This is a genomic window from Massilibacteroides sp., from assembly GCF_028705895.1.
Taxonomy (GTDB): Bacteria; Bacteroidota; Bacteroidia; order Bacteroidales; family Tannerellaceae; genus Massilibacteroides.
This window is the reverse complement of the sequence record NZ_JAQWCQ010000009.1, coordinates 1-57,671: the sequence shown is the minus strand read 5'-3', so window position 1 is coordinate 57,671 and position 57,671 is coordinate 1. Positions and strand designations below refer to the sequence as shown.

The 57,671-nt window shown below is 40.7% G+C and carries 51 protein-coding genes; 29 read left to right on the top strand and 22 right to left on the bottom strand.

Annotated elements, in window-relative coordinates; all coding sequences use genetic code 11:
• Window positions 1-27 precede the first annotated feature (27 nt).
• From PHT93_RS03880 to PHT93_RS03865, 4 genes are all read left to right on the top strand, one after another.
• Window positions 28-2,430, top strand: coding sequence for a TonB-dependent receptor (locus PHT93_RS03880; RefSeq protein WP_300239703.1), 2,403 nt, complete (start codon window positions 28-30; stop codon window positions 2,428-2,430).
• Window positions 2,431-2,577: 147 nt separating this feature from the next.
• Window positions 2,578-5,577, top strand: a complete 3,000-nt coding sequence (locus PHT93_RS03875) for a TonB-dependent receptor (protein ID WP_300239701.1) — start codon at window positions 2,578-2,580, stop codon at window positions 5,575-5,577.
• 11 nt (window positions 5,578-5,588) lie between these two features.
• Window positions 5,589-6,905 carry a DUF4876 domain-containing protein gene (locus PHT93_RS03870; RefSeq protein ID WP_300239699.1) on the top strand — a complete coding sequence of 439 codons (1,317 nt, stop codon included), beginning with the start codon at window positions 5,589-5,591 and terminating at the stop codon, window positions 6,903-6,905.
• Between the two features lie 12 nt (window positions 6,906-6,917).
• Entirely contained in the window at window positions 6,918-8,543 is a 1,626-nt protein-coding gene (locus PHT93_RS03865; protein WP_300239696.1) for a DUF6850 family outer membrane beta-barrel protein, read from the top strand.
• 39 nt (window positions 8,544-8,582) lie between these two features.
• Here the strand turns inward: PHT93_RS03865 and PHT93_RS03860 are convergent, their stop codons facing one another.
• Genes PHT93_RS03860 through PHT93_RS03840 form a run of 5 tightly spaced genes read right to left on the bottom strand, consistent with a single transcriptional unit; the run spans window position 8,583 to window position 12,474 of the window.
• The gene (locus PHT93_RS03860) at window positions 8,583-9,134 is read right to left on the bottom strand and encodes a PepSY-associated TM helix domain-containing protein (RefSeq protein ID WP_300239694.1); all 552 of its coding nucleotides are present in this window, start codon (window positions 9,132-9,134) and stop codon (window positions 8,583-8,585) included.
• Window positions 9,115-9,660 carry a hypothetical protein gene (locus PHT93_RS03855; RefSeq protein WP_300239692.1) on the bottom strand — a complete coding sequence of 182 codons (546 nt, stop codon included), beginning with the start codon at window positions 9,658-9,660 and terminating at the stop codon, window positions 9,115-9,117. Before PHT93_RS03855 ends, PHT93_RS03860 begins: the two co-directional genes overlap by 20 nt.
• 16 nt (window positions 9,661-9,676) lie before the next feature.
• The gene (locus PHT93_RS03850; protein ID WP_300239689.1) at window positions 9,677-10,900 is read right to left on the bottom strand and encodes a DUF4857 domain-containing protein; all 1,224 of its coding nucleotides are present in this window, start codon (window positions 10,898-10,900) and stop codon (window positions 9,677-9,679) included.
• A 12-nt stretch (window positions 10,901-10,912) separates the two neighbouring features.
• Window positions 10,913-11,584 (bottom strand): hypothetical protein, encoded by a 672-nt coding sequence (locus tag PHT93_RS03845; RefSeq protein WP_300239687.1) that lies wholly within the window; start codon window positions 11,582-11,584, stop codon window positions 10,913-10,915.
• Window positions 11,585-11,598: 14 nt separating this feature from the next.
• Complete coding sequence (locus PHT93_RS03840) at window positions 11,599-12,474, bottom strand: ABC transporter ATP-binding protein (protein ID WP_300239685.1); 876 nt, start codon at window positions 12,472-12,474, stop codon at window positions 11,599-11,601.
• A gap of 398 nt (window positions 12,475-12,872) precedes the next feature.
• Here PHT93_RS03840 and PHT93_RS03835 point away from each other — a divergent pair, with 398 nt between their 5' ends.
• The 14 genes from PHT93_RS03835 to PHT93_RS03770 all read left to right on the top strand — a co-directional run bounded on the left by PHT93_RS03835 (window position 12,873) and on the right by PHT93_RS03770 (window position 27,866).
• Window positions 12,873-14,192, top strand: a complete 1,320-nt coding sequence (locus PHT93_RS03835) for a TolC family protein (RefSeq protein WP_300239683.1) — start codon at window positions 12,873-12,875, stop codon at window positions 14,190-14,192.
• 28 nt (window positions 14,193-14,220) lie between these two features.
• Complete coding sequence (locus PHT93_RS03830; protein ID WP_300239681.1) at window positions 14,221-15,426, top strand: efflux RND transporter periplasmic adaptor subunit; 1,206 nt, start codon at window positions 14,221-14,223, stop codon at window positions 15,424-15,426.
• Between the two features lie 8 nt (window positions 15,427-15,434).
• Window positions 15,435-16,199, top strand: a complete 765-nt coding sequence (locus PHT93_RS03825) for an ABC transporter ATP-binding protein (RefSeq protein WP_300239678.1) — start codon at window positions 15,435-15,437, stop codon at window positions 16,197-16,199.
• Window positions 16,200-16,201: 2 nt separating this feature from the next.
• Entirely contained in the window at window positions 16,202-17,422 is a 1,221-nt protein-coding gene (locus PHT93_RS03820) for an ABC transporter permease (protein ID WP_300239675.1), read from the top strand.
• Window positions 17,423-17,441: 19 nt separating this feature from the next.
• Window positions 17,442-18,521, top strand: coding sequence for a histidine kinase (locus tag PHT93_RS03815; protein ID WP_300239673.1), 1,080 nt, complete (start codon window positions 17,442-17,444; stop codon window positions 18,519-18,521).
• On the top strand, window positions 18,521-19,252 hold the full coding sequence (locus PHT93_RS03810; protein WP_300239670.1) for a LytTR family DNA-binding domain-containing protein: 732 nt from the start codon (window positions 18,521-18,523) through the stop codon (window positions 19,250-19,252). The genes PHT93_RS03815 and PHT93_RS03810 overlap by 1 nt, the downstream gene beginning before the upstream one ends.
• A 92-nt stretch (window positions 19,253-19,344) precedes the next feature.
• The gene (locus tag PHT93_RS03805; protein ID WP_300239775.1) at window positions 19,345-19,998 is read left to right on the top strand and encodes an ABC transporter ATP-binding protein; all 654 of its coding nucleotides are present in this window, start codon (window positions 19,345-19,347) and stop codon (window positions 19,996-19,998) included.
• 33 nt (window positions 19,999-20,031) lie between these two features.
• On the top strand, window positions 20,032-20,733 hold the full coding sequence (locus PHT93_RS03800) for a helix-hairpin-helix domain-containing protein (RefSeq protein WP_300239667.1): 702 nt from the start codon (window positions 20,032-20,034) through the stop codon (window positions 20,731-20,733).
• Between the two features lie 73 nt (window positions 20,734-20,806).
• Complete coding sequence (locus PHT93_RS03795; RefSeq protein WP_300239665.1) at window positions 20,807-21,247, top strand: hypothetical protein; 441 nt, start codon at window positions 20,807-20,809, stop codon at window positions 21,245-21,247.
• A 388-nt stretch (window positions 21,248-21,635) separates the two neighbouring features.
• Entirely contained in the window at window positions 21,636-23,078 is a 1,443-nt protein-coding gene (locus PHT93_RS03790; protein WP_300239662.1) for an MFS transporter, read from the top strand.
• 74 nt (window positions 23,079-23,152) lie between these two features.
• Window positions 23,153-23,680 (top strand): shikimate kinase, encoded by a 528-nt coding sequence (locus tag PHT93_RS03785; protein WP_300239660.1) that lies wholly within the window; start codon window positions 23,153-23,155, stop codon window positions 23,678-23,680.
• Window positions 23,680-24,888, top strand: a complete 1,209-nt coding sequence (locus tag PHT93_RS03780; protein ID WP_300239658.1) for an alanine dehydrogenase — start codon at window positions 23,680-23,682, stop codon at window positions 24,886-24,888. The genes PHT93_RS03785 and PHT93_RS03780 overlap by 1 nt, the downstream gene beginning before the upstream one ends.
• Window positions 24,889-24,986: 98 nt before the next feature.
• Window positions 24,987-26,840, top strand: a complete 1,854-nt coding sequence (locus tag PHT93_RS03775) for a 2-oxoacid:acceptor oxidoreductase subunit alpha (protein WP_300239656.1) — start codon at window positions 24,987-24,989, stop codon at window positions 26,838-26,840.
• 3 nt (window positions 26,841-26,843) lie between these two features.
• Window positions 26,844-27,866, top strand: a complete 1,023-nt coding sequence (locus PHT93_RS03770; protein WP_300239654.1) for a 2-oxoacid:ferredoxin oxidoreductase subunit beta — start codon at window positions 26,844-26,846, stop codon at window positions 27,864-27,866.
• Window positions 27,867-27,939: 73 nt separating this feature from the next.
• Here the strand turns inward: PHT93_RS03770 and PHT93_RS03765 are convergent, their stop codons facing one another.
• Together PHT93_RS03765 and PHT93_RS03760 are read right to left on the bottom strand one after the other, a co-directional pair.
• The gene (locus tag PHT93_RS03765) at window positions 27,940-28,584 is read right to left on the bottom strand and encodes a carbohydrate-binding family 9-like protein (RefSeq protein WP_300239651.1); all 645 of its coding nucleotides are present in this window, start codon (window positions 28,582-28,584) and stop codon (window positions 27,940-27,942) included.
• Window position 28,585: 1 nt separating this feature from the next.
• Window positions 28,586-29,236 carry a LysE family transporter gene (locus PHT93_RS03760; protein WP_300239649.1) on the bottom strand — a complete coding sequence of 217 codons (651 nt, stop codon included), beginning with the start codon at window positions 29,234-29,236 and terminating at the stop codon, window positions 28,586-28,588.
• A gap of 126 nt (window positions 29,237-29,362) precedes the next feature.
• Between PHT93_RS03760 and PHT93_RS03755 the strand changes: the two genes are divergently transcribed.
• From PHT93_RS03755 to PHT93_RS03740, 4 genes are read left to right on the top strand one after another with little or no spacing between them, the layout of a single operon-like run.
• A complete protein-coding gene (locus tag PHT93_RS03755; protein WP_300239647.1) occupies window positions 29,363-30,352 on the top strand; it encodes a CsgG/HfaB family protein in 990 nt (329 codons plus the stop codon).
• Between the two features lie 5 nt (window positions 30,353-30,357).
• Complete coding sequence (locus PHT93_RS03750; RefSeq protein ID WP_300239645.1) at window positions 30,358-30,690, top strand: hypothetical protein; 333 nt, start codon at window positions 30,358-30,360, stop codon at window positions 30,688-30,690.
• Window positions 30,691-30,704: 14 nt separating this feature from the next.
• Window positions 30,705-31,055 carry a DUF4810 domain-containing protein gene (locus tag PHT93_RS03745; protein WP_300239643.1) on the top strand — a complete coding sequence of 117 codons (351 nt, stop codon included), beginning with the start codon at window positions 30,705-30,707 and terminating at the stop codon, window positions 31,053-31,055.
• Window positions 31,052-31,738 carry a GNA1162 family protein gene (locus PHT93_RS03740; protein ID WP_300239640.1) on the top strand — a complete coding sequence of 229 codons (687 nt, stop codon included), beginning with the start codon at window positions 31,052-31,054 and terminating at the stop codon, window positions 31,736-31,738. The genes PHT93_RS03745 and PHT93_RS03740 overlap by 4 nt, the downstream gene beginning before the upstream one ends.
• Window positions 31,739-31,896: 158 nt before the next feature.
• Here the strand turns inward: PHT93_RS03740 and murF are convergent, their stop codons facing one another.
• A complete protein-coding gene (murF, locus tag PHT93_RS03735) occupies window positions 31,897-33,180 on the bottom strand; it encodes a UDP-N-acetylmuramoyl-tripeptide--D-alanyl-D-alanine ligase (RefSeq protein WP_300239638.1) in 1,284 nt (427 codons plus the stop codon).
• A 102-nt stretch (window positions 33,181-33,282) separates the two neighbouring features.
• Between murF and folP the strand changes: the two genes are divergently transcribed.
• The 5 genes from folP (at window position 33,283) to PHT93_RS03710 (ending at window position 39,475) form a co-directional block, all read left to right on the top strand.
• Entirely contained in the window at window positions 33,283-34,125 is an 843-nt protein-coding gene (folP, locus tag PHT93_RS03730; RefSeq protein ID WP_300239635.1) for a dihydropteroate synthase, read from the top strand.
• A gap of 2 nt (window positions 34,126-34,127) precedes the next feature.
• Entirely contained in the window at window positions 34,128-34,913 is a 786-nt protein-coding gene (gene cdaA / locus PHT93_RS03725; RefSeq protein ID WP_300239633.1) for a diadenylate cyclase CdaA, read from the top strand.
• Window positions 34,914-35,041: 128 nt separating this feature from the next.
• The gene (gene pta, locus PHT93_RS03720) at window positions 35,042-36,058 is read left to right on the top strand and encodes a phosphate acetyltransferase (RefSeq protein ID WP_300239631.1); all 1,017 of its coding nucleotides are present in this window, start codon (window positions 35,042-35,044) and stop codon (window positions 36,056-36,058) included.
• A 16-nt stretch (window positions 36,059-36,074) separates the two neighbouring features.
• Complete coding sequence (locus PHT93_RS03715; RefSeq protein ID WP_300239628.1) at window positions 36,075-37,280, top strand: acetate kinase; 1,206 nt, start codon at window positions 36,075-36,077, stop codon at window positions 37,278-37,280.
• Window positions 37,281-37,438: 158 nt separating this feature from the next.
• Entirely contained in the window at window positions 37,439-39,475 is a 2,037-nt protein-coding gene (locus tag PHT93_RS03710) for a M13 family metallopeptidase (RefSeq protein WP_300239626.1), read from the top strand.
• On the opposite strand, the gene PHT93_RS03705 is transcribed toward PHT93_RS03710, so the two are convergent.
• The 4 genes from PHT93_RS03705 to efp form a co-directional block, all read right to left on the bottom strand.
• Window positions 39,465-40,235: a UDP-2,3-diacylglucosamine diphosphatase gene (locus PHT93_RS03705; protein WP_300239624.1), complete on the bottom strand. Its 771-nt coding sequence runs from the start codon at window positions 40,233-40,235 to the stop codon at window positions 39,465-39,467. The genes PHT93_RS03710 and PHT93_RS03705 overlap by 11 nt on opposite strands.
• A gap of 17 nt (window positions 40,236-40,252) precedes the next feature.
• Window positions 40,253-40,570: an iron-sulfur cluster assembly protein gene (locus tag PHT93_RS03700; RefSeq protein ID WP_300239621.1), complete on the bottom strand. Its 318-nt coding sequence runs from the start codon at window positions 40,568-40,570 to the stop codon at window positions 40,253-40,255.
• A gap of 71 nt (window positions 40,571-40,641) precedes the next feature.
• Window positions 40,642-41,343 (bottom strand): DNA repair protein RadC, encoded by a 702-nt coding sequence (gene radC, locus PHT93_RS03695; protein WP_300239619.1) that lies wholly within the window; start codon window positions 41,341-41,343, stop codon window positions 40,642-40,644.
• Between the two features lie 79 nt (window positions 41,344-41,422).
• Window positions 41,423-41,989, bottom strand: a complete 567-nt coding sequence (gene efp, locus PHT93_RS03690) for an elongation factor P (RefSeq protein WP_300239617.1) — start codon at window positions 41,987-41,989, stop codon at window positions 41,423-41,425.
• Between the two features lie 158 nt (window positions 41,990-42,147).
• Here efp and PHT93_RS03685 point away from each other — a divergent pair, with 158 nt between their 5' ends.
• Window positions 42,148-42,612, top strand: coding sequence for a copper resistance protein NlpE (locus PHT93_RS03685; protein ID WP_300239615.1), 465 nt, complete (start codon window positions 42,148-42,150; stop codon window positions 42,610-42,612).
• Between the two features lie 64 nt (window positions 42,613-42,676).
• Here the strand turns inward: PHT93_RS03685 and PHT93_RS03680 are convergent, their stop codons facing one another.
• Window positions 42,677-43,201: an NAD(P)H-dependent oxidoreductase gene (locus PHT93_RS03680; RefSeq protein WP_300239612.1), complete on the bottom strand. Its 525-nt coding sequence runs from the start codon at window positions 43,199-43,201 to the stop codon at window positions 42,677-42,679.
• A gap of 171 nt (window positions 43,202-43,372) precedes the next feature.
• Between PHT93_RS03680 and PHT93_RS03675 the strand changes: the two genes are divergently transcribed.
• Window positions 43,373-43,750, top strand: a complete 378-nt coding sequence (locus tag PHT93_RS03675; protein WP_300239609.1) for a helix-turn-helix domain-containing protein — start codon at window positions 43,373-43,375, stop codon at window positions 43,748-43,750.
• Window positions 43,751-43,827: 77 nt separating this feature from the next.
• On the opposite strand, the gene gltA is transcribed toward PHT93_RS03675, so the two are convergent.
• The 9 genes from gltA to PHT93_RS03630 form a co-directional block, all read right to left on the bottom strand.
• Window positions 43,828-45,300, bottom strand: a complete 1,473-nt coding sequence (gene gltA, locus PHT93_RS03670) for an NADPH-dependent glutamate synthase (RefSeq protein ID WP_300239606.1) — start codon at window positions 45,298-45,300, stop codon at window positions 43,828-43,830.
• A gap of 10 nt (window positions 45,301-45,310) precedes the next feature.
• Entirely contained in the window at window positions 45,311-46,105 is a 795-nt protein-coding gene (locus PHT93_RS03665; RefSeq protein WP_300239604.1) for a sulfide/dihydroorotate dehydrogenase-like FAD/NAD-binding protein, read from the bottom strand.
• Between the two features lie 42 nt (window positions 46,106-46,147).
• Complete coding sequence (locus PHT93_RS03660; RefSeq protein ID WP_300239601.1) at window positions 46,148-46,531, bottom strand: co-chaperone GroES family protein; 384 nt, start codon at window positions 46,529-46,531, stop codon at window positions 46,148-46,150.
• A gap of 83 nt (window positions 46,532-46,614) precedes the next feature.
• A complete protein-coding gene (locus PHT93_RS03655) occupies window positions 46,615-46,935 on the bottom strand; it encodes a hypothetical protein (protein ID WP_300239598.1) in 321 nt (106 codons plus the stop codon).
• Between the two features lie 98 nt (window positions 46,936-47,033).
• Window positions 47,034-48,899, bottom strand: a complete 1,866-nt coding sequence (locus PHT93_RS03650) for an FAD-dependent oxidoreductase (protein WP_300239596.1) — start codon at window positions 48,897-48,899, stop codon at window positions 47,034-47,036.
• A gap of 24 nt (window positions 48,900-48,923) precedes the next feature.
• Complete coding sequence (locus tag PHT93_RS03645; RefSeq protein ID WP_300239593.1) at window positions 48,924-51,929, bottom strand: FAD-dependent oxidoreductase; 3,006 nt, start codon at window positions 51,927-51,929, stop codon at window positions 48,924-48,926.
• 28 nt (window positions 51,930-51,957) lie between these two features.
• Window positions 51,958-53,943, bottom strand: coding sequence for an FAD-dependent oxidoreductase (locus PHT93_RS03640; protein WP_300239590.1), 1,986 nt, complete (start codon window positions 53,941-53,943; stop codon window positions 51,958-51,960).
• Window positions 53,944-54,057: 114 nt separating this feature from the next.
• Window positions 54,058-55,896, bottom strand: a complete 1,839-nt coding sequence (locus PHT93_RS03635; protein ID WP_300239587.1) for a RagB/SusD family nutrient uptake outer membrane protein — start codon at window positions 55,894-55,896, stop codon at window positions 54,058-54,060.
• A 15-nt stretch (window positions 55,897-55,911) separates the two neighbouring features.
• Window positions 55,912-57,671: SusC/RagA family TonB-linked outer membrane protein (locus tag PHT93_RS03630; RefSeq protein WP_300239585.1), on the bottom strand; the 1,760-nt coding region annotated here is incomplete at its 5' end.

The window sequence follows — 57,671 nt, the reverse complement described above, 5'->3', positions numbered from 1 at the left end:
ATTCGTATAACAAATTATAATTCAAATATGAGATCATATTTCTTTATTATACTTTGTCTGCTTTTTTCATATGGATTAAAAGCAGACGATACAACTCCTGTTGTGCCGACAGATGCAAATATATTTGGCCATGTGACCGATAAAAAAAGTGGAGAACATCTTCCGTATATTAATATTGTACTTAAAAACACCACCATTGGAACAACAACCGATGCAACCGGTCATTTTGTTCTGAAAAATTTGCCTGAAGGAAAATTTACAATCATTGCAACCAGTCTTGGATACGTGCCTGTTGAAAAAACAGTCGAGGTTAAGAAGAATAAAACAATCGAAGTTAATTTTATTCTTGAAGAGGATGCTCTTAATCTTAATGAAGTGGTGGTGACAGCCGGACGTACTGTTCAGAAACGAATAGAAGCCCCCGTGATTGTAAATACGATTAATTCGAAAAGTCTGACAACGACTCAATCTACTGTTTTGGGAGAAGGGTTGAATTATTGTACAGGCTTACGTTATGAAAATGATTGTCAGAATTGTGGATTCTCGCAGATTCGTATGAATGGACTGGAAGGGCCGTATTCACAAATCCTGATTAATAGCCGTCCCATTTTTAGCGGGCTTGCCGGAGTTTACGGATTGGAACTGATTCCCGCAAATATGCTCGACCGTATTGAAGTGGTTCGTGGAGGAGGTTCTGTACTCTATGGATCAAATGCTATAGCCGGGACAGTCAATCTAATATTAAAAGACCCGACTGTCAATTCGTTTGAAGCGGGTTATAGTGCTTCACTTATCGGAATAGGTATCAGTGAATCTAATGGACCAGCCGCAGATCATAATGCGTCATTCAATGCGTCATTGGTTACCGATGACCACAGAACAGGGATTGCCGTGTTCGGAAATATGCGTGACCGCAAAATGTATGACCATAATGGGGATGATTTCTCTGAAATAGCACCTATGAAAAATACAGTGATAGGTACGCGTTTATTCCATCGTCCGTCTTACCGGAATAAGATAAGTCTTAACTTCTTCAATATCCGCGAGAGTCGTGACGGAGGAAATATGCAGGATCGTCCGCTACATGAACGAGAAGTTGCTGAAGCAGTACGACATGATATGTTGGTTGGGGATCTTACTTTTGAACAATATCTAAGGGAGAGCGATATCCTTTCTGTTTTTGCCTCCGGACAATATCTGAACCGCGATTCGTACTACGGTGCAAATCAGTCCTTGAGTGATTACGGAAATACGAAAGACAAAACTTACAATATTGGAGCTCAATACAAAGCAATCTTAGGGATCTCTTCATTAATCGGAGGTATAGAACATACAGGATCTTATCTGAAAGATAAGAAATTAGGCTACCCTGATTACGATAATGCACAGATAGAAGACGGAAAGATAATTTCTGTTCCGCATATACCGAATACAGTCGTCTCAGACCAATCATTACTTACTTCCGGTGCTTTTGCTCAGTATGAAATTAAATATGGCAGAGCAAAATTTCTGGCAGGCGCACGTATAGAACATTATTCTATCGACAATAAACAGGCAGAGGGCAATGATAAATCAGGCAATGTCTTTATTCCTCGTGCAAGCATTATGTATGACCTTACCCCTTATCTGCAAACACGTATTGGCGTATCACGGGGATATCGCGCACCTCAGATCTTTGATGAAGACCTGCATATAGAGACATCAGGCTCTCGTCAGGTGATTAATAAGAATGCCCCCGATCTGGAGCGTGAGAATAGTACAAGCTATACGGTTTCGTTTGACTATAATAATATGATCGGTTCGGTAAATACGGGCATTTTAGTGGAAGGGTTTTATACGAAGCTACATAATCCGTTCCGGAATGAAATAGGTGAACCGGATGAAAACGGGACAGTAATTTACACGCGTGTTAACTCTAAAAACGGAGCAACAGTACAAGGCGTCAACGTAGAGTTAAAACTCTATCCTACGCACAAACTATTTTTTAACCTTGGTTTCACGGCTCAATCAAGCAGATACAAAGAGGGAGATGAAAATTTCAATGAGAAGAAATTTTTCCGTACTCCGGAGACTTACGGTTTCTTTACTGCAGACTGGACTTTTTCGCGTAAATTCGGATTGTCTGTAACCGGGAACTATACCGGAAAAATGTTAGTCCCTTATTTTGGCGCGGAACTTCCTGAAGGAGAACTTCGTGATGCCGGAGAGCTTCGTAGATCAGATGCTTTTTTTGATGCCGGCTTAAAACTGCATTATAATATGCCGGTAGGAAAAGGAGTAACGATGCAATGGTATGGAGGTGTGAAAAATCTTTTCAACTCATTCCAGAATGATTTTGACAAAGGTATAGATCGAGACCCGGCTTATGTCTATGGACCCGGCTTACCGCGTACCTTATTTATCGGTGTTAAAATCGGTAACTTGTTGTAGGAGCAAGGTTTTTTTTAGTCAATTAATGTGTAAAACGGGATAAATACCTACATATAGGTATCTGTCCCGTTTTGTACATACCAATCTGTTGGTATTGTGTAACCTCTTGATGTTTGCGACCTTTGCATTGCTAATAATATTCTCAAAATGAGAAAATTTATACTAATTATACTTCTTGTTTGTTTTCTTGTTTTGCACGCTTTCGCGCAACATTATTCCCTGACCGGAAAAATTGTCGATAGTGAAAAGCAAACGCCGATAGAGTTTGCCACTCTGATATTATCTGAACAACAATTATGGGCTACAGCAGACGTTAATGGTTTATTTACCATTAAGAATGTTCCTACCGGTAAAGTTGTGATTTCGGTATCCTGCTTAGGGTATATGAAAACTGATTTTGAATTAGATATTCATTCTGATCTTAATAATATTGTTTTTGCTCTTAAAGAAAATAACCTGAGCTTAGGCGAAGTAGTCGTAACAGCCCGAGAGAAAACAGAAGCAGTAACCTCTTCTTATACAATTGACCGTACGGCTCTTGATCACATACAGACGCAAAGTCTTTCAGATATAACAAGTCTGCTTCCGGGAGGAAAAACAAACACCGCAGTACATTTGGCGATAAATTCGCCACAAGAGATTGAATTACGTTCAAATACGTCAAGCGAGCTTGATAATAATCGTTTCGGAACGGCAATCGAAGTAGATGGCGTACGAATATCCAGTAACTCAGTCAGAGCATTCAATGAAACATCGTCTATATCTTCGCGTTTGGCTTACGGAACAGATGTACGCAGTATAAGCTCAACAAATATCGAATCTATTGAAGTAGTAACCGGTGTGCCGTCTGTTGAACATGGCGACTTGACAAATGGTATGGTGAAAGTAAAAACAAAAGAAGGGAAAACGCCCTTAAACGTAGAGTTTGCTTCTAAGCCGCACACCAAACAATATGCATTGAATAAAGGATTCGCACTCGGAAGAGATGGCGGTGTCATGAACCTTAGCTTGGAACGTACATCTTCTGTGTCCGATCTTGCTTCGCCTTATACATCGTATGATCGCAACGGGATAACACTCCGCTATAATAATACATTCAATAAAACATCCAGTCGCCCGATTAAAATAACAGCTGGAGTTTCCGGAAATATTGGCGGATATGATTCCAAAGCTGATCCCGATGCCTATTCCAACACTTATCTTGAGGAGAAAGCGAATAGATTGCGTATGGACTTCGGCTTAAACTGGCTATTAAATAAAAGCTGGATTACGAATGTAGAACTGACTACTTCTGCCGCTTTATCTGACAACGAAGAAATCAAAAATGAGTATGAATCTTTCTCATCGAGTTCAGTTTCTATTCACGGAATGGAAGAAGGATATTATATGGCCGAGCAATTAGAAGACAATCCCGATGCGTTGATCGGTCTGATTCCGAGAGGTCATTGGTATGAGAAAAAAATAACCGACGATAAGCCGAGAGATTATTCTGTTAAGCTGAAAGCAAATTGGTCTCGTCGTTTCGATAAGATAGTAAGTAATTTCCTTTTTGGGGGTGAATTTTCTTATACGAATAATACAGGAAAAGGCATTTATTACGACACGCCGACTGATGAAAAATACACCTATTATGTCCCGACCTGGCGGGAATACAAATACAGCGATCAACCCGGCATGAAAAGTACGGCGTTGTTTGTGGAAGAAAAGATAGATATTCCCATCAAGGCCTCCAAATTACAAATAGTTGCCGGTTTACGTACGGATATCACCTCGATCAGCCGATCAGCATATGGAACCGTATCCAGCTTTTCACCTCGTTTCAATGCAAAATATACCTTCTGGGATAGACAAGAAGGACTATTAAAGAAACTGACAATACGGGCAGGATGGGGAAAATCCGTTAAGCTGCCTTCTATAGCCGTACTCAATCCAACACCGTCTTATAGTGACCGTCTTGCTTTTGCTTCTACCAGCATGAGTGATGGTACGGCTTATTACGGTTATCATATTTATCCGGTTTCGTTACTTTATAATCCTGATTTAAAATGGCAAAGCAGCAACCTAACCGAAATAGGCGTGGAAGCACGTTTGGGTATGGCGCGTATTTCTGTTACAGCTTTTTATAACAAAACGAAGAATCCATACAAACAAACCTCTTCTTACTCTCCTTACACCTACAATTTAACAGACCAGACATCGCTGAATAATGTGCCTATTCCATCGGAAGACAGACTGTTTACAATTGATAAAACGACAGGTATTGTTACTGTTTCTGATAAATCCGGAGTTTTTCCGGCACAACAGTTGGATTATAAAACACGTCTCCTCTATAAAGCCACTTATTCATCTGCCAACGCATCAGACGTTAGCAGGAAAGGCTTGGAATGGATCGTTGATTTCGATAAAATTCCAGCCCTTAACACATCATTCCGTTGGGATGGAAGCTATTATTACTACAAAGGAGTCGATGAGACACTAACCGAGTATAGCCCCAGTACGCAGCTTACTACAGACGGTAATTTTTACAAATATGTTGGTTATTATATTGGAGGAAATTCTTCCTGGAACGGCCAGCTTACCAAACAATTAAACAGTAATCTGACGATCACGACGCATATTCCTAAAGTTCGTTTGATCGTTTCTATGCGCATAGAGGCGTCACTGTATAACTGTTCAAGGTATCTCAGCGAATATAGTGGCGGTAATCGGAGCTTTGTGTTGGAGAATCGGGATTCTTATGTTCCCGGAGCAACCGATGGGGATATTTATGCCGGCGATCAACCAATAGGCACCTATCCTCTCTATTATTCTACAATTCAAGACCCATCCACTAAAATACTCTTTCGGGAGGCTTTCCTGAATGCCAAAGAGAATGATCCCGCATTGTTCAATGAGTTAGCCCGTTTGGTATCGAAAACATCTTACAATTATTCATTCAACAAGAATACGCTATCGCCCTATGTAACGGCGAATATCAGTGTGACGAAAGAACTCGGAAAGATCGCGTCCCTCTCTTTTGAGGCACGTAACTTTACGAATACAACGGCGCGTGTGAAATATTCACAAAACGAATCAGTCATTTCATTATATGGTTCGGGTTCAATTCCGAAATTTTATTATGGATTATCATTAAGAATTAAATTATAAAACAGATTAAGATGAAAACGTATTTTTATTTAGTAATGTTTGCTTTATTACCAATGCTATTTGCTTGTAGCGACGATGATAAAGACGATGTGTATAAAACTTATTCACTGAATGTAGAGTTGACTTATCCGGATGGGGTAAGTGCAATTGCCGATGTACCGGTAGTATTGACGGATGCAAAAGCGATAACTTATGATGGTAAAACGAATGCAGACGGTATAGCCTCCTTTACAGTTCCTGCCGGTCTTTATCAGGCAACAGTTTCGGATAGACGTACAGGAGATGACTTCTCTGTAACCATGTATAACGGCAATAAAAGTGATATTTCTGTCGGAGATACAGGCGATGACATTACTTATGTCGGAAGAGTGTCTTTGGTTGAGTCGAAAACATCCCAATTAGTGATTAAAGAATTATATACAGGAGGAATCAGTTATACAAATGAAAGCGATGGCAAGCCTAAGACATATCATTTTGATAAATACGTAATCCTGTATAATAATTCGGCTGAGAATCTTAGCTTAGATAATATTGCTCTTGCTATGATATTACCGTATAATTCAGGAGGGACAAACAAAGATTATGTAGATGACAAACTTCTTTACGATGGAGAAGGCTGGACTCCTGCAGGAACAGGTATCTGGTATTTCCAGGAAGGGACAACAATTGAAGCAGGTAAACAGATGGTCATCGCATTGAATAATGCCACTGATCATACGCCGACTTATCCTACTTCTGTAAATTTGGCTAAAGCTGAATATTATTGCACTTACGATATTGAAGTCTATCCCAACACGACTTACTATCCGGCACCATCAGAAAATATTCCGACTTCCCATTATCTGAAGGCATACCACTACGGAACAGGCAATGCTTGGCCTTTGAGTTCCGTTTCTCCGGCCTTTTTCCTTTTCTCACCAAAGGGACAAACATTGGCTGAATTTGTCGCTGATGCGTCTAATATGGATTATTACGGAGGAAGCAACAGCCAGAAACGTAAAAAAGTAAAAAACGAATGGATATTGGATGCTCTTGAAGTTTTTGAAAAAGATAATGCGAAAAATCTTAAACGATTTACGGCTGTATCAGATGCGGGTGCTGTAGAAATAACTAAGGCAAGTGGATATACCGCTTATCGTAATGTAGATGCAGAGATGACAAAAGCGATTGCCGGAAATGAAGATAAATTAGTGTTGGGCTATGCTGATGATCCAAGTGGTATCGATGCGGAAGCTTCTATCAAGAACGGGGCTGTGATTATTTATCAGGACACCAATAACTCAACAGCTGATTTCCACGAACGCAAACAAGCATCTATCAAAGAATAAGGACGATCTGTTATGCGTAGAACGATTCAAAACAGACTATTCATAGGACTACTATGCGGAGGAACTATTTGTTCTTCCGTATTAAAGGCGCAGACGGATGAAAGGGGATGGAAGGATATCGATTTTGTCCGTCAATCCAACGCCTGGCTTACAAGTGAAAATGCTTCGGGACTGAAGGATTTGTCTGTCGATAAGATTTCCAACGTTGAACTATTTTTCGATAAGGAGAATGGAAAATTCGTGAACTATTATCAATCCGACAACTTATATCGTCTGGGCGCAGAAATTGAATCGTTTTATCGACTTAATCCACGTATTGTTCTCTATGGAAAAATGAATTATGCAGTTTCTGAAGGGAAGAACATGGGAGGAACGGCCTTTATCAATCCCGATTATAATCCTTTCCAGCTTGTGGAACTGGCCGACAGTAGTTCGAGAGGAAACAAGAAAAGGGAAAGTTATCATCTTGCGGGAGCAATAAGTGTTGCTTTCACGGAAAGGCTGACTCTTGGCGGGAAATTAGATTATCTTGCTGAAAATTTTGCCAAACACCGGGATGTACGCCATAAGAATACATTATTGGATATGTTGGCGACAGTTGGACTTCGTTATAAATTTTCGGATTTTCTTACCGTTGGAGTTAATGCAGCTTATCGGCGAAGTGTAGAAGGTATTACATTCAACACCTATGTCGGCTCTGAACTACCATTCTATACGTTGGTCGGTTTCGGTTCTTTTTATGGTCGTTCTGAGGTGCTCAGCACTTCTTCAGGTTATGCAGAACAAAACAGTGAAAAACCGATGGTGAATAATTTTACCGGAGGAGATATGCAGATAGCGCTTACGTTTAACGAAAATCTCTCTCTTTTTAATGAATTGTCTTATAAATCCCGTTCCGGGTATTATGGAAAAAGAGGCAATACCTCTGTTACTTATTCGGAACATGAAGGTGATGTAAGTGGCTATAAAGGAACGCTTCTTTTCAGGCAAGCTAAGAATAAGCATATACTATCCGCGCAGATAGAGTCTGAGTCGCTCAATAACTTTGAGAAAATCTTTAAGTATGAAACCGAGCAGGGAGGAAGTACTCAGGTCATATATCACGGTAGGTCAGAGATGATGAAACGGGATGTACTGACTGCCGGAATCGACTATACGGCTTATCTGAGTATTGAGAATGACAATCCGGTTTGGGAATTAACAGCCGGAGCGGATTATTTTAGTCGCGAACAGACCACTTCGATTTATCCTTTTTTCCGCAAGCAAGACATCTATCAATATACGACGTATGTTTGTGCGACTAAAAATCTGGTGAAAAACAAAAACCGGTATAGCCTTTCTCTAGGCTTAAACTACGGTTCCGGAGGAGGTACGGCAAAAAAGGACGGAGTTTACGCTACGCCGTCCGATAAACAAGAAACGCCGGTGAGTATGGATAAACTGCTTTATCATGAATTTGAATATCTCACAGCTTCCCGTTTCGGAGGACTATTAGGAGTCCGTTATTCCCGCATATTTGAGAATGGCATTCAAGGCTTTGCTGCTTTGAACTATCACCTTACCTCTGCACAAGAACTTTCTTATATCGAAGGAAAGACCGCTCAACAGATAGAAATAAAAATAGGCTGTAGTTTTTAAAACCACAGCCTGTTTTTCTTATCGTTCGTTCTTGATTATTTAAGCCAAGGCGACATAGAGTATCGGGATTAATAATCCGATCAATAAGTACCATTTTCCTGAACCGGCCAATCCCTTTTTGCCTTTTACGATAAATAATCCCGAGATCGCAAAGAAGATCAATGATACGGCAAAGAAATCGGCCATAATACTCCAGCCTTTTACCTGATTATAATGGAGCTTGTTTATCCAATAAATCAGTGCATTCTTCTTGTGCTGTTCATAATCAATCGCCCCTGTTTTCGAATTATATACCCCAATACCACCGACCAACATCAATCGTGAAAAGGTTTCATCGATCGGTAATATTCGTTTTAGGCGTGGAACGTCTTGTCGGTCTGCCCAAAACTGGGTTAACTCTTCATTCGATAATCCCGCCGGTGCTTGTATCTCTGCTTCAATTGTTTTGAAAGCAGGGTCTTTACCGTTCATGTGATTCAGGAGAATACCCGAAACGGCATAAACAAGACAGACACCAACCATCAGGAATCCCAGATCGCGGTGCAGAATACGCAGCCATTTACTGACTTTGTTACTCTTCAACCACGTCATAATTCATACCGTCCATGTAATAGATTGAATAATAATTCTTATCATTTGTCTTCATCCAATCTTTCATTTCCTGAATATTGCTCAACTCGGCTTCGCATGATTCGGCAGATCCGTCTTCTTTGGCTTTCTTCTCATTTACATCCTTTTCGTATTGAGCGATGTATTCCTGAGAAAGACGACGTTCTTTAACAATTCCCGTAATTTCTAATTCGGAACCGGTTAATTCACGGTTAAAACCTCCGATTTCACCGCCTGCTTCTACACGGATAGATGCTTTCTGATCCTCACTCGTAATGAAACATCTTTTTCCGGAATGTTTGCAGGTATGTGTCACGAACCCGCGTACTTTTACCGTTTTATCAATCAGGTTTTCTGCATGACTTAACAGATCGTTTACTTCATACACTTTAGACGTTGAGGCTACTTCTGATTTTACTTCTGCAGTAGTTGCCTGTTGTTCCTGACTTTTGTTTCCGCAACTTACAAGTCCTATTACAAGAGCGGCAAATAATACAATCTTTTTCATTAGTCTATAAATTAATTTATTGTTTTCTATAATTCGGCTGTAACAGAAGTCCGATTAAACCTGCTACGCCAAAGATGAGTATAAACACTGCGCTAAACAGGCGGCGACGGTTGAACAAAGCAACACCGATTGCGGCAAGAAGCGCATGAGCGGCAAATCCATAAAAACCGGTAAAATGAATTCTTGGATAAAGAAATTCGCTGTCCGGAGAGTCAAAGGTAAGAAAATAAGGGAATAACCACTTCGAAACAGTGTCCCATTTGCTTCCTGTCCTATCAATATGATGATGGTCGATACTTTTCAGGTCATCAGAATTCAGTATATAATAATCCCGTCCTTCTTCCTTTGCTATCTGAACAGTCCAGTATAAAAGATTACCCATAATCATCAACTGATCTTTTTTAAGATCGAATGCCGGAATGTCTAATTTAACGGGAGTATATTTCCCATCCGTACTTTCCAGAATATATGTTTCTCCTTGTTTGCTGAAAAGATATCCGTAATAACGTTTGTCGGAGACTTCCTGAATGGCAAAAGAGGCAATATCTACGGTCTTGCTGGCTTCCGTGTTGCGGATAAACGGACGTCCGTTTACCATCTTAATATGAAACAGTTCTCCTTTTGCATCTAAACAGAAATAACCTTCGTCATACGGTTTACGGGGGTTCGGATTTCCGATCGCCCACTGCGTCGGGAATGTGTAGCCCCGTTTTTGTAGTTCTTTGGCGAAACGATCACTTTTTTCCTGATTTACCTGATTTGTTTTCGCATCGATAAACTCAATTTTATCTTTCATCCTGAACACATCGTCCGGCATCTTGAGACCAACACGTTTCGGCATCGATTCGAAAAGAATATACAAACCGGTAACAGGTACATCGACATACTTCGGCATGTATTTATAGACAACCGATTTTGAACGTAATAATTGAGGTGTAATCTCTATTCCTTCAATCTTTTCCGGCAGTCGTCCGTCCGACATCAATTGGCGAAAATTCAGGAAAGGCATTAGTGTATCGAATGCCGCAGTGTTGTATTTATTCCCGTCAATATCCGACATCGGAAACTCTTTGTTTTTATAATCGATCAAGGCAATCTTTTTCAATCCAGAACTAAAATATACGAAGGGATAATCATCCGGAGAATAGGTCGCTTTCTTTACAAGTACAGGGATTCCCCACAGTCCGACAACGGTAATCAGAAGAAGAATAAAAAGAGATATTATATTTTTATATTTCATGACAAAGACAATTTATTGAGCACCATCTTTAAATCGGGAAGCCGAATAAAACGGAAATCCGAAGCTAATAAAAACCAACAGAACCAACCAAGGCAGAAAGAACACGTAAGCTCCGGAACGGGCAGAAAAGAAAAAGAGCAACATGGCAGTAACGCCAATAAGCGCATTGAATACACGCTGTTTCCATACCGGCTCAATGCAGATCCAGGCAGCAAACAAGTAGCCCGTCAGCCCGGCCAGAAACCAGGGCGCTGCTGACCATAACATCATCGCGATGATTTCCTGCGGATAATAAGAGGAAAGATAAACCACCAGAATAAGAGAAGAAAAGAATAACAAGCTAAACAAAACCAATAGCCCATAAACCAACATCGTTGCGACAATGCGCGTTTCCGGCAAAGGCAGATGTAAAGTCAGTTTTAATCTCTTGTCCGTCATTTCAGGAACAAATTGGGAGAAGCCTAACAGCAAACCGGCCAACAAAGGAAGCTTATCTATCCAGTTTGGAAGGAGAGGCATGTCCTTTAGCAAAACAGCCGACCATACTTCGACAGCTCCGCTGACCCGAAATAACTGTCCGGTATTAATAAACGTATAAATCAATGAAGCCAGAAAAACGAACGCAAGAAGTGACGTGATTCGTTTTGTTTTTGTCCATTCTTTATAAAATAATGCTTTATACATAAGTCGTTTCTTTATTAGTATTTTCCTGTCAGCCCGATAAAGGCATCCTCCAGAGATATTCGTTCTTCAGTCAGTTTGTTTGCCCCGAAAGCAGCCAGTCGTTGTTCCACTTCCGCTGTCGGCAGAAAAGAATAAGTCTCCCATTCCGAACCGATCTTCTGAGTGTTCCAGAGATCTGATTGAGAAGAGATTTCGTTTGCCTCAGCAGAAAAGCGGAAACGGCGGAAGTTTTCCATGATTTCTTTTGTGGGCAGGTGAAGTAATATACGCCCGTAGTCCAGGATAATACAATCGTCGATCAGCATTTCCATGTCCTGAATGATATGCGACGTGAGGAAAACTGTTTTCCCTTCTGCCGTTGCATATTCTTTAAGAAACTCCACAAAAAGACGACGGTAGCCCGGATCAAGCCCCATCGAGAAATCGTCTAAAATAAGTAATTCCGGATCTTGCGCAAACAATAATCCAAGGGCTACCTGAGAACGTTGCCCACAAGACATGGTGCTTAATTTCTGCGTTCTCGTAACCTGCAGTTTCTTCAACAATTCATAATACGCATCCCGTTTCCAGTTTGGGAAAAACTGACTGTAGAAATGTTCTATCTGTTCCACATTAAAGTAAGTGTGCTGGATATGTCCTTCCAAGAGTAACCCCACACGGGCTTTCGTAGCCGGACTGATATGCTCCATATCCTCACCAAACAAACGGCAAACGCCGGAACGCGGTTTAAGATAGCCGTTAAGAATATTGATGATTGTCGTCTTTCCGGTTCCGTTTTTACCAAGAAGGCCTAAAATCTTACCTTTTTTAACTTCAAAATTCAGATTTTGATAAATCAACCGCTTACCATAATAGTGCGTGATATTATCACATTCAATGATTGTGTCCATAAGATTAATTAAATCACCCCAACGTACTGTTCAGATTAAACAACATTCAGGGTAAGCAAAAGTACTTCATTATTAATAATGCGAAAATACCAACATGTAGGTATTTCTTTCTTTTGTCTCAAAAATGCCCTGATTTCCGAAAATAACCTTTATATTTTTTTTTGTGTTACTATGCTTTGAACAGGTGAACAAGATCCTCCCCAATTTATCCGGAGTTATACACGGATGATCCTACATATATTTATTATAAAAGAGTCCCTCCAACAGGTATCCTTATTCGTCGATAAAAGAAACGTTTCTGTCTATGCTTCCCGGCTCTGTGTAGATTGTGTTTGTAAGAGGAAGAGCGGTATTATAGTTTTGCCACATCAACTTTTAGAAAATACAAACGCATGAACATGAAAAGGTATTATTTTATATTCTGTTTTTTCCTTTTGCTCTTTCCTCTAAGCATGATTGCGCAGGAGAAACCGCAGACGTGGACATTAAAGACATGTTTGGATTATGCATTAGAACATAATATTCAGGTTAAGAAAAGCAAAGTAAGCCTTTTGTCGGGTGAAGAAGACCTAAAACAGGCGAAGGCACAACTCTTTCCTTCTTTGTCTGCATCAAGTTCTCATAATTTCTCAAACTACCCCTCCTCTAATGTAGCTGATAATAATAGTTATACGGGGAGTTACGGAGTAAATGCAAGTTTGAAATTGTTTGATGGGGGTAAACGTCTGAATGCAATCAAGCAACAAGATTTACAGACACAAGCTGATCATCTGAACATTGAACAAAGCGAAGATGATATTCGGATTGCATTGATCCAGGCATATATGCAGGTGTTATATGCGAATGAGGCGGTAGCTATAAATAAAAGCACTGTTGATGTTTCCCAAGCTCAGCGTGATCGTTCAGAAGAATTGTACAAAGCCGGTTCTATTTCTAAAGTAGATCTATCACAGATTGAAAGTCAACTCAGTACGGATAAGTATCAGTTGGTTGTCGCAGAAAAAAATCTGGCAAATTACAAATTGCAATTAAAACAATTATTAGAATTAGACATTGAGGAAGAAATTGAACTGGAAATTCCTGAACTGACTTCGGCTGATGTTATGATTCCGCTTTCTGACAAGCAGGAAATATACAATACCGCCTTGTCGGTCATGCCGGAAATGAAAAGCAGTAAACTAAATGTTGAGATATCAGAATTAGAAATTAAAAAGGCAAAAGCAGGTTATCTCCCTTCTCTGTCATTAAGTGCAGGAATTGGAACCGGACATTCCTCCGGAACAGGGATTACATTTAAAGATCAGCTATGGGACAGGTTTAGCGAAAGTGTAGGATTAACGGTTAGTATTCCCATCTTTTCTAACAGAGAAAACAAAACAGCAGTGAATAAAGCAAAACTGGCTGTTACTACCAGTCAGTTAGAACTATTAAACACACAGAAAGCACTACTGAAGACAGTAGAAGGACTTTATCTCGATGCCACCTCTTCTCAGGAACAGTACCTCTCTGCGGAAGACCGATTAAATGCGGTACAACAAAGTTACAGGCAAACAGAAGAACAATTCTTTTTAGGTATGAAGAACACATTGGAGTTACTGACTGAGAAGAGCAACTGGCTGAGTGCTCAACAAGAGCTTTTACAGACCAAATACATGGCTGTAATGAGTATCCAGCTTCTTAATATCTATCAGAAAAAAACGGTTGACGAGAAATTATAAACAATGCTTACGAAAAATAAATAACGATATGAACAAGCGAAAGATCAGTATTGGAGTTATTGTCCTGTTGATAGTTGGAGGGGTTCTATTCTTCTTTCTTAAAAAGCCTTCAGGAGAATCCGTTAGATTAGAGACTGCTGCAACGGAGAGGAGTACTTTTTCCAATGTTATAACAGCAACAGGAACTGTAGAGCCTGTTGTAGAAGTGGAAGTAGGTACACAGGTATCCGGTATCATCGACAAGCTTTATGTTGACTATAATAGTGTAGTAAAAAAAGGACAACTACTGGCGGAGATGGATAAAGTTAATCTGCAGGCGGAACTGGCCTCGAATCAGGCAAGTCTGGCAAGCAGCAAAACAGAATTTGAATATCAGGAGAAGAATTTTTCCCGTAGTAAAGTCTTGTATGAAAAGAAACTTATAAGTGATACGGATTACGAAACGGCCGTTTATAACTACGAAAGAGCAAAAAACAGTTATGAGCAGAGTAAAGCCAATATTATTAAGGTGAAACGAAATCTGGAATATGCAACGATTCTGAGTCCGATAGATGGAGTTGTTATTAACAGAGCTGTGGAAGAAGGACAGACTGTTGCTGCCGGATTTAGTACGCCGACTTTATTTACGATAGCTAACGATTTAACGCAGATGCGTGTTATTGCCGATGTGGATGAGGCAGATATAGGTACTGTTGAAGAAGGTCAGAATGTGAAATTTTCTGTCGATGCTTATCCGGATGATGTGTTTGAAGGAGCTGTTACGCAGGTAAGACTTGAAGCTGTTGTGGAGTCAAATGTTGTGACTTATGAAGTGGTAATCAGTGCCTATAATCCTGAGTTGAAATTAAAACCGGGGCTGACTGCAAATGTTTCCATCTATACTTTAGAACGTGACAACGTACTTACCATTCCAACTAAGGCATTGAGATTTGTTCCTGATGTTGAATTGCTAAGCGAAATGGGAATCAATGTGGAAGGAAATTCTGATGCTCCTTCTGGGAAAAAGATTGTGTGGCAGAAAAATGGACAGACTTTAGTTCCTAAAGTGATAACGACGGGAGCTGTTAGCGGTAGCCTGACGGAAATTACGGAAGGTCTGACCGATAAAGAAGAAGTAGTTGTTGAACTAAAAACAGTTTCCAAAGGAACTTCAACAGCTTCTGCCGAAAAAAGTCCATTTATGCCGAGCCCTCCGGGAGGAAATAATAACCGGAAAAGTCAATCAAAAGAATAACAGCAAACATGGATAAGACATTTACAACAAATAAACGGGAAATTATTCGACTGGAGGGGATCACACGTGATTTCCATGTGGGAGAAGAAATAGTACACGCGCTGAGAGGGGTCTCATTTACGATCAACGAAGGAGAATTCGTAACCATAATGGGAACATCCGGATCAGGGAAGAGTACACTGCTCAACACGTTGGGATGTCTTGATACTCCTACAAAAGGCGAATACTATCTGGATGGAACACCCGTTCGTAGTATGGGAAAGAATGCCCGCGCCACGCTTCGCAACAGAAAGATTGGTTTCGTATTTCAGAGTTACAATCTTTTGCCCAAGACGACAGCTATTGAGAACGTTGAATTGCCGCTGATGTATAATCCGTCTTTTAATGCTGTACAACGGAGAGAAAAAGCGATAGAATCGTTGGTTGCAGTTGGGTTAGGGGATAGACTTAATCATAAAAGTAATCAGATGTCCGGAGGACAGATGCAACGTGTTGCAATTGCCAGAGCGTTGGTTAATAGTCCGGCTGTAATTCTTGCGGATGAAGCGACGGGAAACTTGGATACACGTACCAGTTTTGAGATACTTGTGTTGTTCCAGAAGTTACACGCCGAAGGACGTACTATTATATTTGTCACCCACAATCCGGAAATAGCCTGCTATACCAGTCGGAATATTACGCTGAAGGACGGACGCGTAGTGAGTGATACATACAACAATAATATACTTTCAGCAGCCGAAGCATTAGCCAAACTGCCTAAAAACGACGACTAAGCATGAACGGGACGAATTTAATAAAGATTGCCCTAAGGGCTTTAGCAAATAATAAATTGCGTGGATTCCTGACCATGTTAGGGATTATCATCGGGGTTGGATCGGTGATTACTATGCTCGCAATTGGACAGGGTTCAAAGAAAAGTATCCAATCCCAGATCAGTGAGATGGGATCAAATATGATTATGATACAACCCGGAGCTGATATTCGTGGTGGAGTAAGACAAGATGCTTCTGCCATGGAGACGTTAAAACTGAAAGATTACGAAGATATAGTGAACGAAACACGCTATATATCTGCCGTTTCTCCTTCAGTAAACAGCAGCGGACAGGTTATTTTCGGAGCCAACAACACTCCCTCCACAATTTATGGTATAAGCCCGGAATACTTAGATATCCGTCGCTATAAAGTAGAAGAGGGAGATATGTTCACGGAACAGGACATTCAATCCGCAGCCAAAGTCTGCGTTGTGGGAAAAACCGTAATTGACGAACTCTTCAAGAACGGAGAAAATCCTGTAGGAAAAGTAATACGATTTAATAAAATACCGTTCCGCATTATCGGAACATTGGAGAGTAAAGGTTACAACAGCATGGGGATGGACCAGGATAACCTAATCTTAGCTCCGTACACAACTATCCAAAAAAGAATCCTGGCCATCACCCACCTGCAGGGCCTTACTTGTTCTGCTCTGAAAGAAGAATATACAGATCAGGCCATTGATGAAATCTCAGAAATACTACGCCGCAACCACAAGTTAAAAGCGACCGATGATGATGACTTTACAATTCGTAGTCAACAGGAATTAAGCAACATGTTGACAAGCACAACGGATATGATGACGGTTTTACTTGCGGCTGTGGCTGGTATTTCTCTCCTTGTAGGTGGTATTGGGATTATGAACATCATGTATGTTTCCGTTACTGAACGTACACGAGAAATCGGACTGCGAATGAGTATCGGAGCAAAAGGACGGGATATATTGGCACAATTCCTTATCGAGTCTATTCTTATTAGTGTGACAGGAGGGTTGATTGGTGTTATTCTCGGTGTTGGAGCCTCTTTAATTGTAAACGGTGTAGCCCGGTTCCCGATCTACATACAACCCTGGAGCGTGTTCTTGTCATTTGCCGTTTGTACGTTGACCGGTATTTTCTTCGGATGGTATCCGGCGAAGAAAGCAGCACAATTAGATCCGATAGAAGCCATTCGCTACGAATGATTTAATATATTTGTGTCTTATGAAAGAAAAAAGGAATAACATCAGTCAGACGACGGCTCCGTTGGTTCGGAAAATCGGAATACTGATTCATGTGGCGGTGTGGACAATACCTTTGTGGATTCCATTCTTCTTTACGGGAAGAAGTGAGTTCTCCGTTACACCGGACTTTTTCTTTCGTAACTGTATTATAGTCGCTTCTTTTGCGATTGTTTTTTATTCTAATTACTTCTATCTGATCAGGCGTTTTCTTACGGCAGGACAAGTCTGGAAGTTTATTTTTTCAAACCTGCTGCTTGCGCTGGCCGTTATGTCTATCGTGCATCTGATCATGCAGCAACTTCCCCCTCCGGAATATGTGATAACCGAAGGTAAAAGAGAGCATGATACCATACAGATGGCTGGTTTCATGTTAAGGAATCTTTTCATGTATTCGGCAGTAATCGTGTTGAGTGTTGCCATACGGATGACGGGAAATTGGTTTCAGATGGAAACTATGCGGAAAGATCTTGAAAAGAGTAGGGCGGAAGCTGAATTAACGAATCTCAAAAGTCAACTGAATCCACATTTTCTGTTCAATACATTGAATAATATTTATAGTCTGATCGCTTTAAGCCCTGAACAAGCTCAGGAAACAATACATGAACTAAGCCGACTGCTTCGTTACGTGCTTTATGAAAGCAGTCAGCCTTTTGTTTCTGTAGCCAAGGAACTTGATTTTGTGAGCAACTATATCGAGCTAATGCGTATTCGCCTGGCTAAAAATGTAGAATTACAGACGGAAATTAATATCGAGAATGAAGAGGCACAAGTAGCCCCTTTGCTATTTATTACTCTGATAGAGAATGCATTTAAACATGGAATAAGTAATAGCAAGCCCTCATTCATCCATATTCGTATCACACAAAAGAACAAAGAGTTGGATTGCGTTATAGAGAATAGCTTTTTCCCGAAGGACCAACAAGATAAGAGTGGCTCGGGGATCGGATTGCCTAATCTTGAAAAACGCCTGGCATTGCTCTATCCCGAGACGTATTCTCTTCAGTATGGAAGAGAAGGAGAGGTGTATAAGAGTGAATTATCCATCATATTAACGGCCTGATGAAACTAACCTGTGCAATTATAGATGATGAACCTTTAGCTGTCAGTTTGCTTGAAAGCTACGTGTTGAAGACTCCTTTTTTGCAGCTAAAAGGTACATATAACAGTGCATTAGATGCTGTTGGCGAGCTGACAAAGCAACCAGTCGATTTACTGTTTCTTGACATACAAATGCCGGAACTTAACGGCCTGGAATTTTCACGAATTATAAAAGAAGAGACACGGATAATTTTCACAACAGCATTCAGCCAGTATGCACTGGATAGTTACAAAGTAAATGCTTTGGATTACCTGCTAAAACCGATTAGTTATCCTGATTTCCTGAAATCGGCCAATAAAGCCCTTCAGTGGTATGAGTTGCTGCGTAAACCTTCATTGGAGCAAGAGCCTCAAAGCGCAGAAGTAGAAAGTATATTTGTCAAGACGGAATATAAATTAGTAAGAATAGAACTTTCGAAAATAATATACATCGAGGGACTGAAAGATTATGTGAAAATATATGTTGAAGACGAAGCTCATCCTATATTGTCATTAATCAGCCTGAAAGCAATGGAAGAGATGCTGCCGGATAATCGTTTTATCCGTGTTCACCGTTCTTTTATTGTCCAGCCACAGAAAATAAAAGTAATTGAGAGGAATCGGATCGTATTCGGGAAAACCTATATCCCTATTTCCGACAGCTATAAACAAGCTTTTATGGAATTTCTGAATAAATATTCGTTATTCTCTTAAAAACAGAGAAACTACCCTTCTTTCCTCTTCATATACCTGCATTTTATTACTTTTGCATTTCATCTGTTTATAATACAGCATATACAATGGAAATGATACAGACGGAAGGGATTACGAAAAGTTTTGGCTCTCTGCAAGTCCTGAAAGGAATTGACCTGACAATTAATAAAAGCGAGATAGTCGCGATTGTCGGACCAAGTGGTGCGGGAAAAACAACTTTGTTACAGATTATCGGTACCTTGGACAAGCAAGACAGCGGACGGTTAATTATTAATGGAATGGAAACAGCTCGGCTCGGAGAAAAAGATCTTGCAGCTTTCAGAAACAAAAATATCGGCTTTGTCTTTCAGTTTCATCAATTACTCCCTGAGTTTACCGCGTTAGAAAATGTAATGATTCCCGCTCATATTGCCAAAGAGAAAGCGAATGTTGCAGAGAAAAAAGCCAAAGAGATATTAGACTTTCTGAAATTGTCAGACCGCATGTCTCACAAACCGGCGGAACTATCCGGTGGGGAAAAACAACGTGTTGCTGTTGCCCGTGCCTTAATAAATAATCCGGCTGTTATTCTGGCAGACGAACCGTCGGGTAGCTTAGATACCCAAAACAAAGAAGAACTTCATGCTTTATTTTTTGATCTCAGAAATCAGATGAAACAAACATTCGTTATCGTAACCCACGATGAACAATTAGCGGCCGACACAGATCGCATTATCCACATGAAAGACGGAATTATTTCAAAATAAAACGTTTGTTTCTGAACCAATAAACCTTAACACATGAGTTGGAAAGACTTTTTTTATTTCTCCAAAGGAGAGAGGCGTGCTTTGACGCTTCTTCTTGGTATTATCTCGTTGTCTTTATTATTACTTATTCTAAAGGACTATTATTCTATAGAAAGATACGAGGAAAAGAAAACCGATCAGATCGTTTATAAAAGAGAGGACAGCATTAGCATAACACAAGACTCCATTCCGAAACAGCAAAGTGTAGAAAGAAAAGTCTTGAGTAAACCCAAATTTTCGCCAAAACCGAAATTATCCAAACCTGTTCCGGGCTATACGCAAAAATATTCCAAAGGAACAATCATAGAATTAAATAGTGCGGACACGATAATCTTGAAGAAAATACCGGGTATTGGTTCTTCTTTTGCAAACAGAATCTCTAAATATAGAGATCGCTTAGGTGGCTATTATTCCGTGCAGCAACTTCGGGAAGTCTATGGAATAGATGAAGAAAAATACAAAAGTCTCTGCCCCTGGTTTACCGTTGATACGACAAAACTGCAGAAGTTAAGAATAAATGATCTTGCTTTCGGAGAATTGTTGCGACATCCTTACCTGAACAAAAAACAAGTACGTGTAATCACAAATCTACGTGACAGAAAAGGCAAATTATCCGGCTGGGAGAATCTGCGATTGCTTGAAGAATTTACAGAAAACGATCAAAAAAAGCTGATCCCTTATATCTCATTCGAATAATGTAGCTTAGTATTTATTTATAATCCCGTTCTTCCGCTTATCTTTGCAAACAATAGTTTTAAAACAAATCGAAATGGAAACAAAAACCAGTAAGTTGAAATCATGGTGGAAGAAATTCCGAAATTTTTCTTTGGTTATTATTACAATAGCTTTAATTCTGTTTGTTGGAATAAGATATTACTATCCTTACGGTGAAGGGGTAAAAACCGGACAACTGAATTATGTTGTTTATAAAGGAATGCTCTTTAAAACTTATGAAGGAAAGCTGATTCAATCCGGTATCTGGTCTAACAAACCCGGAGGAATTCAGTCCAATGAATTTGAATTCTCCATAGAAGATAAAGTTATCGCAGAGGAATTGATGCGCGCAGGAGGTAAAACGGTTGAACTACATTATAAAGAATACTTTGCTTCAATCCCATGGAGAGGCTATTCCCGTTATGTCGTAGATAAAATTGTTCGTATAGGTGAAGGGGAATCGACAGACCTTTCCGGGATTCTTCCCGAACAATAATTGTTCGAAAATAGAGGACATATTATTAAAAAAACAAGTTAATGCGAAAAAACTGCTGGGATGTCTTTTCAATTTCTTTTTTAAGGAGCTTAGAAACGAAAGTTGAGGCGCCTGGTTTTGAAAGTTGAGGCGCTTGGAAACGAAAGTTGAAGAGCCTCAAAATTTATAAAACTACTATTTGCCTCCAGAATTTAAGCGTAAACAATTTAGAATCAATTTGATCTGTCTATTATAAAAACTAATTGGCAAATACAAATCAGCAAAGTGTCCTTTTAATGGGAAGATGAGTTACGCCTTGACCTTTGTTGTTTGTTTTTTTGAAAGATTTTGATTGGTTGCCCCGTCATTTTGTTTTATTTTTGTGAGAATTAATAATAAAACAGAAATAATGAGCACCTTTAGTAAATTCCCGCGTACGTTTTGGGTAGCCAATGTTATTGAATTATTAGAACGTTGGGCCTGGTACGGCTTTTTCATGTTATTCGCCAATTATCTTACCGGTTCGTCCGATATGGGTGGATTGGAATTTTCCCAAAGCCAGAAAGGTCTTTTAATGGGGTTCGGAACGGGTATTCTATATTTTCTTCCGGTTCTGACGGGCGCAATAGCAGATAAATACGGGTATCGGAAAGTGCTTTTTTTAGCTTTCTGTATATATACATCGGCTTTCCTTTTGCTTCCTCTCTTTTCTTCTTATGTGGCTGTCTTCCTGATGTATCTCTATCTGGCAATCGGAGCCGCCTTGTTCAAACCTGTTATATCTGCTACAATAGCCAAAACAACTACTGAAGAAACGTCATCTATTGGTTTTGGGATATTTTATATGATGGTAAACATAGGAGCTTTTATCGGTCCGATGGTTACGTTGCTCTTTAAAGGAAGTTCTCATTTAATTTTTTATGTTTCTGCCGGTATAATCGCTCTGAATTTTATAATGCTGTTATTTTATAAGGAACCCGGACGAGACGAAAAAGAGAAAAATCAGGATTCTCTGATGAAAACATTTGGTGTAATATTCCGGAATATGAGCAGTATCGTAAAAGATACCAAGTTCTTGCTGTTTCTTATTATTATTGCAGGATTCTGGACTATGTATCATCAGTTATTTTTCACTCTGCCCGTCTTTATAACACAATGGGTGGATACTTCTGCATTGTATAATTTCTTTTCCGTTTATATTCCGTTCTTTAGTGCAAACTATAGTCCTGCTCCTGGTGTAATGGATGCGGAGTTTATCACAAACTTTGATGCCATGTACATTATCCTATTCCAGATCATGGTCTCAAGTATCGTAATGAAAATGAAACCGCTGAACTCTATGATTTCAGGAATTATTGTCTGCTCATTTGGCATGGCCTTGTCTTTTGCTTCCCAGAATGTACTGTTTACGATTGTCGCCATTCTTGTTTTTGCTTTGGGTGAAATGGCGAGTTCTCCTAAAATCACAGAATACATCGGTCGTATTGCTCCGTCTGACAAGAAAGCTCTTTATATGGGTTATTCTTTTATACCTGTCTGCCTGGGAAATTTTATGGCAGGATATATTTCGGGAGGCGTTTATCAGAATATCTCTGATAAGGTTACTCTTACCCGGGATTTTGCGGTTCAGAAAGGCTTACAGATTCAGGATGGTTTATCAACAAACGCTTATTTTGAAGAGGTTGCCCGTCAGGTGAACCTAACCCCACACGAATTGACCAATCTTCTTTGGGATACCTATCATCCTTCCCGCTTATGGATGGTGTTGCTTGCAATCGGACTTATTGCAGCGTTGGCATTGTTTATTTATAATCGAATAACCAGTAAAATGATTGAGCCAGAATCACATTAATTGATTTTGTCTGGATTAACCATACTTGGTTAAAGGAAAAAACATACATTTGCATAAACATTCATGTTAATGGAATGAGGCGTATTTTTCTGATTGGTTATATGGGTGCAGGTAAGACGACTGTCGGCAAACAATTGTCGAGTCGTATGGGATTATCTTTCATAGATCTGGACTTGCATATTGAAGCCCGCTACCATAAGACCGTAAGGGAATTGTTCGCGGAAAAAGGAGAAGAAGCTTTTCGCGAGATCGAGAAGAAGATGCTTCATGAGGTCGCGGAGTTTGAAGACGTTTTAGTCTCTACAGGCGGCGGAAGTCCTTGCTTTTTTGATAACATGGCGTTTATGAATCAGGCCGGAAAAACAGTTTATCTGAAAGTTTCCGTTGAAGAATTGACTAAACGATTGGAACTATGTAAACAAACAAGGCCTGTTTTGCAGAATAAATCAGGAGATGAGTTACTCCGGTTTATCGATGAAAGCTTACAAAAAAGAGAGCCGTACTATTTACAGGCATCTATTATCTTTGAAGCAGAGAAGATGTTAACCGAATCTGATGTTCAGACAATTGCTGTTGCATTAGAGCATATTTTAAACCAATAATGATACAAAGCCAAAAACAAACACAAGGAGCCTATATCCCTCAGGAACTTCTGGAGGAGCTGAGAAAGGTAAATAATCGTTTGTTGATAGGTATTCCCAGAGAACTTAATCCGGAAGAGAGGCGGCTTGCTTTAACACCTGAAGCTGTTGGTATGATTGTAGAATGCGGTCATCGGGTTTTGGTAGAAACAAACGCGGGATTAGGAATCAATTATTCGGACAATCATTTTGCAGAAGCCGGGGCCGATATCGTGCCTACGGCGATGGACGTCTATCAGGCCGATTTTATCTTGAAGATACTCCCGCCATTACCAAAGGAAGTAGCCTTGATGAAACCTCGCTCTACTTTGTTTTCTATGGTTCAATTCAATCTGTTTTCGAATGAATCTTATGAAGGTATGATGCGTAAGAAAATAAATGCATTTGCCTACGAACTGATTACCGATGACAACCATAGAGCACCCATCCTGAATGTTATCTCAGAAATAGAAGGAACAGCATCGGTTATGATTGCTGCAGAGCTGTTGAGTAATACGAGAGGTGGAAAGGGCATTTTGCTCGGAGGAATTCCAGGTGTACCCCCTACCGAGGTGGTAATTATCGGCGCAGGAAATGCCGGAACAGTAGCTGCCCGTGCCGCATTAGGATTGGGGGCAACGGTAAAGGTCTTTGATGACGATATAAATAAGTTAAGAACGATTCAACAGATATTGGGACAAGGGGTTTTTACTTCTAACTTCCATCCGAATGTGTTACGAAATGCTTTTGCAAGTGCTGATGTAGTGGTCGGTGCAATGCGTTATATAAACTCACGTCGTCGGTATGTCATTGCGGAAGAATTGATACAGATAATGAAAAAAGGGGCTTTAGTGATTGATCTCAGAATTAATCAGGGAGGCTGTTTCGAAACCACCTGCTGTTTGTCTGTCTCTGATCCGAGTGTGTTTGAGCAGTATGGGGTATTGCATTATTGTAAACCGAATATAAGCAACTATGTGGCGAGGACAACATCGATGGCATTCAGCAATATTATTTCACCGCTTATTTTCTTGTTAGGAGATATGGGAACGATTCAGACTGCGATCAAAGCAGACGTTTGTTTTCGTTCGGGAATTTATATGTATGGCGGAAAGCCAGTAAATAATTACGTGTCTAATCATTTCAACTTGTTGTCGAATAACTTAGATATCTATTTGTCCGCTTTTTGAGCCGGAAAAGATTTTGTGCTCGGGAAGTTTATTAGTTACTTTGTAAATAGTATTAACACACATAAAAAAACCAAGAGGGAAAGCTAATATTTTAATCTATGGCAGAACAAACGAAAGTCACAACTCTGGAAAAGGTGGTCGTGCGTTTCTCGGGTGACTCGGGAGACGGAATGCAACTGACCGGAACAATCTTTTCGACTCTGTCGGCGATATTCGGGAATGAAATATCTACATTTCCGGATTATCCGGCAGAAATTCGCGCACCTCAGGGAACCCTTAGTGGTGTTTCAGGGTTCCAGGTACATTTAGGCTCAAAGAAAGTGTTTACACCAGGAGACAAAGCCGACGTATTAGTAGCGATGAACCCGGCAGCACTGAAGGTGAATGTCGGTATCCTGAAACCCAACTCGATTGTTATTATCGATACGGATTCTTTTCAGGAAAAGGATTTGGCGAAAGCGAAATTCACAACAGACAATCCGTTTGCTGAATTAGGGTTAAACAGTATCCAGTTGGTTGCTGCGCCAATTTCTACTTTTGTAAAGGAAGGACTGGCCGACTTTGGTCTGGATAATAAATCAGCATTACGCTGTAAAAACATGTTTGCGCTTGGGCTTGTTTGCTGGCTTTTCGAGCGTCCGCTGGAAGAAGCTATGCATTTGCTGCAAAATAAATTTGTTAAAAAGCCGACGATAGCCGAAGCAAATATTAAAGCGCTTACCGACGGTTATAACTTCGGACATAATACCCATGCCGCTGTCTCTACTTATCGTATTGAAGGCAAGAAGGCTGAGCCTGGTTTCTACACTGACATAAACGGAAATACAGCTACATCATACGGATTAATCGCGGCTGCTGAAAAAGCGGGAATGAAACTATTCCTCGGTAGTTACCCGATTACTCCGGCTACGGATATTTTACATGAATTATCTAAACGTAAAGAATTAGGCGTAAAAGCGATTCAGGCAGAAGACGAAATCGCCGGTATCTGTACCGCAATCGGAGCCAGTTTTGCCGGAAATCTTGCTGCAACATCTACTTCAGGACCAGGTCTTGCTTTGAAGAGTGAAGCTATCGGACTTGCAATGATCGCTGAGTTGCCTTTAGTCATTATAGATGTTCAACGTGGTGGCCCATCAACTGGTTTGCCGACAAAGAGTGAACAGACCGACCTGTTGCAGGCACTTTACGGACGAAACGGTGAAAGCCCGATCGTTGTTATTGCAGCAACTACTCCTACAGATTGTTTTGATGCCGCCTTCTGGGCAGGTAAATTAGCTGTTGAACATATGACTCCGGTTATTCTCTTGACCGATGGTTTTATTGCCAATGGCTCTTCCGCATGGAGACTGCCGGACTTGGATAAGTATCCTGAAATTAAGCCTCAATATGCAACTGAATATAACGGTGAAGCAGATTGGAAGCCTTATAGAAGAAATGAAGAAACAATGGTTCGTTACTGGGCTATACCCGGTATGGAAGGTTTCGAACATCGGATTGGCGGATTGGAAAAAGACTTTGAAACTAGTGCAATTTCTACGCATCCCGGAAACCACCAGAAAATGATAATGGCACGCCAGGAGAAGATCGATAAAATAGCAAACTTTATTCCCGAGCTTGATGTAGTAGGGGATGCCGATGCTGATCTTCTGATCGTTGGATGGGGTGGAACATACGGACATTTATATGAGACAATGGAAGGTTTGCATGAGAATGGAAAGAAAGTTGCTTTGGCACACTTTAAATTCATCAGCCCTCTTCCGAAGAATGCAGTAGAAGTTCTCACAAAATATAAGAAGGTTGTTATTGCAGAGCAGAACACAGGCCAGTTCGCCAAATATCTGCGAGGTAAAATACCCGGATTTACTCCTTATCAGTTCAATCGCATAAAAGGGCAACCCTTTAATGTGACCAGATTGATTGAAGAGTTCACTAAAATAATGGAGGCTTAATTTATGGAAACGGAAGAAATCAAATATCAAGCAAAAGATTATAAGAGTGACCAATACGTACGTTGGTGTCCCGGATGTGGAGACCACGCCGTACTGAATTGTTTGCATAAAGCGATGGCCGAGCTGAATATTCCACCTAAAGATATGGCTGTAATATCCGGTATCGGTTGCTCGTCTCGTCTGCCTTATTATATGAATTCATATGGATTCCATACTATTCATGGTCGTGGAGCAGCGATTGCTACCGGAGTGAAGACCGCCAATCCGGATCTGAACGTATGGCTTATTACAGGTGATGGCGACTGTCTGGCTATCGGAGGAAACCATTTTATTCATGCTGTACGCCGTAATGTAGATATTAATATTGTATTGTTCAATAACCGTATTTATGGTTTGACAAAAGGACAGTACTCCCCAACATCGGAACGTGGATTCGTATCCAAGAGTTCTCCTTATGGAACGGTGGAAGATCCGTTTATTCCTGCAGAACTTGCCTTTGGTGCAAGAAGTAACTATTTTGCCCGTGTAGTAGATGTGGATCTGAAGAATACGACTGCCGTTTTAGCTGATGCAGCAAAACATGCAGGAGCTTCTGTTGTAGAGGTGTTGGTTAACTGCGTGATCTTCAATGATGGTATTCATAAAAATATTACCGATAAAGATTTTCGTGCAGATCGTACGGTATTCCTTCGCCATGGAGAAAAAATGATTTTCGGTAAAGAAGCCAATAAAGGAATCGTTCTGGAAGGACTAAAACTGAAAGCGGTAACAATAGGAGAAGATGGTTATACCTTAGACAACATTCTCGTACACGATGCACATACAAAAGATAATACCTTGCATATGATGTTGGCAATGATGACGAATGAAGACGACCTGCCAATTGCACTGGGTGTAATTCGTGATGTTGAAGCGCCGGTATATGATCAATGTGTTGACCAACAAGTGAAGGAGGTACAGGCAAAGAATCCTACCCGTAAACTTCGCGATTTTCTGATGAAAGGTGAAATCTGGGAGGTAAAATAAATCTTACAGTTGAAAGATATGATGAAGAGGTTGTTTTTTCAGAAGACAACCTCTTTTTTTTGTGGTGTCAATCCTATAAATACAACTCTCCAAAGAATTCGGGGCAGTGGAAATTTGGTTCGGGTAAATTGATCGGTGCCCAACTCAGAAAATGAGGATACTGCGTATCATCAGCGCATTTATAAAAATTCGCCAATATCTTTTCCGGCAAATCTTTGGAATCCAGCCCTATCAACCCGAATGGAATAGAGACTGTCAGTTCCCAAGAAAAAACGCCTGTTTGTTCGTCAAAAGGTTTGACTTCTAATGATGAATGGCGTCTGATTGACATATATTCTTTCTCATCAAACCCGATTTTTTCCGTTCTGGATTCCCGGTATGCAGCATCACAGGTGCCTATACAATTAAATTCAAAATTGATATAATAATGCGGACTATCCGGCGTTTTCACAAAAAATTCTACACAACTGTCTTTGTGTACCGGCGAACCATCTTCAACATAAGATGCTTTCAATGAATTACCTTTAACAAAATAGCGTAAATATAAATTCTTATCCGTACGTGCCACATCAACAATGACAATCGGCTGATAAGGAAATTCCGCCCAATTCACCGTATTTATATTCAATCTCAGCGCCTTGTTTTCTAAAAAATAATCAACAGAGGACAAATCAAGCACATCTAATGCAGGTAAGTTCGGAATTTTAAATGTTTTCATGTTACAAAAAAATTAAAAGGTATTCAGGTCGTATGTAAAAAATAGAGAGTAATCCAATTAATGAGACTAAGATAATAATAATTCCCACAATCTTATTCAACATCCAGATGCTTCTTATATTAAACCATCGTCTCAGTTTGGATACGATATAGGTTATAACAAGCCACCACAACATAGCGCCAACGCCTATTCCTCCAATACCACAAATTGATATCCAGATAGAATGCTCAGGTAAGACAAATCCAAAACGGGCAAATAAGGCAATATATAGAAATACGATAAAAACATTGCTGAAAGTTAACAGGAAAGAAGTCAGAAAGTCTTGTGTATAAGATAATTTACGATCCCCCTGTCTTTTTAGCCCCTTCATCGGGTTGGAACGGTAAATATAGTATCCGAAAAACCCAAGGATGATACTCCCGAATAGTTGTAATGGTGCTTGATTGGCTTCAATAAAATTAATAATCACACCCATCCCCAAGCAAGTGACAGAGGCATAAATAACATCGGAAAGAGCAGCTCCCGCACCGGTTGCAAGACCGTGAAGCCGCCCTTTACTCAGTGTTCGTTGAATACACAGAATACCGACAGGTCCCATGGGAGCAGAGACTAAAACTCCTATTATAACCCCTATATAAATTATATCAATCATTCATTTATTATAACCAAAATATGCTACAAAGATACGTTTCATTACCCTTAAAAAAGGTGAATGCGAAAATATTCTGTGAAATTCATTATATTTTAAATCTTTATTTTCAAAAAAATGATACATTTGATGATCGATATTAAACAGAAAAACTCAGAACTTTTGAATAAATTAATTATGAAGATGAACAAGATATTCAAACGAACGCTGCTGTTTGCGATGTGTAGTTGTTGTATGGTTCTTTATGCTCAGACAAAAGACCACAAAGTAGAATTGCAGACAGAAGAGAGCAAGTCTCAGACAAAATCTCTGAAGCGAAAGGTTGCGATAAGCCGATTCACAAACGAAACCCAGTACGGAAAAGGTATCTTTTATGACAAAGAGAATGATCCGATGGCAAAACAAGCACTTGATATTCTTTCGAATAAATTAGTGATGAGTGATAAGTTCTTGTTATTAGAACGTGCTGATCTGGATAAGATCATAGAAGAAAGCCAAAAGAACGGAGGTGACTATTCGAGTGTAGGAGCAGATTATCTGATCGTTGGTTCGATCACGGAGTTCGGAAGGAAGAATCTGGGAGACGCGAATCTTATCTCAAGGACGAAAACTCAAATAGCCGAAGCTGCCGTTACGATCCGTATGATCGATGTTAAAACCGGTCAGATTATCTATTCTGAAGAAGCGAAAGGCGAGGCAGAGCTAAAAAGCAAGTCAACGCTTGGAGTGGGTGCGTCTGCTGATTATGATGCGACATTGAGTGATAAAGCGATTTCTGCTGCGATATCTAAATTGACGGAAAATATTATTTCTAATTTAATGGACAGGCCGTGGAAGGCTTATTTCCTGACTGTAGATAATGGTGATTATTTCATTAGCGGCGGCAAAAGTCAGGGAATCGAAACCGGAGATGAATTTCTCGTAAAGGAAAAAGGGCGGACTGTAAAAAATCCGCAAACCGGAATGATGCTTGAACTACCGGGAAAAGAAGTAGCCCGGGTGAAAGTAGTCTTAACAGAAGGAGATAACCCGCAGAATGAATTCTCAATCGTAGAGTTTACGCAAGGGGCTATCGATCCGCAGAATATAGAAAAATATTATATTGAGGAGGAAAAGTGATGAAAATGAAATTATGCCTTTTATTCTTTTCTGTTATTACACTGGCTGCTTGTTCCGTTGGTAGAACTACGGAGACAAGAGGTCTTGAGAACGAGGCTTATTTGTCATTCGTAAGAGGTACGACCGACAAATACAGTGATGGTGTACAAGTGTATATTGATGATAATGCTCCTTTTAAAGCAAAAGTTAACAAAGTGCGCCCAAGCACCGTGAAAGGTGATACTTATGTAATCAAAAGTGGCAAGAGACACTTGAAAGTCGTCTATAAGAACAAAACATTATACGATAAAGAAATCATTGTTTCCACGCAGGAAACGAAGCGCATTGAACTACCCTAAAACAGCTTAAGTATATGAAAAAACACTTTTGGGCGGGAGTTTTGTTGATCGGCTTATGTTGCGTAAGTTGTTCAACCAAACAGACCCTGTATTCCTGGAGCGACTATGAAAGACGCTCTTATGATTATGTGAAAGAAGATACGGAAAAAAATCTGGATGAATTATTAGCTTCATACGAAGTGATGATCAACAAGCAAACCGGATTAAGAAAAGTGCCGCCTCCCGGAATTTCAGCAGACTATGGTTTCCTCCTGATTAAGAAAGGGAAAAAGGAGGAAGGAATCCAGATGCTGAAACAAGAAATCGCACTCTATCCCGAATCGTCAACGTTTATTTCTCGAATCATTAAAAAATTAGAAGAATGATGAGGTATCTACTTATAGTTTGTTTCGGAGTTTTATTCTTCGCGTCTTGTACTACTACGCAAAGTACAATGACAAAAGCACAAGCCTACGGGACTCTTTATCAGAACCATCCGATGGCTATTGCAGCAATGCCCCCCATCAATAAGACAAATAATGTAGAGGCTAAAGAATTCTTCTATACCACGTTTGCCCGTCCGATGGCAGAGAGAGGATATTATGTCTTGCCTTCTTTTCTTACTATGGAGATGTTTAAGAGCGAAAGTGCTTATGATTCAGAAATGTTTATTGATGGAAATCTAAAACAATTCGGGGATGTTCTGGGGGCAGATGCACTTCTGTTTACCATTATTCATCGTTGGGAGAAGGCTGCTCTTACCGCAAATATAACAGTAGAAGTAGAGTACATATTAAAATCTACGAAAGATAACTCTGAACTCTTTTCCCGTAGGGGAAAGATTATTTATGATTTATCGACAAACAATACGAGCGGAGGGTTAGCGGGAATGCTTGTCGGAATGGCTGTCGATGCACTGGCAACGGCGGCAACAAATCCGATTAACGCGGCTCGCTCGGCGAATAATTACACCTTGTCTGATTTGCCTGCAGGAGTTTATCACCCCAATTATGAAAAAGACAAGGAAACATCTGCCGGTAATAAAGAGTTTTCAGCGACAATAAAATAAATAAAAAAATATAAAGGATATTTTTGCAAAAATATCCTTTATATTTCCGAAAATAACCTTTATATTTTTGTGCTGATTTTGTTGTTGATTTTCAACAAAGAAAAAATGCCGGTTAACGGAGCTGAATCAGTGACTGTTTAATCCTGCCGATGGGTGTTTTATAATACAGATATGGCTTTTTCTAATGCCATGCCACGAGATCCTTTAATAAGGATATGATAGCCTGTTAAAGGGTTCTCTTTCAAATAAGTGAGCAGTTCGTTGGTCGTCGGGAAGGTTTGGTAAGTCTTTCCTGTCTGAGCAAAATGATCACCACAGAGAAAAACTTTGTCATACTTGCCGGTTTTTATTAAATCTACAATGCCTGCATGTTCTGCTAATGATGTCTCTCCAAGTTCAAACATATCTCCCAATATTATGGCTTTAGGGCTTACTTTAAGTGCATTGAAGTTCTCCAATGCAGCTTTCATACTGCTCGGATTCGCGTTGTATGCATCAACAATTAATGTGTTGTGATCCGTGTTGAGTAACTGAGAACGTTTATTCGTTGGTTCGTAAGCTGTAATCGCACGACTTATCCGTTCTGCCGGAATTTTAAAATACCGTCCCACTGCAACTGCCGCCAGGAGATTGTCTAAATTGTATTCTCCGATGAGGTGCGTTTCAACCGTATGTATTTTCCCTTGCTGTTTCCAGTTGAAAACAAGAAACGGGGTATTATCTACAACATGTCCCGATGCAAAAGACGTTTCGTCCTCTCCGTATGTCACCTGCTCTAACCCCTTCGCAATGTCCTGCAATCGTTTGTCGTCTTTATTTATGAAGATGATCCCTTTTATTTTGCGCAGGAAATCATATAATTCGCCTTTGGTTTTAGTAACACCTTCTATTGAACCAAATCCCTCCAGATGAGCATGCCCGATGTTCGTTATAATACCGTAATTAGGCATCGCAATCGCGGCCAGTTCGGCGATATCGCCCGGATGACTTGCGCCCATTTCAATAACGGCTAATTCGTGATCATGGTTAAGTTTCAGTAAAGTAAGCGGCACACCAATCTGGTTATTCAGATTCCCTTCGGTATAAAGCAGGTTGAACTTAGACGAAAGCACGGTTGCTATCAACTCTTTCGTTGTCGTCTTTCCGTTTGTTCCCGTGATGCCGATTACCGGTATTCCAAGTACCTTCCGATGATGATGAGCTAATTGTTGTAAGGTCTTAAGACTGTCTTCCACCAGAATAGTCCGTTCTCCGGAATAAGATTCCGGATTATCAATTACCGCATAAGCGGCACCAATAGACAACGCTTGCTCTGCATAGTTGTTCCCATCGAATTTGTCGCCTCGCAAAGCGAAAAACAAAGAACCTTTCGGACAGTTTCTGCTATCAGTAGTTATTTGCGGATGATGAATAAACAATTGGTATAATTCAGGAATAGTCATAAAGGGGTTATCTATGTTGATGTTATTAATTAAGGGCAAATGTAAAGCATATTATAATAATTACGTACTTTTGTAATAGTTAGTTTATCAATCATCGGTTTAATGAATTATAAGTCTCTCAATATTAAGGGTGTTATCACACCTATAGATAAGCCTGTAATTATGGGGATTCTAAATGTTACCCCAGACTCATTCTTTTCAGGAAGTCGGAAAGAGACCGAAAAAGAGATTGAAGAAAGAATACAAACGATACTCTCCGAGGGAGGAGCAATAATCGATATCGGAGGCTACTCTTCGCGTCCGGACGCGTTGCTTGTTGATGAAGAAGAAGAGATGAGGCGATTGTCCGTTGCTCTTACTATATTAAACCGGCATTATCCCGACGCTATTATTTCTGTGGATACGTTCCGGTCCGGAATAGCACGTCGTAGTGTTGAAGAATATGGTGTCTCCATAATCAATGACATTTCAGGAGGACAGTTAGATGAAAACATGTTTGATATTATTGCCCAGTTGCAAGTTCCCTATGTCCTGATGCATATGAGAGGTACGCCGCAAACCATGCAACAGCAGACGAAATACGACGATCTGATTGGTGAAATGCTGATCTATTTTGCAGAAAAAGTCAGACAGCTACATCTTGCCGGCGTGAATGATGTTATTTTAGATCCCGGATTCGGATTCAGCAAGACTTTAGATCAGAACTATCGGTTGATGCATCATTTAAACGATTTCTCGTTGCTGGAATTGCCTCTTCTTGTGGGAATATCGCGGAAAAGCATGATTTATAAATTTCTGGAAACTACTCCGGAAGAAAGTCTTAATGGTACGACCGTATTAAACACAATCGCCTTGATGAACGGAGCAGATATACTCCGTGTACATGATGTGAGAGCAGCCCATGAGGCTGTTCGTCTTGTTTCAAAATATACTAATGCACTTTGATTATGTGGATGCACTTTGGCATAAAAGACCTGATTGACGTAGCGCTTGTCGCTTTCCTCTTATACCAAACTTACAAATTGATGAAGAACTCCGGAGCCATCTCTATCTTCAGCGGAGTCGTATCATTTATTGTTCTTTGGATTGTCGTTTCTCAGATTCTGGAAATGAGACTGCTCGGTGCTATAATGGACAAGATCGTAAGTTTTGGTTTTATAGTACTTGTGGTGCTTTTTCAAGATGAAATACGACGCTTTTTAGTTATGCTCGGCTCGCATAGACGTTGGCAATTCCTTACCAAATTGTTTACCCCCGATAATTCTCCGGCTCAAAATGAAAAGAAATACGTAGCTCCTGTTGTGTTAGCTTGCATGAACATGGCAAAGAAAAAAACCGGAGCCCTGATTGCTATACAACAAGCCATGGATTTGTCCATGTACATACATACCGGTGAGATGTTTAACGCAGACCCTAATGCCCGCCTTATTGAAAATGTATTCTTTAAGAATAGTCCGCTTCATGACGGTGCAATGATAATTGCCGGTAATCAGATTCGTGCGGCAGGATGTATTCTGCCTGTTGCCCAGCGAATGGATATTCCCAAAGATTTCGGATTAAGACATCGCTCAGCCTTAGGACTATCTACGGAAACGGATGCTCTTGTTATTGTTGTTTCCGAAGAAAGAGGGAAGATTTCCATAGCTCATAACGGAAAGATTGAGATTGGTGTAAGTGTTGAAGATTTACAACAAATTCTTACGGGTGAAAGAGAAGTGAAGAACTACTGTTAAATATTCTAAATCTGGCAAGTAGAGGTGTAAAAGTATGCCTCATTTTGCAAACTCCATATTGCATTATTGTGTATTTTTGTGGGCGTCAACGCAAAAAATCTAAAATAATATAAAATAATCTCCTTGTTATGGACTTAATGCAAGATGTCTTCGCCCGTGCAAAATCAAACAAACAACGTATTGTTCTGCCGGAAGGGTTGGAAGAGCGTACGTTAAAAGCAGCCGACCGTCTGCTTGCTGATGAAATTGCCACAATTATTCTAATCGGTGATCCTGCCGAGATCAGGAAAAAAGCCAATGAATTAAAGTTGTCTAATATTTCAAAGGCAACTTTGATTGATCCTAAATCTCATGAAAAGAAACAGGAATATGCAGATATACTGCTGAAACTACGTGAGAAAAAAGGAATGACTCCGGAAAAAGCAGCTTCTCTTGTAGAGAATCCGCTATATCTTGCTTGTCTGATTATTAAAGCCGGTGATGCTGACGGAGAAATAGCCGGTGCAGAAAATACGACAGGAGATGTGCTTCGTCCCGCGTTGCAGATTATCAAAACAGCCCCCGGTATCAGTTGCGTATCAGGAGCCTTTTTGCTTTTTACTCAGAATAAAATATATGGCGAAGATGGCATTGTAGTCGTTGCTGACTGCGCTGTTATGCCGAATCCTACAGCTCCGGAACTTGCACAGATAGCCATATCGACAGCAAGCACAACGAAAAATATTGTAGGTGTAGAGCCACGCGTAGCCATGTTGAGTTTCTCAACAAAAGGCAGTGCCTCTCACGAAATGGTAGATAAAGTAGTCGAAGCTACCCGCATTGCTAAAGAGATGGCTCCGGAATTGAAAATAGACGGAGAGTTGCAGGCAGATGCTGCGCTTGTTCCTGCTGTCGGACAAAAGAAAGCTCCGGGCAGTGAAATTGCCGGTCACGCAAATGTGTTGGTTTTCCCGACTCTTGAAGTTGGTAATATTGCCTATAAATTAGTAGAACGTTTGGGAAATGCATTAGCCGTAGGGCCTATTCTTCAGGGAATGGCTGCTCCCGTAAATGATCTTTCAAGAGGTTGTTCTGCTGACGACATTTATAATATGGTCGCAATTACGGTAAACCAGGCGATCGGAGCAAAGGCAATTAATAAGTAATCATAAAAAGAAAGAAATGAAAATTTTGGTATTGAACTGTGGAAGTTCATCTGTCAAATATAAGTTGTTTGACATGGAAAAACAGGAGGTGATGGCTCAGGGAGGAGTTGAGAAACTCGGGTTACCAGGATCATTCCTCAAATTCACATTGCCGGACGATAAAAAGATAGTCATGGAAAAAGAATTGCCTGAACACAATGCGGCAATTCAGTTTATCCTTAGCATTCTGACGGACGAAAAATATGGTTGCATCAAATCATACGATGAAATCGGGGCTGTTGGACATCGTGTAGTACACGGAGCAGAAGAATTCAACAGCAGTGTGGAAATTACAGACGATGTAATTGCCAAGATGGTAGAATGTATTGACCTGGCTCCTCTGCATAATCCCCCGAATCTAAAAGGAATACGTGCTATGAGTACGTTGATTCCGGGTATCCGTCAGGTAGGGGTGTTTGATACCGCCTTCCACCAGACTATGCCTGATTATGCTTATATGTACGGTTTGCCTTATTCTCTTTATAAGAAATACGGAATACGCCGTTACGGATTCCACGGAACAAGTCACAGGTATGTTTCCAAAAGAGCCTGTGACGTATTAGGTGTGCCTTACGAGAAACAACGTATTATTACGGCTCATATCGGTAATGGGGGTTCGATCACAGCGATCAAAGACGGAAAAAGTGTAGATACTTCTATGGGACTTACTCCGGTTGAAGGACTGTTGATGGGAACACGTTGTGGAGACGTGGATGCCGGTGCTCTTTCTTTTATTATGGATAAGGAAGGACTTGATGCAAAAGGTTTGTCCGACCTGATCAATAAGCAAAGTGGGGTATTTGGCCTTTCAGGCATTTCTTCTGATATGCGTGAGATTGAAACAGCCGTTGCCGAAGGAGATAAAAAGGCAATCCTTGCTCTTCAGGTATATAATTACCGCATCAAAAAATATATCGGAGCTTATGCCGCAGCACTTGGCGGAGTGGATATTTTAGTGTTCACCGGTGGAGTAGGAGAGAATCAATGGAGTACACGAGCTGAAGTTTGCCGCAACATGGAATACATGGGAATCAAACTTGATGAAGCAAAGAATGATAAAATGCGCGGCCAGGAAATGGTTATCAGCGCACCAGACAGCAAAGTGACCGTCATGGTCGTTCCGACAGATGAGGAGTTTATGATTGCGTCTGACACAATGGAAATACTGACCAATGAACAATAATTGTTACTAATCCTCACAGCTTACACTAAAGGATTAGATTCCGGGGCGGCTCTGACATCGTTTGGATCCGCCCTTATTTTATCATGCTCATTTCCAAAAGGAGTTAAAAATATATTAATTTTACATCTCAATAATAGAACTTTAAAGTAAGTAGAATAATGAATAATAAAATGTTACCACTTTTGGCTGCAAGCGTTGTCGCTTTGGCCGGTTGTTCTTCCCCACAAAAAGAGACGAAAGTTTTAGCCTTTAATCCGGCTAATATGGATACCACAGTTACTGCGGGTGAGGATTTTTATCAATATGCATGCGGAGGTTGGATTAAGAACAATCCGTTGAAACCCGAATATGCCCGCTTTGGGACATTTGATCAACTTCGTGAAGACAATCAGACACAATTACGTGATTTGATAGAAGAGCTCAGTTCCACTCAGCACGAAAAGGGAAGTATCGGTGATAAGATCGCTACGTTATATGCTCTTGGGCTGGACAGCGTAAAACTGAACTCGGAAGGAGCTACTCCGGTTAAAGAACAATTGGACGCTATATCCGCAATCGAAAATACTGATGGTGTTGCTTCTATGATCGCCACCTTACAGAGGGAAGGTGCTTATCCCTATTTTGCATTCTTTGTTTCTGCTGATGAGAAGAATAGTTCCATGAATATTATTCAGCTCTATCAGGCAGGATTAGGCTTGGGCGATCGGGATTATTACCTTCAAGCTGATGCCAATATGGAAAGTATTCGTGACGCGTATAAGGTCTATATTAATAAGTTGTTCACTTTAGCCGGCTTTAGTGCAGAACAAGCTACTGCTGCAACTGAGGCCGTTATGAAAACGGAAACAGGTATTGCGGAAGTATCTTATACCCGTGAGGCTTTACGCGATTCTCAGAAGAACTATAATAAAATGTCCTACGCTGATTTTAAAAGCAAAGCAGGCTGGATGAATTGGGATGCTTTCTTTGCAGGTTTAGGAGTGAAGGATGTAACCGATCTGGATCCTAAGCAATTGAATTTCTTTGTCAATCTTGATAAGGTGTTCAAGAATCAAACGCTTGAGGAACAGAAGTATTATTTGAGTTATAATTTATTGAATGCTGCCGCTCCGTATCTGAGTGATGATTTTGTGGCTGCATCGTTCGATTTTTATGGAAAGACGCTTTCCGGAAAACAAGAACAACAGCCGCGTTGGAAGCGGGCATTGAATACAGTGAACGGTTCTTTGGGTGAAGCAGTAGGGCAGATGTATGTAACCAAATATTTCCCGGCTTCTTCGAAAGAAAAAATGCTGACTTTAGTGAATAACCTGCAACAGGCTTTAGGCGAACGAATCCGTGAGCTGACCTGGATGGGAGACGAAACAAAAGCGAAGGCAGAAGAAAAATTAGCTTCTTTTGCTGTGAAAATAGGTTATCCTGACAAATGGCGTGATTATAGCGGTTTGGATATCCAACCGGATTCTTATTGGACTAATGTGTGTCGTTCTTCGATCTTCGATATGGAGTATCAATTGGCTGATATTAATAAACCGGTAGATAGAACGCGTTGGCATATGAGTCCGCAAACGGTAAATGCGTATTATAATCCGACGACTAACGAAATTTGTTTCCCGGCGGCGATCTTGCAACCTCCTTTCTTTAACGCGGATGCGGATGATGCTGTGAATTATGGCGCTATCGGTGTGGTGATCGGACATGAAATGACGCACGGTTTTGACGATCAAGGACGGAATTATGATAAAGAGGGGAATCTGACCGACTGGTGGACGGCAGAAGATGCTGAACGTTTTACAGAGCGTGCAGACGTATTAGTAAAACAGTATGACAATATCCTTGTTCTGGATACCGTTCATGCTAACGGACGTTATACTTTAGGCGAGAATATTGCTGACCATGGTGGTCTTCTTGTCTCTTATCAGGCATACCAGAACTCTCTGAAGGGAAAAGAAACGCCTGCTCCTATTGATGGTTTTACCAACGATCAACGGTTTTATCTTGGCTATGCTACCTTATGGGGACAGAATATACGTGATGAAGAAATCCTTCGGTTGACGAAGATTGATGTTCACTCTTTGGGTAAATGGAGAGTAAATGCAGCTCTTCGGAACATCGAAACATTCTACGACGCGTTCGGCATCAAAGCATCTGATCCGATGTTCCTTGATCCGGCAGAACGTGTCGTTATCTGGTAACCTCGAATTGTTCGAGGGACAAGTTCTCACCATCCCAAACGATATAGGAGAAATATTGCATCCAATCGCCTGCGATCAGCAGGCGGGAGGTGCGTGAGAGCATCAGGTCAAGCATGATATGCCGATGGCCGAAAATAAAGAAATTAATATCTGGGTGAATTTTCAGATAATCCTTGGCAAAAAGAACAAGGTATTCGGAATCCTCACCTTGATATTTTGTAGCGTATTCGTTTTGCAGACCGCTTTTGCGACTACTGTGCGACCAACCTAATGCAAAGCCGAACGTCCACCTCGGATGAATACCTCCATAAAGCCACTGGCAGAATTTATTACGGAACACGGCACGAATAAGACGAAAGCTACGTTTTCTGTAATCCACTTCATCACCATGTCCGAGAAAGAACCTCTTTCCCAGTAAATCAACCGTTAGCACATCCCTATGGATAGTCGCGCCGATTTCTTTTTCCAAATAGTCGAACATCCAGATATCGTGATTCCCGATAAAAAAATGGATTTCTACTCCTTCATCAGCCAGTTCGGCCACTTTGCCGAGGAAACGAACAAACCCCTTTGGCACGACATATTTATATTCGTACCAGTAGTCAAACATATCCCCGAGAAAATAAATGGCTGCCGCATCCTGGCGGATGGATTCAAGCCAACGAGTCAACCGCTGCTCAACGGCTAAAGGATCTTTATGAAAACGAGCGCCTAAATGCGCATCCGAGGCGAAGTAGATCTTTGTTCTTTGTTTTTCCATGGTCAACAACTAGCCTCTTAGAGGAAACCTAACTCTAATTTTGCCTCTTCGGACATCATGTCTTTATCCCATTCGGGTTCAAATACTAAGTTGATTTCCACAGATCTTACCCCATCTACCGACTCAACTTTCATGCGTACGTCTTCCACAATAAAATCAGCGGCAGGACAGTTAGGCGCGGTCAGTGTCATTTCGATACGGACATTCTTATCCTTGTCCACATCCACATAATATATAAGACCGAGATCATAGACATTTACCGGAATCTCCGGGTCATATACCGTTTTAAGCATCGCTACGATAGCTTCTTCGGTTTGAAGGAATTCATTTTCCATATTGTTTTCTTTTATATGCAAAGATAAATAAATAGTTTACATACAATAAACCCACGAAAAACGGAAAATGTTTATTCCTCAATGCGACCTTCGTCGGCATAGCTATAATAGCCGCTGTCGGTAATAATAAGATGGTCTAAAAGACGAATATCAAGCAATTTGGCTGAAGAAGCAAGCCGGCGGGTAAGTGCATCATCCAGATTGCTTGGTTGTAATGCTCCTGACGGATGGTTATGACAAAGGATAATGCCCGAAGCCAGATTTGTCACAGCAGCTTTCAGAATAATACGTAAATCGGCCGTTGTTTCTGATATACCCCCCTGACTGATACGGGTTTTCTCAACCACTTTTCCGCTCCTGTTCAACAAAGCTACCCAGAGTTCTTCGTGTGGTAAGTCGCAGAGTAAAGAATAGAATAACTGATACCCATCGCGACTGCTTCTGATTATATCCCTAACCTCGGGTTCCGTCTTTGCCCTTCGTCTTCCCAATTCCAGAGCAGCACAAATCGTGATTGCTTTTGCTTCGCCAATTCCTTTAAAACCTGAAATCAGTTCTTTAACAGAACGTTTCCCCAGTGCATTCAGGTTGTTATTTACAGAAAGTAGGATACGTTGGGCAAGTTGGACGGCCGTTTCATTCTTATTCCCCGATCCGATCAGGATTGCAATCAATTCGGCATCACTGAGTGAGGGCAGGCCTTTGAGTAGCATTTTCTCTCGCGGGCGGTCTTCCTCTGCCCATTCTTTAATGGATAGTGTCTCATTATTCATAGGAAGTCAGGTTGTTGGTTATAAAAAACTCCTGTCCGAAAAGCCGAACAGGAGTTTTGTTGTTTTTTTATGCTATAAATTAGTCGCGAACACGTCCGATATATGAACCGTCACGCGTATCGATTTCAATTTTTTCTCCTTCATTAATAAATAAAGGAACGCGTACTTCTGCACCCGTTTCTACCGTAGCCGGCTTTGTTGCATTTGTTGCCGTATCTCCTTTAATACCCGGTTCTGTATAGGTAACTTGCAAAACCACATGAGCAGGAAGTTCACAAGTCAATACCGTTTCCGTTGCAGCATGTACCATCGCTTCAACTGCATCCCCTTCTTTCAGAAACTGAACACCTTCAATGGTTTCTCCCGGGATTGAAATCTGTTCGAATGTTTCAGGGTGCATAAAATTATACCCCATATCATCCTTATACAGATATTGATACGGACGACGTTCAATACGAACTTCTTCTACCTTAACTCCCGAGTTCCATGTCTTGTCCAAGATACGTCCGGTAGTCACATTTCTTAATTTCGTACGTACAAAAGCAGGTCCTTTACCCGGTTTTACATGAAGAAATTCAACAATGAAATAGTAAGTACCATCAATATCAAGACACATACCATTCCTAAAATCAGCAGTTGTTGCCATAAGTATTTTTGTTGTGATTTATATTTATATTTTTTTATTGAGGACAAAAGTAAGACATTCTGCCCAAAGTTACAACACGTTATCCGTTTTGAGTTTGTATTTATTTCATATATTTGGATGTTTCAATTCAACATTTATACAAATAAAAAGAAGAAGTTATGCTAAAAAAAATCAGCCTTTTTGCATTTATATTGATTTTCGTTAGTTGTGGACAAAAGGCAAAACAAGCCGATGACACAAACGCCACAACGCCTCCTGCAACAGAAGTTGCCCCCGTTCCTGATGGTCATAATGCCCAAAATTCTCTTGATTACGTGGGTACATATAAAGGCATATTACCCTGCGGTGATTGCGAAGGAATAGAGACAATATTGGTTATAGAAACAGAAGATCAGTTTACTAAGAAGACGAGATATCTGGGGAAAGAGAATTCGCCCTTCTTTGAAGAATCAGGTACGTACTCATGGAATGAAGCCGGCAATACGATCGAATTAGTTGGTGTTGCGGATGCTCCGAACAAATACTTTGTCGGTGAAAACCAACTTTTCCAATTAGATATGGAAGGAGAAAGAATTACGGGTAATTTAGCCGATAAATATATCCTTAAAAAAGAACAAGACTAACAACGTTATTTTAGCTGATAATAGCCGTTCGGATTGGATTTTCTGAACGGCTATTATATGTTTCCTAAACGGCTGTTACAAATTTAACAAAGGCCTTTGCGTTTTCTTCCAAGCGTTCTGTGGCATCAGATGAAAGTGCCCCATGAAATACATGGTAAGAATGATAATTTGCATGCAAATATTTTGCACTTGCTTCAATCTGAGAGATAAACGTAGTGATAGGGTAGGAGTCTGCTCCCCCTGCTTTATAGGCATCCTCTACACCACCGGTTGATATGGCAACACCAAACTCTTTTCCTTCTAAACTGTATTTAGGGCCGTAAGCCCATCCGTAGGTCAAAACCTCATCGAACCATTTCTTTAATAGCGGTGGCATATTAAACCAATAAACCGGATATTCAAAAATAATACGGTCATGTTGCGCTAATAGTTGTTGCTCTGCGTCAACATTTATTTTCCAGTCAGGATACGTTTGATACAAATTATGAACTGTTACTTCAGGGTTAGATTTTGCTAATGCGTCAATCCATTTTTTATTTACAACGGAACTCTCAATGTTAGGGTGAGCTAAAATAATAATCGTTTTCATATCTGATACAACTCTTTATTAATACTGTTTTTTTGAATAAAAATTAGTAAACAAACAACATGTTAGTTACTTTTGTAAACCAAAGTACGAAATATTATTTTAGATGTACAAGAGGTTAACAAACGGTAAGCAGGTTACTGAAAAGTTAGAAATAGTCATTATTAGAGAGTTATGAATGAAGAATTATTGAAAAAATATTCAAATGCAGAACATTGCCCGGTGCGTTGCATTCTTTCCAGGATTGGAGATAAATGGTCGGTCTTGGTTATTTTATTATTGGGCGAGGGTGAAAGGCTAAGATTTAATGAAATCAGTCGGTCGTTGGGGAATATTTCTCAGAAGATGCTGACAACAACTTTGCGTTCTCTTGTGTCTGATGGTTTAGTGGAACGTACGCTTTATCCTGAAATACCGCCCCGCGTAGAATACGAACTGACAGAACTCGGACAAAGTCTGCTGCCGCATATCAACCAACTTTCGTCGTGGGCATTGGAAAATATGGAGCAAATCATGCATCACAGACAACAGATAAAGACTACTTGGGAATAGAGGTAGGTCTAAATGAATTTACACCTACCTCTAAATTGATTTTAAGGTAGGTGTAAATCTTTTTTTGTATAGAGGGATTATTCTTTCAATAAATTCTCTGCCATTGCTGCCGCTGCTTTGCGTCCGTCTCCCATGGCAAGGATTACGGTAGCTCCTCCGCGGACAATATCGCCTCCGGCATAAACATCAGCTAAAGCTGAACGCATGCTGTCTTCACTTACAACGATTGTTCCTTTACGGGTAACCTCCAGACCGCCAAAGGCACGCGGAATAAGTGGATTGGGAGAAACCCCCACACTGACGATTACTTCATCTACATCTATCGTGTCGATAGCTCCTTCAATAGGTATAGGGCTCCTTCTTCCTGAAGCATCCGGCTCTCCGAGTTCCATCTTCTGAAGCCGCATTTGTTTTACCCGTCCCTGCTCGTTTCCTAAGTATTCGATCGGATTATGTAATGTAAGGAATTCAACACCTTCTTCTTTTGCATGCTTAACTTCTTCCAGACGGGCAGGCATTTCTTCTTCGCTTCTACGGTAAACGATCATTGCACGTTCGGCACCTAAACGTCTGGCCGTACGAACAGAGTCCATCGCTGTATTACCTCCACCGATTACGGCCACTTTTTTCCCGATTAAAACAGGTGTATCACTTTCCGGATTAGCAGCATCCATCAGATTTACACGCGTCAGATATTCATTGGAAGACATTACTCCTACCAGATTTTCTCCCGGAATATTCATGAAATTAGGTAATCCGGCACCACTGGCTACAAAGATTCCTTTAAAGCCATCTGCATGAAGATCGTCATAACTGATTGTTTTCCCGACAATACAGTTCGTTATGAATGCAACACCCATTTTACGGAGACTATCAATTTCTACGTCAACGATCTTATTCGGTAAACGAAATTCGGGAATACCGTATTTCAATACACCGCCTATCTCGTGTAATGCTTCGAATACGGTTACGTCAAAACCTCTTTTTGCCATATCACCCGCAAAAGATAATCCTGCAGGGCCTGAGCCGATAACGGCTACTTTAATTCCGTTCTTGGTGTCGATATCGGGCACAGAAATGTTTCCGCTCTCCCGTTCATAATCTGCAGCAAAACGTTCCAGATAGCCGATGGCAACGGCCTCTTTCTTCATCTTTTGTGTATAGATGCAATGCTTTTCACACTGTTTCTCCTGCGGACAAACACGTCCGCAGACAGCCGGAAGTGCACTTGTCTCTTTCAACGTTCTGGCAGCCGCCAGGATATCTCCCTTTTCAATATATTTTATGAAGGTCGGGATATTGATACTGACCGGACAGCCCGTCATACAAGTAGGGTTAGCGCAATCTAAACAACGTTGAGCCTCCAACATGGCTTGTTCCTTCGTCAGACCAAGATTCACTTCTTCATTATTATGGCTGCGGTATTCGCCATCTAATTCATTCATTTTCACACGGACTAAATCCATGCGTTCTTTTGCTTTTTTGCTTCTGCGAAGTTCGTCTCTCCACGATTCTGCGCGACGCGCAGCTATTATCTCTTCTTGTGTCATAAGGCTCTTTTTATTTTTCCAGTTCTTTATATGCTCCTAAGCGCATCAGCATTTCATCGAAATCTACCTGATGAGCGTCAAATTCAGGACCATCTACGCAAACAAACTTCGTTTGTCCGCCCACCGTAATACGACACGCACCGCACATTCCCGTTCCGTCCACCATGATCGTATTCAAAGAAGCTAATGTAGGTACATTATATTTTTTCGTAAGTGCAGCAACGAACTTCATCATAATCGCCGGTCCGATTGTTACACACAGATCAACCTTCTCACGGTTAATAACGCTTTCCACCCCATTCGTAACCAAACCCTTATTCCCATAAGAGCCATCGTCCGTCATAACAATTACTTCATCCGAGTTTGCTTTCATCTGCTCTTCGAGAATCACTAAATCTTTAGTACGGGCAGCCAACACTACAATCACACGATTTCCCGCTTTGTGAAACGCTTCCACAATAGGCAACAAAGGAGCAACACCTACACCACCACCAGCGCAAACTACCGTTCCTACTTTTTCAATATGCATTGCCTGACCTAACGGGCCTACTAAGTCTGTGATATAATCTCCTTCATTTAAAGCACATATCTTCTTTGAAGAAGCACCGACACCTTGAATCACCAGATCAATTGTTCCTTTTTGTACATCAGCCCCGGCTATCGTCAAGGGAATACGTTCCCCTTTCTCTCCCACCTTCACGATCACAAAGTGACCCGCTTTCCTTGCACGGGCAATAAGTGGCGCTTCAACGACCAACTTTACTACATTTGCCGAGAAATGTTCTTTTTTTACAATCTTATTCATTCCAATCGCTCCTATCTTTCGTACTAATTATTATTTCACACCTTATTCAAACAATCCTTCATCCCTCACCAGCATTAATATAGCAGAATGGGGAACTATCAGGAATGTTTCTTCGTTAAAGTTAATTTCATAAGCTGCATTTTGTAGATAAACAGCCAGATCTCCTTCGTGCGCCTGAAGGGGTAAATAGTGGACTTCTTCATTTTTCTTTTTCCACACTTCTTCTTCCTCCGTCTGCGAGGGCAGAGGATAACCGGGACCGGTTTTGATGATATAACCACATTGAATCTTTTCACCCTGTTGCACGGTTGGTGGTAGATATAACCCCGACTTCGTCTGGCTATTTGGATTTTTCGGGCGGATCAAGACCTTATCCCCGATCATAAGAAACTTATCTATATCCTTTTGGTCTATGGATAATTGCATATAAATGATATTAGTAATTTTAGTTCCGCAAACTTAGCGAAAAAGAGCGAATTATGCATCTTTCACAAGGCAACAAAGACTGATCAGCGAATCACTATTTTACGGACAGTCTCTCCAAGACGCACAATATAATAACCTTTGGAAAGATTAACGGAGTAGTCACCCGAGGGGTATTTTATCTCAATCTCAAGTACCTTCACGCCAACTACACTGTAAACTTCGAGCTTACTTCCGATAGTCGCATTAGTCACTTTCAGCCTGTTATCTACAAAAGAAATTTCTACATCAGGCTTTGGATTTTGCTTTTGAGGAAAGGATATTTCAGTCCGGCCGATTGAGTAAATTTCAACCGGAATACTTGCACCTAACAGCAAGGAAAGCGTTATGACAAACAATATTCTCATGCACTAATATCCTTATATAAGAACAAAAATAACTATTTTTCTTCTTAATCAATGAATTGCGCAGGAATAATATGCTTTTTAGTGATCCGAAAGCAGATTTACTCTGCTGTTTTTTGATAGATCATACGTAAAACGGCAGATCTTGTTGTTTTATTAACTTCAACTTCTTCCAATTTCAGGTTGCTGAGGCGTTTCCATTGAGACAAGGTTTCTTTGTCAACCGGGTCTTGTAAGCGTGCTTCCCATTCGGGCAGATAACCTTTAAGACCAAGCACCTCTACCATTTTGAAATCCGGATGGGTATATTCTACATCTTTGAAATAATAAAGAGTTGCTTTCTGACTTATCAACTGTTCCTGTAAGTCCTCAATGGGCACATTTCTCATTTTTACTTCTTTGTCTATCGCTATTGCCGAAGCTATTCCCGCGGCTTCTCCCAAAGCCATCCAGCAAGGTTCCATTCTTAGCGTAGAAAAACCGATATGCGAACCGGATACAGGTACGGGCAATAATAAATTATCAATCTCTTTCGGAACGATTACACCATAGGGAACGGTATAAACAGCGGACGGATAACTCAGGAACCCGTCTAAATGCACTCGCCCTTTTTCTCTTTTTCGTACCGCATGAGAATCGAGCGCGTAATGACTTGCTGTTATGCTGGAAGCATGAATAGGAGGCCGAGCTCCTGTTGTGACCGGTAAGGCATCGTTTGCCGTAAAGAAATAAAGACCTTCAAAGCGTCGTCCTTCGCGTACGTAAACCTGACGGGGAAAGTTGCCGTTGTCGGTATATTCATCTTTTGCCAATCCCCATTCTTTTGCCGCCTTGCGGAAATGAGACGGCAATTCAGAGTCGTTTTGTGCAAACCAGAATAGTCCTTCAATATATTCTCTGAGGCGTTGTGCAAACTTATCGCGCCATTCCCAGGAAGAGGTAGGCCATGCCCAGTTTTCTTCGGGTAAGTCGGTTGACAAAAATGTAGCATGCTGGTTATTGGCATCCGTCTTTTTATTGGGCACATGCACGATATTTGTGATTTTAGCAATACCCCATACATCACCGGGTATTTTTGTCGGATTACCCGCCTTGATGTGTTTCCGGTTCTCCTCCATCATTTCGGGTGTAACAGTCTCCATCTGCCATTGCGTATGATTACCTGTCCAGACATCCTCAATCATATATGCATACTCTTCTCGATTATAATTTTTAGGTTTAGTAATGTCAACTCTGTTTTTCGGATTATTAGTCAGACAGAGGCGATAGTTATATGCCTGAACAGCATTGTCCGCATCAAACGTACTGCCGCTTCCTTCCTTTCCTGCCCAATACTTATAAACCCGTCCGGCTCCTGGTTCGTTAAACTCGCTCTTCCCTTCTCGTCCCACACGAAAAGGGATTCCCGCAGCCGCACCAAGATCACCCTCATAGGTAGCATCCAGAAAAACACTTCCACGATATTCTTCCTGCTCTCCACTCGTTCTATTGAGAACGCGAATCGCTTGTATGCGATCATTATCTATGCGGATATTCCCTTCATCTGCATCAAACTGGCGCATAGTCAAAACCGTAATCTTGTCTTTATACTCTCCCAGCATCTCATCGAAAACTTTTGCCCCCACAGACGGCTCAAAATGATAACCATCACTACAAACCTTTACTTGTTCAGCGTTTTCTCCATATGTGTCGATGTAATGTTGTTTTATTCTGTCCACGAATTCACGGAACAACCCGGTTGTAGCTGCTCTCGTTGCAATATCTGTCGCACCCAGACCATTCGCAGGTAATCCCCCGATATATGCTGTACGTTCCAGAATTACCGATGTTTTCCCCATCCGGGCAGCCGATATAGCCGCCATAATCCCTCCGGGATTACCACCAATAATAACCAGATCATAACTTTTTTGTGCAAAACAGTTCAGACAAATAAATAACAAGGGAAAAAGGACATATCGTGTTCTCATACTATGGTTCTTTTGGATGTTTATTTATTTATTAGTTAACACTTCGTAAGCGTAACGGGCATAATGACCTTCCAGTCCATTTGCATATTGAGTCAGAATTTGTTCTCCGATACCGTCTTTATCACCACACAAATACAATGCACGGGCAAGATGTAACTCTTTCAGTGATTTATTACGTGTGCTCACATCGTTCGTCCCAGGCACAGTATAGGTTCTTGCTGTTTTGTACGAATCAATAACATTATAACGAATACCCGGAGTCGTGAGTAATTGGACAAGAACAGGGACAGCCTCTTTGCTTTTTATCAATTCCGAAGCCATAGAAATAGCCCGGAAATGAGATAAATAATCTTCAGGAACAAGCGTTAGTGCCTTTTCCTTAACGATATCGTATTGATCGGAGTTGCGCGAATAACCTAAGGCTGTTAATAAAGCATCCTGCCGGCTCATACTCATACCGAATTGTCCCATTCCGGTATAATGCCATCCTTTGTCCCATCCTTTGCTCCGACTGAGTTTTTCCGAAAGGATATTGGCATACTCACTATTACCAAGAATACATAAGATGCTGGCGTAGATTACTTTTGTCTCGAAATCAGAGGTGACAGCTATTTGTTTTTTGAGTTCAACAAGCGATTGGGCGGGGTCACAGAGAAGTATCTCTAATCCTTTATATTCATTCACCACACCAATTGCCGCTTCTCGTATTTCTTTTTTACTGTATCCTTTAAATGCTTTATCCGAGAGTACACGATCGGGGAGATTGCCAACCTGAACTAAATGGCGCTGTATCTTTTTGATGTCAACCTTACGTAAAGACTTATTTTCCTTACAACAAGTTGCCGCGAGATAACCAACAGCATAACCTTGATTCTGCAAACAGGACTGCATACGTATCACCGGCATAGCATCTCTGTGCGCACTGGCTCCTAATCCTGTCACAAGAATACCTTCCAGTCCCTTAGGAAGTAAACTACGTAAAGGGACATCCGCATTATAGATGGAATGTCTCTCCATCGGCGGACTAAGGATAAAATACGGATCAACAATCATTCCGTGGGTATCAAACGAGCTTTGATGATAAGATATCGTATCCGGATAACGACGCTTATTGATCACATCGTAAACCGAAACAGTGTATTCACCTACAACCCTTCTTCGTTCTCTTGTCTGGGGAAGTTTCACCAGATCGTAATGACCTGCCAGTTTTGTTTTGGCCTGTACATAAATACGAGATACATCCATGATATCCGTATCATCAATAAATGCCCAGTCGTTATTCACATAATAATCTCCCGGATCCATCTTTCCCAGACCAGCACCTTGTACGGCAATAGTCTTTTTCCCGGTGTATTCAAAGGCGGCTCCGGCTGCAATAGCCATATCAGCACTACCGGTACTGTCAATAAGCACTTTGGATCTGATAACGCCGCGACCAAAAGGGGTCGTAACAATAATACCTTTCACCTGATTCCCCTCAATAAGTGCGCCACATCCCATAACGCCAAACCAGATTTCACCTCCGGCTTTACGTATCTCACGGCGATACCACTCCTGTTTCCAATCCGACAGAGCCGCATCTTTCCAGTCTTTCAGCTGACGAGGATGATCTGCGGGTGCAATATCACGAACTCCTTTATCCACCTCCGCAGAAAAACCTCCACGGAAACCATCCCAGTAGCGACCGATCAAGCCCAACGTTCCAAGCCCTCCAAAACCATGAAGATACTCAAGCGCTAATGTTTTAGCGCCATGCTTCGCAGCCGAAATACCCGCAGGAGCGCCGGCCGTTCCACCACCAAGAACCACTACATCGTAATCACCAAGAACAGGCAAAGCTCCCGTAGGAGAGTCCACATAGCTTTTATGTATAAGCGGACGAAGCGGCTGAAGCAATTCTTTTACCTCACCATAACCTGAGCCATTTGCTTTGTTTGTTTTAACTTTTAAAGAAGATGCTATGGCCATCTTTTTAGCCTTTTCACCGACAATTTCTCCCAACCGTTCTCCAAGAAACATCGCCTTCACAGGACGCATACAGGAAGAAACACTATCGCGGTCAAAATCCGCACAAGGGCCTAATACCCATAGATTATCTATTCCTTTTGGCTGTATATTCTTTTCCGGAAAAGGATAAACCGAACCAAGCTGCTTGTTTGCTTCGCCCTGACTAACAATACTCTGGGAGGGAATATACCACAGCAAGTCCGAACTGTCCACCTGATCGGCATCCCAGGTCTTATCCCTGATCACCTGTTCGATCTCGGCCAAAGAAGCATAAGATTGATCCTTCAGTTGCAGATTGAAGGTATAGCGAGTGAGCGCATAGTTTTTATTATTGACCGAGAAAGGAACAGCTAATGTTTCCGCTTTCAATATACTCCTGTCATCCTTTGGTGCATTACCGACTACCGTAAAATTAAAATATTGATTACCCGGAATAAAGCCCTTGAAGTTACCTCCTGCTAAGCCGGCGACCATTGCCGTATGCGTTGCGTCTATAATTGCCTTGCAACGAATGGCCTGCCTGCCGGAACGGTTCACAATAACAACACCTGCCGGCATGCCTGTATCATCTTCCAAAATATTCGTTATATAACTACTATATAAGAAATCAACCCCATTATCGATCAGTTCATTCTCTAAAACGGTTTTCACCTGTAAGGGAGTCGGCATCTTTTTCCCGAGAAAAATCTTTTTAGCCAACACAGCATCCAAAGCCTCTCCTTTCTGCTGATCATATAAGAAAGAGCCACAAATATCATCTCCCAAATAAGACATTCCGGCCACAAGAAAAACTTTACTGCCGGTTTTTGCTGCAGCAACAGCCGCAGCCACCGCCCGCGAACTACCACCAACTACCACCACATCTGTTTCGGTAAAAAGAGGAATCCTCCGTTCCTTTTCCATAACCACCCCATCATCAGGCATATAATTACGAATTGTAGCATGCGCTTCCGTTGCTTTCCCGACAGACATCAACGCTCCGCCCGCCGCAGTAATCTTAATAAAGTCTCTTCTCGTTACCATGAGTATTAGTTCTTGTCTATTTATAAGGTTAATTTGTCGTTTCCGGGACTAAAAGAATAGCATCTGCCAATGCAGGCCCATTCGTTTTATTCCCATTTACAGAAATAGTTGTTTTTCCTTCAGCAAAAGCAAATGTGCCTAAACGTACCCATCCTCCTCGTTCAGCTTTAGGACTGAAAGATACAGAATTTATCCCATTAATGTGCTGTATATCTATGGATAACATTTCCGGAAGTTCAGATTCTGCTATTGATGTACAATAAAAATAGACAGAATAGTTTCCTTTCTTTTTTACTATTGGAATGAATGAAAAACTAACGTCTTGCTTCTCATTGCCGGACCACATATAACTTGTTTTATAGTTACTGCCGATTTTCTTTGTCCATCTTCCTCTTTGTCTGATTTTATCAATATCTGTATCATCTACTAATATCTCCGGAGTAGAACCGTCAAGATATGGGTCTTCTTTCAATCGTTTTCTTAAAACATTAACATCTATTTCCTGAACACTGGAATTATTGTCAATTGCCATAGAGGCAGCAACGGCGGCAGACTGCCCTAAAACCATAAAAACCGGTTCCATTCTAATAGAACCAAAAGCAATATGAGTGGATGATACACAAACAGGTACAGTTAAGTTTACACATTCTTCTTTCTTAGGAATAATACTCCTGTAAGAAATCGGATAAGGTGCAAAGCCATGATATTGAACATCACCTTCATTTTTTACCATACCGTTAACCACAAGACGTTGACAATTGTGAGAATCCATTCCGTAGGCAGCCATGCCAACTCCATCGCCTACCGTCTCGTTCCCCTGACAATTATGTTGAGTCATCACATATTCTCCGTTTAATCTTCTTGCTTCTCTGACGTATAATTGATGAGGAAAATTATCATTATCCGTAAATTCATCTTTTGCCCATCCCCATTCTTTTGTTTGTTTTTTCAACTCTTCAGGGACACGTTCGTCATTGGTGAGAAAATATAGAAGACCTTTAGTATATTCTATATGCTCATTCCATATACGTTCTCTTGTTTCGTAATCTCCTTCCGGATAGTCGAAATTCATTCCGATCAAGTCTGTTGATAAAGGGCCACGGTTGTTAACGTCGTGTTTTGCTTCTGGCATATTCCAGTTAATCAACAGAAATAGATTAATATTTAATGGCATTTTTTTGATTGCGCGAGCCAATAATTCATATTTTTCAGGATCATAGGATTCGGGTTTCTCAAAAGCTCTTCGATTTTCGGGATTATTGGTTAAGCATAAACGAAAATTATAAGCTTGAATAGCCTTATCAGCACTCCCATCCGGCAGTAATTTTGCATCACTTATTCCCCAACATAAACCACTGTTTTGGTCTCCTTCTATCTTATAAGGATCAACGCCATCAGGGAACTGATGTTGATCTAAAAGCTGTACACCGTTTAATGTTTCATCAAATTCATCATTGGCCTCTCTTCCTACAAAATATGAAACGCCAGAGTGAGCCATTAAATCACCTTCATACGTACAGTCTATAAATTGTTTTGCTTTTATTTTAATAGTTGGAGACTTTGTATCTTTGGAATGTTCCAATAAAATGCTTTTTATCGTTTTATTCTCTTTTTCTGCCTTAATAATTCGATGTAGGTAAAGTACATCAACTTGACCTTCATCAACAAAACGCTGAATCTCTTTAGTGGCAACACTTGGAGGAAAAGACCACTGTTCCAGCTTTCCATAATGATCACCCATTCTTCTATAAAATAAACGAGCAAGCCCAGTCACAGCATATTTGTTTCCAATATCTGTATATCCCAAGCCTCCTGTAGTCATACCTCCCAGATATTTTCCCGGTTCAACAAGAAGAACAGTTTTGCCCATCTTTTTAGCAGAGTAGGCCGCAATTACACCAGAGGCTGTACCTCCGTACACGCATATATCAACCTCTCTGATGTTCTCTTCTGTTTTAGTACAACTACAAAGAATAATGGCAAGAACAAATAGAGATATAATTTTTTGTTTCATGTCATATGAATATTTAGTTCCTTTTATCCCAATAATGACACTCACCTCATTTGTAATTTGAAACCCTTTCTGGTAATATGTATTACAATTGGGGTGAGTGTTAATTAGTAAATATTAGTAGCCTTCATTTTGTGTCAGATTGTCATTGACTAAAATATCATTAGCAGGAATCGGCCACATGTAATTTTTAGTTGCGTCAAAAGACATCTTGTAGAAAGTAGTAATATATCCGTTTGTCTCCATGGGAGAAAGATCCGGTAACCCATTTTCATCAATTGTAGGTATGCCGCCGATAGGGAAATTACCATCGTCCCAGTTTTTCAATAATTTGCTGAAGTCTGAAGATAATTCAATGTTCGATTCACTACCTGTTAGGCCATTCCAACTGGCAGAACCTGACCAAGCACGTGATAGGTAATACATTGACTTGTTATGCGACTTCTCAGCGATCTTCCAACGTAACAAATCACGATAACGAAGGCCTTCAAATGCAAATTCCGAACGCCGATCCATACGTATGATTTTGCGCAAAGCTTCTTGAGAAGCTACTTCTACGCGAGGATAATCAATACCAGAACCTCTGTAAGCACGTTCACGAATCAAATTGATGCTTTTATCCAAGTCTTCTTGTGTACATTGTCCTAATTCATTTTTTGCCTCAATATAGGTCATTAATACCTCAGCATAGCGTAGGTAAGGATAGCAGTTGTCTGCAACTAAACCATAGTTGTTAAAATCCTTCCAATCATCTTTTACAAATTTGCGGATAATCAAACCTTGGTAAGCAGAGTGTTGGTTTGAGGCCTTTGAATCATTATTCACTACCATCTTGTCTGTTGACTCCTCATACACTTGATTTGCATATGGACTTGGGTTATATTCATAACCGAGGGTAATATAATCCGGATATTTTTCAGGAAAAGTTTTATCAATCTTTGACTGTTCATATTCCGCGTAGTCTGTAGAGTATTTCGTTTTGAATGGCTGGATAGTCATTGCCATACGTGGGTCACGGTTAGCAAAAGGATCCTTCGGATTGTATAACGGAGATTTGTCGATTGGCAAACCGTCTGTGCAAGTGTATGAACAAAGCAACTCCAAAGATGGTCCTTGGTTACAGTGTCCACCGACTTTACGAATAACAAAATTTCTTACGTTTTCCATAAAGCCATATCCTTTTTTCAGGGTTAAATCCCCTTTGAAGTAGAACATAAATTCAGAAGAACTATTTGCCATAAACATTTCACGATAATTGTTGTGCAGTTTATATACCCCTAAATTCATACATTCTTCTGCTGCGTCAATAGCTGTCTGCCAGTCACCATGGAAGAGCGCAAAGCGAGCCTTGAAGCCAAGAGCAGCTCCTTTTGTTGGGCGTTGTTGAGTAGAATAAGATAAAGGCAGATATTCTCTTGCCTTGTCTAAACATTCATATGCATAAGCCAACACTTCATTTTTCGGCGAACGGACAGCCGCATAAGCCTCATCCAAAGACATACCCTTGTTTAATACGCAGTCACCATAATAAGTTGCCAACTCAGAGTAAGCAAACCCCATCATAAAATAGGCCTCACCTTTATACTGTTTCACTTTCTCTTCACTTACACCTATTGCTGTTCCATTGTCTAACGCCTGGATCACTTTCGTGGCACGTGCAATGGACTTGTAAAGCGAAGTCCAGCGACTTGAAGCAGTCCCCCATTGTGAAGTAACCGTTCCTAAGGTGATTTCATTAGAACCATTACGATTTAACAAATCGTCATCCCAATCAATTGCATCGATAGGAAAGAAGTCCGGACGCCACAAGTCATTTAATGACATCTCAATTTCGGTTTCATCTTTATACCAATTCTCGCTCGCACCTTCCGAAAGTGGATTCAGGTCGAGGTCGGCACAACCGGTTATGCTTATTGCCACTATTCCGGTAAATAAATATTTGCTTATTTTGTTCATAACAGGATTCTCTAATTAAAATGAAACATTCAGTCCAAAAATATAAGATGACATTATCAAGTCGCTACTACGATTCCATTCAGGGTCATATCCTGAAGGGTACTTTGAGAAAGCCGGTAAATCATTTGCGCTGAAATAAACTCTTAAATTATTGACTAAGAACTTTTTCGTTATATCAGACGGGATCGTGTAACCTAACGTAATATTCTTTATGCGCATGTAGGCCCCATTGAAAAGATAAAAGTCGCTCTTGGCATAAATATTCGTATTGTTGGTTGTCAACTTGGGATATTTCGCTTTTGCATTCTCAGCATCCGTAGCAGTAGGACTCCAATGGCTTTCGATCAGATTCAGTGGGCTTGCATACGCTTGATAATTGAATGGCGTACCTGGCCATGACCAGTAAACAAGCTGATGTCCGATGCCCTGAAAGGATAAATTGAAATCAAAGTTTTTCCATTCTGCCCAAAGAGATCCTCCATATTGCAATTCCGGTAAAGAGTTTCCTAAACGTACGCGATCATTAGACGCTGTAATTTTGCCATCGCCATCAATATCTTGGTAACGTATATTCCCTGCTTTATCATTATTTGTCAAAACAGCGATTTTATTTCCGTCCTTGTCTAACATAGCTGCTTCATTCAAAATAATTCCTAAATTTTTGTAGCCATACCATTCATTAAAATACGAACCTTCTTCTGTAATCTTGGCGCCATCGATATTTTGACGATCTGCCATATACCCCATTCTTGAGCGATAATCAGATATGTTAAAACTAACACCATAGCGGAAATCGTTAATCTGATCTCTCCAGGCGAGCTCAAAGTCCCAACCTTTCGTATGCATGTCAGCTGCATTATTCTGTGGAGCATTGTAGCCGAAATAAGAAGGGAATCCGACTTCCATCAACATGTCGGTTGTCTTCTTATAATAGTAGTCAACTGAAGTGCTCAGTCTGTTGCTCAATAAGGTTATATCTGCACCGACACCGTAAGTAGTGGTAGTTTCCCAAGTGATATTCTTGAACGCATAATCCGTTTGATAGGCCGTTTGGACCACGTCTGATACTCCGGTAGATGCATTAGGAATAAACCCGGTTCCAAAGCTTAATTTGGCTTGATAAGGGAATTCTGATCCGATACGTTCATTACCTAATTGTCCGATTGATCCACGAAGTTTGATATAGTTAATCACACTTTTGTTAAACCAATCCTCCTCCGAAATGATCCATCCGGCACTTACGGAAGGAAAAGTTCCCCAACGGTGGCCGTCTGCAAAACGTGATGAACCATCGGAACGGATATTTGCTTGTAACATATAACGATCCGCCCAAGAATACATGATCCGCCCAAAAATAGAGCGATAGGCATTATGCCCGGCACTACCGTTGTTATATTGGTAGTCCTGCGGTCCCAAGTCTAAATAAGGGAAATTGTCCAAACTGTAATTTGTGCGTGATGCACCTAAATTTTCCCATTTATAGGTATAGTCTTCATAGCCAGCCATAAGTCCGATTGAGTGTCGTTTCACTTGTAACTTATAGTTAGCGAAAAATTGCATAGTCAAGCTGTATGTGTCGTTACGTTTTTCGCTAAGATTGGTGGATGAATAACCGGAACCAGATGTTAGATCACCCGTTATACGATATACTTCATATTTCTTTTTATGATCTTTTTCTTTGTAAGAAGTAAACTGAGGAGATGCTATCGCCGTGAAGGTAAGTCCTTCTATTGGAGTAAGATCTAACTGGATTTTTCCGCCCACACGATAGTTTT

What these genes read in the sequence shown, in the direction of transcription:
- PHT93_RS03820 (WP_300239675.1), top strand. Translation starts at nt 16,202, where the DNA reads ATGAACGGGACGAATTTAATAAAGATTGCCCTAAGGGCTTTAGCAAAT.
- PHT93_RS03660 (WP_300239601.1), bottom strand. Translation starts at nt 46,531, where the DNA reads ATGCAATTATCCATAGACCAAAAGGATATAGATAAGTTTCTTATGATC.
- gltA (WP_300239606.1), bottom strand. Translation starts at nt 45,300, where the DNA reads ATGACACAAGAAGAGATAATAGCTGCGCGTCGCGCAGAATCGTGGAGA.
- PHT93_RS03635 (WP_300239587.1), bottom strand. Translation starts at nt 55,896, where the DNA reads ATGAACAAAATAAGCAAATATTTATTTACCGGAATAGTGGCAATAAGC.
- PHT93_RS03815 (WP_300239673.1), top strand. Translation starts at nt 17,442, where the DNA reads ATGAAAGAAAAAAGGAATAACATCAGTCAGACGACGGCTCCGTTGGTT.
- PHT93_RS03805 (WP_300239775.1), top strand. Translation starts at nt 19,345, where the DNA reads ATGATACAGACGGAAGGGATTACGAAAAGTTTTGGCTCTCTGCAAGTC.
- PHT93_RS03785 (WP_300239660.1), top strand. Translation starts at nt 23,153, where the DNA reads ATGAGGCGTATTTTTCTGATTGGTTATATGGGTGCAGGTAAGACGACT.
- PHT93_RS03665 (WP_300239604.1), bottom strand. Translation starts at nt 46,105, where the DNA reads ATGAATAAGATTGTAAAAAAAGAACATTTCTCGGCAAATGTAGTAAAG.
- PHT93_RS03740 (WP_300239640.1), top strand. Translation starts at nt 31,052, where the DNA reads ATGATGAGGTATCTACTTATAGTTTGTTTCGGAGTTTTATTCTTCGCG.
- PHT93_RS03650 (WP_300239596.1), bottom strand. Translation starts at nt 48,899, where the DNA reads ATGAGAACACGATATGTCCTTTTTCCCTTGTTATTTATTTGTCTGAAC.
- PHT93_RS03710 (WP_300239626.1), top strand. Translation starts at nt 37,439, where the DNA reads ATGAATAATAAAATGTTACCACTTTTGGCTGCAAGCGTTGTCGCTTTG.
- folP (WP_300239635.1), top strand. Translation starts at nt 33,283, where the DNA reads ATGAATTATAAGTCTCTCAATATTAAGGGTGTTATCACACCTATAGAT.
- PHT93_RS03810 (WP_300239670.1), top strand. Translation starts at nt 18,521, where the DNA reads ATGAAACTAACCTGTGCAATTATAGATGATGAACCTTTAGCTGTCAGT.
- PHT93_RS03825 (WP_300239678.1), top strand. Translation starts at nt 15,435, where the DNA reads ATGGATAAGACATTTACAACAAATAAACGGGAAATTATTCGACTGGAG.
- PHT93_RS03860 (WP_300239694.1), bottom strand. Translation starts at nt 9,134, where the DNA reads ATGACGTGGTTGAAGAGTAACAAAGTCAGTAAATGGCTGCGTATTCTG.
- PHT93_RS03870 (WP_300239699.1), top strand. Translation starts at nt 5,589, where the DNA reads ATGAAAACGTATTTTTATTTAGTAATGTTTGCTTTATTACCAATGCTA.
- PHT93_RS03865 (WP_300239696.1), top strand. Translation starts at nt 6,918, where the DNA reads ATGCGTAGAACGATTCAAAACAGACTATTCATAGGACTACTATGCGGA.
- PHT93_RS03790 (WP_300239662.1), top strand. Translation starts at nt 21,636, where the DNA reads ATGAGCACCTTTAGTAAATTCCCGCGTACGTTTTGGGTAGCCAATGTT.
- PHT93_RS03755 (WP_300239647.1), top strand. Translation starts at nt 29,363, where the DNA reads ATGATCGATATTAAACAGAAAAACTCAGAACTTTTGAATAAATTAATT.
- PHT93_RS03640 (WP_300239590.1), bottom strand. Translation starts at nt 53,943, where the DNA reads ATGAAACAAAAAATTATATCTCTATTTGTTCTTGCCATTATTCTTTGT.
- PHT93_RS03770 (WP_300239654.1), top strand. Translation starts at nt 26,844, where the DNA reads ATGGAAACGGAAGAAATCAAATATCAAGCAAAAGATTATAAGAGTGAC.
- PHT93_RS03765 (WP_300239651.1), bottom strand. Translation starts at nt 28,584, where the DNA reads ATGAAAACATTTAAAATTCCGAACTTACCTGCATTAGATGTGCTTGAT.
- PHT93_RS03780 (WP_300239658.1), top strand. Translation starts at nt 23,680, where the DNA reads ATGATACAAAGCCAAAAACAAACACAAGGAGCCTATATCCCTCAGGAA.
- PHT93_RS03700 (WP_300239621.1), bottom strand. Translation starts at nt 40,570, where the DNA reads ATGGAAAATGAATTCCTTCAAACCGAAGAAGCTATCGTAGCGATGCTT.
- PHT93_RS03645 (WP_300239593.1), bottom strand. Translation starts at nt 51,929, where the DNA reads ATGGTAACGAGAAGAGACTTTATTAAGATTACTGCGGCGGGCGGAGCG.
- PHT93_RS03745 (WP_300239643.1), top strand. Translation starts at nt 30,705, where the DNA reads ATGAAAAAACACTTTTGGGCGGGAGTTTTGTTGATCGGCTTATGTTGC.
- PHT93_RS03760 (WP_300239649.1), bottom strand. Translation starts at nt 29,236, where the DNA reads ATGATTGATATAATTTATATAGGGGTTATAATAGGAGTTTTAGTCTCT.
- PHT93_RS03750 (WP_300239645.1), top strand. Translation starts at nt 30,358, where the DNA reads ATGAAATTATGCCTTTTATTCTTTTCTGTTATTACACTGGCTGCTTGT.
- pta (WP_300239631.1), top strand. Translation starts at nt 35,042, where the DNA reads ATGGACTTAATGCAAGATGTCTTCGCCCGTGCAAAATCAAACAAACAA.
- cdaA (WP_300239633.1), top strand. Translation starts at nt 34,128, where the DNA reads ATGTGGATGCACTTTGGCATAAAAGACCTGATTGACGTAGCGCTTGTC.
- PHT93_RS03830 (WP_300239681.1), top strand. Translation starts at nt 14,221, where the DNA reads ATGAACAAGCGAAAGATCAGTATTGGAGTTATTGTCCTGTTGATAGTT.
- PHT93_RS03715 (WP_300239628.1), top strand. Translation starts at nt 36,075, where the DNA reads ATGAAAATTTTGGTATTGAACTGTGGAAGTTCATCTGTCAAATATAAG.
- PHT93_RS03875 (WP_300239701.1), top strand. Translation starts at nt 2,578, where the DNA reads ATGAGAAAATTTATACTAATTATACTTCTTGTTTGTTTTCTTGTTTTG.
- efp (WP_300239617.1), bottom strand. Translation starts at nt 41,989, where the DNA reads ATGGCAACAACTGCTGATTTTAGGAATGGTATGTGTCTTGATATTGAT.
- PHT93_RS03880 (WP_300239703.1), top strand. Translation starts at nt 28, where the DNA reads ATGAGATCATATTTCTTTATTATACTTTGTCTGCTTTTTTCATATGGA.
- PHT93_RS03855 (WP_300239692.1), bottom strand. Translation starts at nt 9,660, where the DNA reads ATGAAAAAGATTGTATTATTTGCCGCTCTTGTAATAGGACTTGTAAGT.
- PHT93_RS03655 (WP_300239598.1), bottom strand. Translation starts at nt 46,935, where the DNA reads ATGAGAATATTGTTTGTCATAACGCTTTCCTTGCTGTTAGGTGCAAGT.
- murF (WP_300239638.1), bottom strand. Translation starts at nt 33,180, where the DNA reads ATGACTATTCCTGAATTATACCAATTGTTTATTCATCATCCGCAAATA.
- PHT93_RS03845 (WP_300239687.1), bottom strand. Translation starts at nt 11,584, where the DNA reads ATGTATAAAGCATTATTTTATAAAGAATGGACAAAAACAAAACGAATC.
- PHT93_RS03800 (WP_300239667.1), top strand. Translation starts at nt 20,032, where the DNA reads ATGAGTTGGAAAGACTTTTTTTATTTCTCCAAAGGAGAGAGGCGTGCT.
- PHT93_RS03775 (WP_300239656.1), top strand. Translation starts at nt 24,987, where the DNA reads ATGGCAGAACAAACGAAAGTCACAACTCTGGAAAAGGTGGTCGTGCGT.
- radC (WP_300239619.1), bottom strand. Translation starts at nt 41,343, where the DNA reads ATGAATAATGAGACACTATCCATTAAAGAATGGGCAGAGGAAGACCGC.
- PHT93_RS03850 (WP_300239689.1), bottom strand. Translation starts at nt 10,900, where the DNA reads ATGAAATATAAAAATATAATATCTCTTTTTATTCTTCTTCTGATTACC.
- PHT93_RS03840 (WP_300239685.1), bottom strand. Translation starts at nt 12,474, where the DNA reads ATGGACACAATCATTGAATGTGATAATATCACGCACTATTATGGTAAG.
- PHT93_RS03795 (WP_300239665.1), top strand. Translation starts at nt 20,807, where the DNA reads ATGGAAACAAAAACCAGTAAGTTGAAATCATGGTGGAAGAAATTCCGA.
- PHT93_RS03705 (WP_300239624.1), bottom strand. Translation starts at nt 40,235, where the DNA reads ATGGAAAAACAAAGAACAAAGATCTACTTCGCCTCGGATGCGCATTTA.
- PHT93_RS03675 (WP_300239609.1), top strand. Translation starts at nt 43,373, where the DNA reads ATGAATGAAGAATTATTGAAAAAATATTCAAATGCAGAACATTGCCCG.
- PHT93_RS03680 (WP_300239612.1), bottom strand. Translation starts at nt 43,201, where the DNA reads ATGAAAACGATTATTATTTTAGCTCACCCTAACATTGAGAGTTCCGTT.
- PHT93_RS03685 (WP_300239615.1), top strand. Translation starts at nt 42,148, where the DNA reads ATGCTAAAAAAAATCAGCCTTTTTGCATTTATATTGATTTTCGTTAGT.
- PHT93_RS03835 (WP_300239683.1), top strand. Translation starts at nt 12,873, where the DNA reads ATGAAAAGGTATTATTTTATATTCTGTTTTTTCCTTTTGCTCTTTCCT.